Raw genomic sequence first — 56313 nt, forward strand, 5'->3', positions numbered from 1 at the left:
ACAACTCTTTGCCGCAAATCCAAAGAATGAGTCGGCATTCCTTTCTCTCCTTCCTCTTGAATACCTGTACCCTATTTTAAATTAAAAGGCTGTACTTTTCGTCGGGGAAAGAGAATCGGCTCATCAGGGCACTGTCAATCGGCAGCGAGCTTGCTATTATACATTGACCTCACTGAATCCATTTTTTGTGCTCTTGGATACAGAGATCCCATCTGTCCCGGTAACGGGAGGGATCGCTTGGCGGAGCTGCGCTCGGCAAACCTGGCTTACTGCCTCTTGGCTTAGTTGCCGGCCAGATCTTTGCGGAAGCTCTGTAAGAGTGTTAAGAATGATTACACTAGTCTGTCATCCTCTCAGTTTTCCCACTTGTCCTTCTCAGCGCTGTGAAACGACTATGCTAGATCCCATTCCCCCTCCTGTCCTTGAAGAATACCTGTTGGAAGCGGGCATCATTGACCGCTCGCAGCTGAGCTTGGCCAAAAAGCTGCAGCATCGCCAGCAGGGGCCGCTGCTGATGATCCTTTTGGAGCTGAGTTTCATCGATCTCGAGCAGCTCAGGCGCCTTCTGGATTTGGGCCGCACCTACGACCATGCTCCAAACGCTGGATAGCCTTGAGCCCGATTGGCAACAGCATCTGGCCCGCTGGTCTGCGGCTGGGCAGGGATCCCTGCTGCTGAAAAGTTGCGGGAAGAAGGATCCGGCGGAGCTGCGTCGTTTTTTACAGCAGGTCTGCGCCCCTGTCCAAGCGTTGACCTTGCTCACAGAAGACTTGCAGATAGTGGGCGGCCCCCTGACGCTGCAAAGCTGGGATCCGCAGGCCACAGGCTCTTTTGCCCATCTTTATCTGGAGCGCTCTGCGTCTGCACAGCACCTCAGCCGCTTGGCGGCAATTGTGGCTCAGTTGCGCGCCCCCGACGGCTGTCCTTGGGATCGCGCCCAAACGCCTGAGTCGCTCACTCCCTATATCCTCGAAGAAGCCTACGAGACGGTGGCGGCCATTCGGGCCGGGGATCCGGCAGCGATTGCCGAAGAGCTGGGGGATCTGTTGCTGCAGGTGGTGTTGCAATCCCAGATCTTTGCCGAGCGAAACCACTTCGACCTGGAAACTGTAGCCGCGCGGATTGCCGATAAGCTGATCCGCCGTCACCCCCATGTATTTGGGGAGGCTCCGCAGTCAGATAGTTCCAGCCTTTCTGAGTTGCACCGCTCCTGGGAAGACATCAAGCAGAAGGAACAGCCGCAGCAAACCCTCGGCCAGAAACTGCTCCACTACGCCGAAAGTTTGCCCCCCCTGATGGCCGCCCTGAAGATCTCCCAAAAGGTGGTGGGAGCAGGATTTGAGTGGCCGACGGTGGAGGGGATCTGGGCCAAGGTGCGCGAGGAAGAGGCCGAACTGCGCCGAGAGCTGGAACGGGATCCCCCTGACCCGGCGCGACAAGAAGCCGAGTTGGGGGATCTGCTGTTTGCTCTGGTCAATTTGGGCCGTTGGTATGGGCTGGATGCCGCACAGGCCTTGACCCAAACCAACCTGCGCTTTGCCCGCCGCTTTTTGCGCCTGGAAGAGCTGGCGCGGCAACCAGCAGAAGCGGCATTGCCTAGCAGCGGCCAAGCCTCCCCTCTCCAAAGACTCACCCTCGCGGAGTTAGAGGCCCTCTGGCAACAGGCAAAGCAGGAGCACCCCTAATCCCTTCATCTAGAAACCGCAGGAGACCCGCCCTGTACCCCCCTATATCCCCTCCGTATACGGGGGGAGTGGGGGGCCGGGGGCCGGGCCGGTCAGGGCTGGGAGGAATGCGTTCCCATAAGGTACAGTAACAGTATGACCCAAACCCTGACTATCTCCTGCAAGCTCAAGGTGTCTGAGGCGCAGGCCGCCAAGTTGGATGCGACTCTGGACGCCTTTGCGCAGGCACTGAACTGGGTCAACCAAAGCACACCAGAGAAAGTCGTTAACGCAGTCAAACTCCATTCCCTTTGCTATTACGAGATACGCGCTCGCTTTGGGTTATCCAGTAATCTGGCGGGGCAGGTATGCAGGCGGGTGGCGGGGTCGCGCAAGGTTGCCAAGCAAAAGAACCGTCCAGTCAAGGCGTTCAAGGCGGGCTTCGTCACCTACGATGCCCGCATCTTCTCGTTCCGTGAAAAAGACTGGACGGTATCGCTAACTACGGTTGAGGGGCAGGAACGGTTTGAGCTGGCCATGGGTAACTACCAACGGGGCATGCTGGCCGGCACCCACCCAAAAGCGGCCACCCTGGTCAAACGGCAGGACGGTTCCTACTACATCCAGATTTGCGTCGAGCATGACCTGCCGGAGCCCCAGAACACCCCCAAGGCGATTGGAGTGGACTTGGGCAGAACAGATATTGCACACACCTCAGAGGGGGATAACTGGAGTGGACAGCAGTTGAGCCGGGTCAGAGACCACTACTCCCGGTTGAGAGCGGTTCTCCAACGCAAGGCCAGTAAGGGCACAAGGTCTAGTCGGCGGCGGTGCCGGCAGCTCTTGCAACGGTTGTCTGGCCGGGAGAGACGCTTCCAAACCTGGGTTAATCACTGCATCTCCAAAGCGATTGTGTCGAGGGTGCAGGCAACCCACAGCTTTATTGCCTTGGAAGACCTGACCGGGATCCGGGAGCGTGTCAACCAACAGCCGCGTAGCAAGACGGAGCGCCGGCGGTCGAATAGTTGGGCGTTCTACCAGTTGCGGCAGTTTGTGCAGTACAAGGCAGCAAGAGCAGGGATCCGGGTTGTGTTGGTGCCGCCTGCCTACAGCTCACAGACCTGCCACCAGTGCCTGTGGATTGGGCAACGGGAAAGGAAGCGCTTCCGTTGTGTCAACCCGGCTTGTGGTTGGGAAGGGGACGCAGACTACAACGGGGCAAATGTAATTGCGCTTTTGGGGGCTGCTGTAAACCAGCCCCCCTCAATCCCCCCGCCCCCCTGCCCCCCGTATACGGGGGGAGTGGGGGGCAGGGGCAGGGGGCTGGAAGGGGGGCGGTCGGAGCCGGGTAGTTTACTTATGTCTGAACCGGGAGACCTGCCCGCGGGATCCCTCAGCGATTGTTAGGCAAATTCTGGATGGGAACGACCAGCTCTTGCACAGGCAGAGCCAGCGGTTGGGCGGTATCGCCGATCAAGGAGCTGGATGGCACAGGAGGAGAAGAGGCTGGAACCTCGCCGACGGGGCGCAGTTGCCAGCGGATGATCTGCTCGCCGCGGTAAAAGGTCACCAGCAACTGATCCCCTTGCGGTTGGATCTGCCAGGTGCCGTCGCCGCTGGTAACCGAAATCTGCCCGCCGGAAAAGGGCGCATCCAACGCCGGCCCCGACTGCGTCCAAATGCGTCCGCCACCGGTTTCCAGAACCAGTTGCACCGTGGCCCCTTGCCCCTGACCGCTCAAGATCTGGCCAGTGCCACTCCAAACTTGGGTCTCTGTCTGAGCCACGGCGGGCTGCCCAAGCTGTAGAGCCATGAGCAACAGCCCTGCCCAGCTCCCCTGAGCTCGTAGTGCCCTCCTCCAACCAGGAGAGAGGAAAGAATAGCGAGAGAAAAAGGCCATTGCACTCACGTCAGTACCACACGCCGCGATAGAACTGAAACACAGCAGAGCGGGAGGAAGCTCGAGGAAGCAATTTTTTACACTGTCCCTCTCACAGTCTATCGAAACCGTCGGGATCCCTTCGCGTTCTCTTGGGCTTGGGTTGAGCTGGCTGCCGGGATCCTCAGTTGTCCTGATCCCAATTTAGGCAATCCCCGCCCCCCCAGACAGGCTGCAACCTGAGCCTCTGGCTGCGGGGATTCCTAGCAACCGCTTCGCCAATGCGCAGAGCCAAGTCCGAAACCATAACTCAAAGATGGCAATGTTGTTATTTCGATTTAGACTGAGGCACTGCGCCCGCCCCGTTTCCTCTTTTGAGGGAGTCGTGGGGGCTTTTCCTTTCTAGGATCGATGTCTCCTCTCAATTGAGATGAGATTAAGAATTGCTGCGATCCAGAGTTGCAGGGGAGTCTGCTGACAGCTCTTCAACGCAGAGAAAGGAAGCGCTCCAGGGCTGCCACCATCGCCGGTGGCCAACGACGGACGGTTTTCACCCACTCCAGGTCGGCATAGCGGGGATCCAGCCCTTGCACAGCCACCCATTGGCTTTCTGCTTCTCCCTGCCGGCCTTGCACCCAAAGAACAGCGCTGAGGGCAGCCCGCATATCCGGGAACTTCGGGTACTTGCGCACCAAAGCCCGCATCAGGCGCAAGGCAGCTTCCGTTTCTCCCACCTGATAAAGGCAGAGGGCGTAGTTGGCCTGGGCAAAGGCGTAGTCAGGAGCCAGCTCCGTGGCGCGACGGTAATCGGCCAGGGCCTGCTGCCACTCTCCCAGCGCTGCCTCGGCATTGCCCCGGTTGTTGTAGGCTGCCGCATCGTTGGGATCCAACTGCAACACCCGCTCGTAATCGGCAATGGCCTCCTGCCAGCGCCCTAGCCCCTCCAAAGCCGTCCCCCGATTTAGATAGGGATCTGGTGCGTTGGGAGCCAGGCGAATGGCCTCAGCATAGTCCTCCAAAGCCTCCTGCAAGCGGTTCTGGCTGACGCGGGCGTTGCCTCGGTTGCTCCACAGGGCCGGGTTGTCGGGCTGGCGCTGCAACAATTGGCTCCAAAAGGCCTCTGCCCGGGCAAAATCTCCCCGGTTGGTGGCAGCAAAGGCTTCCTCAAACAGCCGGTCAATCTCAGGATCGATCTTGGCACTCGCCGCCGCTGCCCCATTCGCTGACTCAGATCCAAGGGGGATCCCAAGCCAAAGCAGCACCAACAGCAGGGCAGCTAAAAGAGGGGATACTCTTGCCTTCATCGCCATTGCCAGTTGGCTCACTAGGTAGATGCTCCCCCATCTTAAGCCGCCGCCCCAGGCTTAGTTGTTCATCTCCCGTTCCAGCTTGGCCAGCGCGATCTGGCTTTCCAGGCGAGAAATGCCTTCGCGGAGGGTTGCCGCCTGCGCTTCAACTTCATCCAAAGATTTGCGAACCGCCTCTGCAGCACTCATGTGTTGGTTCCGCTGCACCAAAGCCTGGCGCGCCAGCTCGTCCTGGTCATGTTGGCTGGCCTTTTGGGCTCTGACAAACCAATCCTCGGCCTTTTGCAGCAGTTGATCGTACTGCCGTTCCAGTTGCTTGCGGCTGGCCAGCGTTGTGGCCAGGCTGCGCTGCAGTTGTTTGAGATCCCGCTCCATCTGGCGGATGCTCACCCTCTGCCGGCTGGGCTTTCTCCACAGCAGCTTGCTCAAGCCCACCATCACCACCGCGGTGGCAATGCCCACGCCCGCAGCCGCTGCCGGGTTTTCCCGCAGGAAGGAGCCGTCCAAAACGTTGGATCCCGCAAAGGCTGAGGTTTGCGCGGCTGTCTCCCGAAACTCCCAGGGCATCACCGGATTGCGTTGCTGCCAAAAACCTCGTCGCGCCGCCTGGGCCAATTCTTGAGCTTCCAAGTAGCGCTCCCGGTTGGCCCCGTACAAAAAGCGCTCATAAACCACCGCCTGCCCCTGGCGCAACATCTCCAAATTCACCAAACCCTCGGCGTTGTACACCTGGGCAATGTGCAGCCCTTCTGGCGTGACGTAGAGAGTATCCACCTGCACCAGGGATCCCGGCGGCAGCAGGCTTTGCAAAGCTTCCTGCGAGAGCCGCCCCCAGCGCCCTTGCGTCAGCTCTGGGGCATCCACATAGGCAAGACGAAAACGGGTTGGCCTGCCGTTCAAGTCTGCCCAAAAGGTGTCCCCATCCACCACCGACCGTACTCGCGCTGTCCCAGAAGATTGGGCCGCTGCAGGGAGGACAAACCAACTGCCCGAAAGGACAGCCGCCATCATCAGGAGAGAAGTTCTTGAGGCCATGGGGATCACTCCTATTGTGCAGAACAACAAAAGTTAAGAAATAATAAGAAATGGGGAAGCTGCGGGAACTTACCGAAAGCCTGGAGCGTCTTCACGAACCGGAAGCAAGAACGATAGCCGCCCCTTCTTCGAGGAGAGGCAGCGGGAGCAACACTTCGCTTGCGCCAGAGAGAGCAGATTCTCTGACGCAGGGATCGGTCCTGTGAAGAAGACGGCTTCCAGGATGACAATTTGGGTTAGAGTTTAGCTCACCTCTTGGGGCAACGTCACAGCCCTAGAGCGCAATCTTTGCCCAGTTAGGGGATTGGAATTACAGGCGCAAGCGGTAGGGCTCTTCCTCGGGAAAATCGGGCAGAGGAGGTGGGAGAATCTCGATCTCGCCGGTGGGCAGCGTCCGCAGCACCGTCCCCAATTGGGTCAGTTGTTCCAGAACAAACTGGCGGGTATCCCGGTCGCTGGTGGCATTGAACACGCTCAGCCAGACATCGAAGCGGGAACGGCGGCTGAGGGGGCTGCGGGCGATGTTGTCCCCCAGTTGGCGAAAGTCGTCGCCGGGCAGGCCCACCTGTTCCCGCCAGGCGGCAGCTTGGTAGTAGTCGCGGCGGCCCGCTTCCGCATCCCCCAAAAACATGAAGTTGATCAAGGCGCGATCCACGTAGAGCCGCCAGGCGTCGGGATTGTTTTGGGGGTTAAACTGCTGCAGGCCGCGATCCAAAATCTCGACAGCTTTTTCCGGCTGGCCGGCCCGATAGGCCAACACCAAGCTAGACAGCCGGTAGCCCAAGAAAAAGTTGGGATCCAGTCGCAGCATGTGGTCGAAGTACTCGTAGGCGAGGCCGTAGCCGGTTTGGGCACGAGCAGGGGCGTCGCCGTAGTACTGGATCAGCTCCAGCCACAGCCAGGAGGCGCCCAGGTTGCGGTAGCCCAGCCAGCCCAGGGTGGTGGCCAGGGCGATGTTGCGGTTTTTGCGGGCCTCGGCATTTTCCAGGGCCTCTAGGTTGATCCGCTCCAGCATCGGCACCTGCAGCCGCACCACCAGGATCCCGCACAGCAGCGCCCCGCCCACGGCGGCCAGGGTGCCTGCCAGGGAGAAACGGGAGCGGCGACGGGGCAAAGCAGCAGCAGTCATAGCCAGTTCTGAGCGGATCCCTCAACGGCTACACTCAATCATAAATTCATCCTGCCTTTGCATCGACCGCTCTCTCGCTCTCTGTTGAGCTTTTCCTCTGCGTATGACCAGATCCGCCCTCTCGGCTGCAGACCGGGCCCTCAGCCTCTACGAGGCTCTGCCCTACCCCAACGTGCCCCTCTCGCAGTCGGCCCGCAATGCCCTGGGGGAGATGTTCAAGATGAGCTATACCACCGCCCAGTACCTACGCACCCACGCCCTCGTCCCGTCCGAGGGCAAGGTGATGCTCAACGCCGGCTGTGGCTCCGGCTGGGAGACGCTGATGATGGCGGAGGCCAATCCGGGCGCCCAGATCGTGGCCTGTGATCTGTCGCCGGCTTCGGTCAAGCTCACCGAGGAACGCCTGCGGCACCACGGCTTCACCGATGTCCAGTGCTACGTCCTCAACGTGCTGGAGCTGGATCGCCTGGGGATCCAGTTCGATTTCATCAGCCTGAACGATGTTTTGTATTTGTTGGCGGATCCCACTGAGGGCTTGCGGGCGATGAAAAAAGTCCTCAAGCCCGAGGGCATCATTCGCGCCAATCTCCACAGCCGCCGCCAACGCCAGGTGTTTCTCCGCCTGCAGGCAGCTTTGCAAAAGGTGGGGCAATTCGACGTCCCGCCGGCGGTGGGGGCGCAACATGTGCGGGAGTTCATGGGATCCCTGCAGGAAGAGGTGGCCAAGGCGGTGCTGTGGAACCCGGCCAGCTATACCGAAGATGCCGCCATCATGAACAACTATCTGCTCTCCAACGACAAGGGATTCACGATCCCCGAGGTGTTTGGCATGTTGCAGCAGGCGGGGTTGGGCTTTTTAAGCCTGGTGGATATGCCCGACTGGTCGCTGGAGTCTCTCTTTAAGCAAGTGCCGGAGTTTGTGCAGCAACGGCTGGAAACCCTCAGCGTCATGGAGCGGCTGCACCTCTACGAGCTGATCCGGCCTGCCCATCGCCTCATCGACTTTTGGGCCGAGCACGCCGGCTCTTCCCTGGTGCTACCTTGGACGGATGCAGATTGGTTGGCGGGATCCGTGCAATTCAACCCCCTGCTGATGGACAACGCTCGCTTCCACCAGGAGTACAACAAGGCCCTGCAAGAGAACTGCACCTACGAAATGCAGTGGACAGGGGCCACCCACGGGCGGATCCGCATCCCTGCCGAGAAGGTGAAATGGCTGGCCCCGCTGCTGCAGGGGCCAACTCCGGTGGCAAAGCTGATTCAGCGGGTCGTCGAGTTGGGATCCCTGACGGAAGAACAGGCAACTGACGAGGTGCTGACCTTCCTGACGGCGTTGGAAGACTTTCTATTCGTCATGCTGCAGTAGAGCCGTTTTCCCGTTCCCGACCAATCCCAACTCCCCTCTCCCTCTGGGAGAGGGGTTGGGGGTGAGGGCAGTGGCGCGGAGTGCCTGGGAAGTGTCTTAATCTGGTTTGAGAGGTCGAAAACTGTACGACTCGGATGTCTGCCTGGCCGGCACGTCGCTTCTATGCAGCTCTGCAGCGAGGGCTGACCCAGCCCCTGGATCGCTGGGTGGCCGGGATCACCCTCTGCAACTTGGCGGTTGGGGTGATCTTATTTTTGCTGGGCAACCACACGGCCCCCTATGTGCGGGACTTTAACTGGCAACAGCAGCGGGTGGGATCCCAGGAACTGCAGATGGTGCTGACCTTCAACCGCCCTATGGATGCGGACAGCGTTGCGGCCAACCTGGAGATCCAGCCGCCTCTGCCGGGCCGGATGCGCAAGCTGGGCCGCCGCTTTTTTTGGACGCTGACAGAGCCGGCCCCCTACGGCCAGACCTACCGGGTGCGCCTGCAGGCAGCCGTGGATGAGCGGGGCCAGCCCATGGCGCGGCCTTTTGAGGGCGAGTTTCGCACGCCGGATCGGCAGTTGTTGGGGATCGGCACGGAAGCAGACCAACGGGGGCGGCTGTTGCTCTTTAACCTGGAGACGGGATCCACCACTTTGCTGACGCCGGCGGGGCTGAAGGTTACCCAGATGCAGCCCAGCGCCGATGGCCGCTTCGTCTACTACTTTGCCACCGCCAGCACCATCCAGCAGCAGGATCTCTACCGCCTGGATCTGGAGGATCTGTCTTCCCGGTTGCTGCTGGACCACCAGGGCTACCAAAACCTGCGCTTCCAGGTCTCGCCGACGGGGGAGCTGGTGGTAGCGGAGCGGATCCCCCTGCAACGGGATCCCCTGGCTCCCGTCCAGACGGAACTGGGGATCCAGAAAAGGAGCCGGGATCCCTTTGAGCGGCTGGATCTGGATACGGCTTTGGGGGGAGACTTTTTCATCAGCCCTGATGAGAGCAGCCTGCTCATCTCCCAGGGGCAGGGGGTGGGGATTGTGCCCTTGCAGCCGCGGGCGGCAGCGGAGAGCTTTTTGGCCCAGTTCGGCCAAACCTTGGCCATCCGTCCCGATGGGGCTTTCGGGGCTTTGCTGCGCTTCAATCCCGACTACACCCGCAGCCTCTTTATCGTCAGCAATACCGGCACCAGCGAGGAGATTTGGGTTACCGAGGGATCCGTAACCAAAGGAGCTTTTTCGCCGAGGGCACCCGTCTTTTACGGCTTGGTCAGCGAGGCCGAGTTTGTTGGTGAGGGCGCGTTGGCATCTCTGGCCTACACCGAGTCCCCCCGCTTGCTGGCAGTGGTGTTCGGCAGCGGCGTCGCGGCCCCGGCGGGCAAGACCGTAGAGGTGGGGCGGGCCGACTATCCCTTTGAGCTGGACTTCAGCCTTTCCCCTGACGGCCGCCTGTTGGCCTACACGCTTTTGGAGCCCTTGCAAGAGGAGATCCCGGATCCCTGGGCCCCCTTTAGCCGCACTGGGCAAGCGATCCGCAGCGGGCAAGTGTGGCTGGTGGACTTGCAAGATGGGCTGCCGATCCCCAACAGCCGTCGCCGCCTGCCGCTGAGCAGCAGCGCACTGGCCTGGATCCCTTAGTCAGGAGGAGTTCTAGGCAAGCAAGGCCTAAAACCCAGGCCAGATGCAGAGCAACTCTCCTCTCCCCCTAGCGAGCCGAGGTTCTCAGTTTGGTTAGGATAATCACTCCCACCAGCGCCAGGGTTACCGTGTTGGCAAGCAGGATGACCGCATCTTGGCGCAACAGGCCGTACAGATCCCACATCAGGATCCCTGCCCCAAACAGCAGCAGGTAGCTCCAAGAAAAATCGTCCGCCTTTTGGCTATGCCAAGTTTTCCAGGCTTGCGGGAAGAAACTGGCAGTGGTCAGAGCAGCAGCCGATAGGCCCACCCAAAAGGTGAGGTTCATAAGTGTAGCTCCGGCTCGACAAAGCCCTGCAGCGGCTGGGCCGCTTCCGCCTCGCTCAAGCCCTTGGCCTGCAGCAACACCCCAAAGCTCCCCAACCCCAGCGGATCCAGCAGAGCGTGAAGGGCATGTCGCCGTTGCAACACCTGGCCCAGATCCCCCCCCTCGTCGCCAACTTGGCCGAGGGCGGCCAGCCTTTCCGCCAATCCCAGGTTCACCAAAAAGCAGCTCTGCTGGGTGAAGCCCAGGCACTTGAGCCCCAGAGACTCCCCCACCTGCTGCAAGGTGGTAAAGTCCACGTGGGCAGTGAGATCTTGGGATCCCACCCAGACATAGGGATCCGCGTAGGTGCCGTGTTGGCGGTAGGCCAGGAGCGTGCCCTGGAAGCGCTGGGGGCTGTAGTAGCGCTGGGCGGTGTGGCCGTAGTCAAGGGTGAGCACGTAGCCCCGCCGCAGCTTGCGGGCCAGAAGCTGGAGCCACTCTAGGGCCTTGAGGTTGACCTCCGTTTGGTAGCCGGAGGGATAGGTGGCAATCGGGATCCCCAGGCGGGCAAAGTACGCTTCCAGCGCGGGCGTAGAGAGATCCCCTAACACTTCTCGGAAGCCCTCCCCCTCCGCCCAATCCACGTAGATTTCTCGCAAGGCCCCCGCCTGCACCTGCACCCGATGGACTGGGAAGGCGTCCACCAGCTCGTTGGAAAAAAAACAGCCGGTTACCGAACCATCTGGGATCTCGTCCCACTCTAGCCAGCGCACCTTCTCGCCATAGCCGGCCAAGCGCTCCTGCTGTAGCCGCCGCAAAAAAGCAGAGCGCTCGAGGATCCCGTACTCCAGGGCTTGCCAGAAGTCGGGCCAATTGGAGCACACATAGGCCAGCCAATCTTCGGCCAGGCGCCCGCTGCCCGCCCCCATCTCAATCACCGCAAAATGGGGAGGGGATCCCAAAATGTGCCAGAACTGGAAGATCTGCTCAGCCAACAGTTGGGCAAAATCCGCCGCCAAGTGAGGGGAGGTGCGATAGTCCCAGCCGAGGGGGAGATGCTCCCGCTCGTAGTAACCCAGACCTGGCTCGTAGAGGGCCCACTCCATGAACTGGGCAAAGGTCACGGGTCCTCGGGCGCGAATGCGGCTGCCGATCAGCTCTGGCAACCTCCGGTCGGCCTGCGAGGGCGACAAGGGCAAATCCGGATTGCCCAAGCCTAAGTCTTGCCTAGAAGGGCTTACCAATGGGGATAGACTCACTTGTTCAAGGGACGACGCCAATTTTGGCGAAACTGGCGGTTGGTCAAGAGCAGCAGTGGCCAGAGGGCCGACACCGCCCACTTTCCAGAGCCTGAGTAGATGCGATCCGCCTTGCGGGCTGAGTACCAAACTCCCCCTGCGTAGATTGCCAAGAGCAAAAAAGGCCACATTTCTCTCACGTCCTGCGAACGCTGCTCAGCCGGTTAAGGGATCCCCCCTAGTAAGCGTCCTGCAACTCATAGAAGTCAGGCGTGATATAGTCCTTGCGCAGCGGCCACCCAATCCAGTCTTCCGGCATCAAGATCCGCTTCAAGTTGGGGTGTCCCTCAAAGATGATGCCGTACATGTCATAGGTCTCCCGCTCCTGCCAGTCCGCCGACTTCCAGATCCAGTACACCGAGGGCACCCGCGGATCTTGGCGGGGCAGCTTCACCTGAACCCGCACCTCCTGCGGCCGATCTGCCCCGTCCGCCAGTTTGATCAGGTGATAGAGGCTGACCAGGGGTTGCCCTGCCCCCAGGTCGTAGCCGCACTGGCACTCCAGGTAATTGAAGCCGTAGGCATAGAGGGCAGTACACACAGGCAAGAGAAAATCCCGCTCCACCTCCAGCAGCTCCACCCCGGCGGCATCTCTGCCCAGGTACTGATGGTCAAAGCCGTTATCGGCAAGGAACTGGGAAACCGGCCCCCGTTCCAGCGTCGCCAACGGCTCTGTCGGCTCGGCTGTCGAGGACGGCTTTTGCTGGGCTTTGTCCTCTGTCATCTCACATCCCTCCCCGCAAAGCTTTGAGCTGCTGTTCCGCCTGCTTGAAGTCGGCAGTCTGCAAGGCCGGAGGCACCGGCAGGCCAATAGCCGCCGCCAGTTCCGGTGGAGGAGCTTGGCGGGTCTCGCTCTCCAGATACTTGCCGGTGATGATCTCCGGCACCGGCTTGAGGTTGTGCTTGACCGTGTAGTAGCGGTGGGTTTGTTGCAGGCGGCCCCGCTCCCGCATGTCTTCGGCGGCGATCTTCTTGCGCAGCTTGACAATAGCATCCATGATCGCCTCCGGACGCGGCGGGCAGCCGGGAATGTACACGTCCACAGGGATCAGCTTGTCCACCCCTCGCACCGCCGTGTAGGAATCGGAGCTGAACATGCCGCCGCTAATGGTACAGGCCCCCATGGCGATCACGTACTTCGGCTCAGCCATTTGTTGGTAGAGCTTGACCAACGCTGGGGCCATTTTCATAGTGACCGTGCCCGCCGTGATGATCAAATCAGCCGTGCGCGGCGAAGAACGGGGCAACAGGCCAAAGCGGTCGAAATCGAAGCGGGAGCCCAGCATGGCTGCAAACTCGATGAAGCAGCAGGCAGTGCCGTAGAGGAGCGGCCAGAGGCTGGACATCTTCGCCCAGTTGTACAGGTCGTTAACCGTGGTGAGAACGACGTTGTTCGAGAGGTCTGTGGTAACTTGCGGGGCAGACGCCGGAAACAAGACTTCCGGCTCCTGAGAGGTCATGACCATTCCAGCGCTCCTTTTCTCCAAGCGTACACAAGGCCCACCACAAGGATGGCGATGAAAATCAGGGCCTCCACAAAGGCCAGCAGTCCCAAGCGATGAAAGGCCACCGCCCAGGGATAGAGGAACACGGTCTCCACGTCGAAGATCACGAAGACCAGGGCGAACATGTAGTAGCGGATGTTGAACTGGATCCAGGCCTGGCCAAACGGCTCCATCCCCGACTCATAGGTGCTGCGGCGCAGGGATCCCCGCCGCTTTGGGGCCAAGAGCGCAGAAGCTCCCAGAGCCAAGACCGGCAGCAGAGCGCAGACGATCAGAAAGACCAGCAAATACTCGTAGCCGGATAAGACAAACACGACGCCAGACCGCCTCAGGTGCTCAACATTTAGATACGTTTTCAGTATAGAGCCAGTCTGCCGCCTCCCGGCGCTGCCCGATCTTTAGTTCTGCTGATGGTCTCGATTGCGGGAGTGGCGTTTCTCCAGCCAACCCCACACCCCACTCAGCAGGGCTCCAGCCATCAGGATCCCCAGTGCCGGCTGGAACAAAGGCAACCACAGCCGCAGCCAAAGTTTGTAGCCCAGCGGGATCCCGATGAAAGCTCCCGTTACCGAGAAGACAAACCAGACAAACCCGGCAAACACCAGAAAGACCAGGGCAATGAGAAAATGATCCAGCCAGCGTTTCCAGTCTGAGACGGTCATAGGGAGCAAGCCAGAGCAGGTGAAGTCTCTCAGATCCTACTACTGGAAACCCTGCCCTCTTCCCTCCAACCCAGCATAAGCCCCTGCCCCTCACGAGGGTTGACTTGTCAACAGGTAGTGGTAGAAATTTAGTTGTACACAACCCGTAGCGTTAAGCCGATGTCCACCTCCTCTGATTCCTCCTTTGCCGACCGTTTGCGACAGGTGATCGGCGATGAGGCCATTTATGCGTTTGGGCGGCGGGCCGGCATTAGCGATACAGCCTTGCGCAGTTACCTCAAGGGATCCGTGCCCGGCATCGACAAGGCCGTGAAAATTGCCCAGGTGGGGGGGGTGAGTCTCAGTTGGCTGATTACGGGGGAGGGATCCCCGCGGCTGGAGGCTGGCGACGCCAAAACGGAGTATGTATACGTGCCTCTGGTGGATGTGGTCGCCTCGGCAGGGGCGGGGGCGCTGGTGCGGGAAGAGTCCATCGAGTCGGTGCTAGCTTTTGAGCGTAACTGGCTACGGGCCCATCTGAAGGGGAACCCGGATGGGCTCAGTTTGATTCGGGTGCAAGGGGACAGCATGTCTCCCACCTTGGAAGATGGCGACTGGATCTTTGTCGAACGGCAAAAAGAGCTGGGGGGTGAGGGCATCTACGTCTTTCAGAGGGATGGCGAGCTGTGGGTCAAACGGCTGCAACGCCTGTCAGGATCCCGAGTAAAAGTTATCAGCGACAACCCTCGCTTCCCGTCTTTTGTGGTCGATTGTGCGGATCCCGTCAACGGCCTGATCCTCATAGGACGCTATCGGGGCCGTCTCAGCTTCGACTAGGCTTTTGCCGAGGATGGCGGGAAGGGGTAGCCTGAGCAGCCCCTAATCCCCTTGGCAAGCTGCGGTCGCCGGATAGGATCGACTCTAGGCGTTGAGTTGAGCCCGGTTTTCGCTCCTCGCCTGCGCCCATCTAGCCAGAGGTTTGCCTGCGATGCCCCGCCCATCGGAACGTGCAACGGTCTTTCTCAATCTCTCGAGTGGGATCCTCCTGGTCGGCAGCGGCATCTGGGCGGGAATGGTGCTCCCGCAGCCGCTTCAGACCCAACCGCTGCCAGTTCCCCAGCCGCAGGCCAACACGCCGCCGCTCCTGCCCACCCTGTCTCCACCCCAGGCCAGTCTCCCAGCGGTGAGCCCAGATGCAGATTCACCAAAGGGGAATCCAAATCACGGCGGCTCCACGGATCTGGAAAGGGAGATTCGAGAACTCCGCCAGCAGGCCATCCAGCTTTTGATCCGCGTTGAAGAACTGGAGTCGCGGCTGCAACGGCTGTCTTCCCCAGCAGCGGCCCCTGAGCCGAGGCGAGAATCGGCCACCACTGCCGAGATCGCCCCGGAGGGAGCAAGCGTCCCTGCCCCCACCGCAACGCCGACCCCTACCTCTTTTCAGGTGGGAACCCGAACCATTAGCCTGCCGGGCGATCTGCTCTTCGACTTCGACAAGGCCGAGATTCGGCCTGAGGCGGCCTCCCTGTTAGCAGAAGTGGCCAAATCTTTGCGGGAAATGCCCGGCGCCCGCGTTCAAGTCAACGGCCACACCGACAACATCGGTTCCTTGAACTATAACCTCGTCCTTTCCCTGCGCCGCGCCAACGCTGTGAAAGACTACTTAGCTAACCTGTTGCCGGAAGACCACCCCATCAGCTGGACAACCTCTGGCTTTGGCCCCACCCTGCCGGTGGCCGACAACGATACGGAGGAAGGGAGACAGCGAAACCGCCGCGTGGATCTCATCATCGCCCCCTAGTGGCCCCCCCCAAAGTTGGGGGTTGGCAGGCTTGAACAGCGCCTTAGTCTAGAATCAACTGGTCCGATCCCTGGTGGGGGCGAGGGCCCAGGCAACAGTCTGAGCTTTGGGGTTCGATTTTGAACGCGGCAGGGATCCCGTCGGGGGAAAAGCAGACCTTTGCGCTGAGAGTAGACACAACCCTGGATGCTCTCAGCCAAGTTTTGACGTGGTTTGAGTCTTTCCGCGACGCCGGCATTCCGGGCCCCATCTGGTTGGAATGCCAGTTGGCCTTGGCGGAGGGCTTTACCAACGCCGTTCGCCATGCCCACCGCACTTTGTCTCCCAGTACACCCATCGATATCGAGCTGGTTCTGATGCCCCAGGAGCTGGAGCTGCGCATCTGGGATCAAGGGCAGGAGTTCAACTTGGAGGAATTCTTCCAGAACCGAGCAGCCAGCAGGCCCCCCGACGCCGAGGTCGAATCCGAGGGGGGACGGGGTATTCGGCTGATGAAGGCTCTCTCCACCCACCTGAGCTATACTCGCCAGGCAGATGGCCGCAACTGCCTGCTGATCAGCAGGCGCTTCGACGATCCCGCCCCCCTCTCCCAGCGGCCGGCCTAGGCCAACAGGCCAGCGCTCAACTGGCGAATGGCCGAGCTGGCCACATCGCTGTAGCGCAGCTCACCGGCCAAGATCTGGCCCATGCGCCGAGTGGCTCCCGGTCGCTTGACGCCTACCCTGTAGCCGACGCCCGGAAAGCGGTAGAACAGCGCCGCGATCCGCTTGGCCCAACGCATCTCTGAGCCCCACTCCTGCTGCACGCGGGCGGAGTAGTTCGCCAGGGCTTCGGTATCTCCCGCCAGGGCTTGGTCGATGGCCTGCGCTGCCAGCATGCCAGTGAGGAGGGAGGGGCGGATCCCTTCGGCGGTAAACGGATCGACGACACAGGCAGCATCTCCCACCAGGAGGGCATTTTGGCTGTGCAGGGGTTGATCCCCCTCCCAAAGACAGATGGGATGGCCAAACTGCCTGACCGATTTCAAGTCCACACCAAAGCTTTGGGCATACTCGGCGGCGATTTCCCGCAAGTTTTGTTTTTCGCCACCCCGAAAGGTGCCTGCCCCGATGGAGTAGCCATCGGCTTTGGGGAAGTTCCAAATGTAGCCGTTGCTCACGGCGCCAAAGTCGAAATGGGCGGCTGCGGTTTTTGGCTCTGAGACGGGCACTTCTGCTTCCAGGGCGGCAGCCAGGCGGCGCTGCCGGTTTTGAAAGCCGAGCCACTTGGCCATCGAGCCTTTGGCCCCATCGGCCCCGATCACATACCGACCCCAGACCGGGCCGGTGGCTGTCATCACTTGCCAGCGGTCGCTCTGCCACTCAATGCCGGAGACGGGACATTCCGTCTGGAGTGCTGCCCCCTGCTTTTGCGCCTGCTGGATCAAGTAATGGTCGAAGACCTCCCGCCGCACCATCCATACCGGCTCTTTCAGATCCAGGTCGGCCACGACCGGATCCCCGCCCCGCCAGGTGTAGCGAATTTGCCGGATCTTCAGCGAAATGGCGGGATTGAAATCGAAGTCAAACCAGGCCGCCACCATGGGAGAAACGCCGCCGCCACAGGGTTTGTAGCGGGGCAAAGGATCCTTCTCCAAGACCAGCACCGAGCGCCCCCGCTTGGCCAGGTGATAGGCGGCCGAGCCGCCGGCAGGGCCAGCGCCGACGATGACACAGTCGTACACTTGGGACATGGCTCTCGATCCCCAACCCCTTCTCCCTGAATTTGGGCTGTCGGCTCCTAGCCTACCGCATCCTTTTTCCCTCAAGAAAACAAGGGGGAGGGGGCCGGCGGATCCCCCCAACGGCGTAGGCTCAAGTGGGCCAATTCTGCAATGGGATCCCCTTTCCATCAGCTTGTTCAGGCTGAGGGGTGGCCGGGATCCCTGCCGGGTTGTTACAGCGATACACCTTGGCCCCAACGCTGCGCAGCTTTTCATCGATAGCTTCGTAGCCGCGGTCGATGTAGTGGAGCCCGTGGATAGTAGAGCAGCCCTCAGCCGCCAGGCCAGCCAACACCAGAGCTGCCCCCGCCCGCAAGTCCGTGGCCACCACCGGCGCTCCCGACAGCGACGGCACCCCCCGGACAATGGCCACCCGGTTCTTGAGACGAATATCCGCCCCCATGCGGTTGAGCTCGGGAATGTGGTGCATGCGGTTTTCAAACACCGTCTCCTCGATGGTGCAACTGCCCTCGCTCAGGGCAGCCAAGGCCATGATCGGCGCCTGCACATCGGTGGGAAAACCTGGATAGGGCAAGGTTTGGATATCGGTTGCCTGGCAAAGCCAGCCCGAACTGAGTTGAGCCGGGGCAATGCGCAGCCGGTTGGGGCCTTCTTCCTCCACCCGCAGCCCCATGTCGCGCAGCTTGGCAATCACCGCTCGCAGGTGATCCGGGATAACAGGGCCAACCGTGAGTTCGGAGCGGGTGATGGCCCCGGCAATGAGGTAGGTGCTGGCCTCGATGCGGTCGGGAATGACCGTGTACTCGGTGCCGTGCAGGCGCGGCACCCCTACCACCACAACCGTATTGGTGCCCACGCCACGGATGCGGGCTCCCATCGCCTGACAAAAACGGGCCAAGTCGGCCACCTCCGGCTCTTGGGCAGCATTTTCAATCACCGTTTCCCCTTCGGCCAGCGTAGCGGCCATCATCAGCGTCTCGGTGGCGCCGACGCTGGGATAGTCAAGGTAGATGCGGGTTCCCACCAGCTTGCGGGCATAGGCATGAACCACGCCGTGCTCGATTTGAACCGTTGCCCCCAACGCTTGCAGGCCCCGCACATGCAGATCCACCGGACGCGAGCCGATGGCACAGCCGCCGGGCAGAGGAACTCTGGCCACTCCCAGCCGCGCCAGCAGCGGCCCGATGATGAAGAAGCTGGCCCGCAACTGGCTGACCAACTCGTAGGGCGCCTGGGAAGTTTTGAGGGAGCTGGCGTCCAGGTCAAGGGTATTGCCCACATGGGACACCTTAACCCCCAGGCTGGTCAGGATCTGCCCCATGCGTTCAATGTCCAGCAGGCGCGGCACGTTGTGAATTCGGCAAGCTGCAGGAGCCAAAAGGGATCCCGCCATGAGCGCCAAAGCTGAGTTTTTCGCGCCGCCGATGGGAATGTGGCCGCTCAAGGTCTGCTTGCCGACAATTTTCAGCACTGGCCCCATCATCTCCGGCGGGGCTGCCACTCTGGTCTGGGCCGGCGACAGGTTAGGCGCTAGGGATTCCGTCCTGCCGACGCGATTGTCAAAAAAATCTCTCAATCTTCCTCCTCACCCACCAAAAATAGAAAGGCTCTTTCCAGAGAATACTCCGGGGATCAAAGCAGCAACTAAACTTGCGGGCCAAAACTTAGGGTGACGAAGGAAGAGAAGCTCCAGTGGCTATGCCTCTATCCTAACAGCGGCGGATGGGCAATTAGCTATGTCAGCTCTTTGTGGCGCGAAAACCCCTGGCTGATCGCTGTGGGGAAGCAGGCCCTGGGCGTAGAGAGTATGTCAACAAACGCAGGTTCCTGCCGCGGGCGGCTAGGGGGATAGCCTGGCAGCAAGGGGCAGTATGATGGATGGTCATGAGAAGCGCTTGCCAGTAAGACAGGAGACACTCGATGACCGCGACCCAAGTTTCTGCCGAAGAGTTGTTTCGGGCCGCCTACGAAAATCGCTACACCTGGGATCCCGACTTTCCGGGCTACAGCGCCGAGGTCACCTACTGGGATGGGGAGCGCACTTTTGTGGGCCAGGTGCGAGTGGGGGCAGACCTAAAAGCGACGGTTACGGGCGTGGAGGATGAGGAAGCCCGGAAAGCCATTCACAATCAACTTTGGGAGATTGCCGTTCACCGGGTGCGCCGCAGCTTCGCCGAGACCCACGGGAACAACACTTTTCGCTATGGCCAGATCCTACCCGATGGCACCGTGGAGATCCTGGTGGGCGGCAAAGCCGAAGGGGATCGCTACCACGTGCGCGACAACCAAGTTACCATGGTGCATCGGCATATTCACGGTATGGTGGTTACTATTCACACCTTCAGCAGCCACGACACGGGCGAAGGCTACCTCTCCCACCGCTACGACTCCGTCTATCACGACGCCAAGACTGGCGAGCAGAAGGGTGGGCGCAGCCAATTTGAAGATCTCTACACCAAAGTGGGCAAGTACTATATCCTCTCGGAGCGGCGCATTCAAACAGAGACGGAAACCGGCCCTGTGGAAAAGCGCTTTACCTTCCGCAACCTGGCGTTGCTGGATGCGGGGGCCTGATTGGCCAAAGGCCAACGGAAAGCCCGATAATCTCATTTGTGGCAGCAACGCCCCCCTTAGATAGAAGAAGTGGGGGATCCTGAGCTATGCTTTGAGTATTCTCCCGCCCACACTTTGGCATGGACAACCCTGCGGAAAAGCCCAACCCGGATTCCAAAGCTCCTAAGGAGGCTCCCGAACTGATTCTCCGCCCGGCTCAACTGGGTGATCTGGAGGCGGTGGAGGAGATTTTGGCTCAAGCTTTTGATGAAGAGTACAGCGGCCGCTCGGTGGACATTCGTCGCCAGGTGCGGCGGCTGCGCCAGTGGTATGGCCCCCTGAAAACTTTGAGCCTGTTTCCCAACCGTTTTCAGCACATGTTTACGGTGCATGTGGCGGAGCTGGAGGGCAAAATCCAGGGGGTCATTCAAGTTTCTCCCTTTAATCATTCCCGCAGCACCTGGCGGGTGGATCACATTGCTGTGGTGCCCTCCGCCCGGCGGCAGGGAATCGGCTCTAAGTTGCTCAGACACTGCATGGAGCACTTTCGCGAGGCCCGCACCTGGATCTTGGAGGTGAACATCCACAACAAGGGGGCGATGGCCCTCTACCGCCACAACGGCTTCCAACCGCTGGCCCAGATTACCTACTGGTCGATCCGGCCCGAGATTCTGGCCGCCCTCAGCCAGCACGAGCCCATGCTGCCCAACCTGGTGCCGGTGACCAACCGGGATGCCTACGCCATTTACCAACTGGATACGGGATCCATGCCGGCCACCGTGCGCCAGGTATACGACCGCGACGTGAGCGATTTTCGCACCAGCCCGCTGGATTGGCTCCTAGATCAGGCCAAATGCGTCATCAGCCAAACGGAACGGGTGGAGATGTGTGTCTATGAGCCGGAGCGGAAAACCGCTATCGGCTATTTCAACCTGAAGTTGGACCGTACCGGGCAGCAGCCGCATGTGGCCAAGCTTACGGTTCACCCCGCCTACACCTGGCTCTATCCTGAGCTCATGGCCAAGATGGCCCGGCTCACCCAAGCCTATCCGCCGCAGGCTTTGGCTTTGGCCTCCACCGATTACCAGCCGGAACGGGAGGAATTTTTGCTCAAGCTGGGAGCCCGGGACGTGGAGCGGACGCTGTTGATGTCGCGCTCGGTGTGGCACAAGGTGCGAGAAGCTCGCTCCCCATGGTACAGCGAGTATCTCGCTCTGGTGCTCCAGAAATTGCCGGTGAAACAGCCGGTGCCGGAACGCTTCGAGGGGCTGGCAGAGGGCTGTCTGGAGCATCCCTTTCATTCCCTTCACCCAACTGGTCTGGATTCCCATTCCGTTCGGCCGGAATCCTCACTAGGACAGGCCAGGGATCCGCAATCGGAAGCTCCTCCCCCTCCCGGCTAAAGTCTCGGCTGGCACCTGCGCACCCCTATGAACGAGTTGAAGGATAACCCGGCTGGGGATCCCTCTTGGCGGACGTTGCTGCAGGCGGCCTTGCACCGCAACCGCAGCGACGCGGGTGTGCGCTATTTGCAGTTGGCTACGGTGGATCCTTGGGGGCACCCGCGCAACCGCACGGTGGTCTTCCGGGGATTTTTGGGGGATACCGACCGCATTCAGTTGGCGGTGGACAGCCGCAGCGAGAAGATCTGCCAGATCGCCCACTGCCCACTGGCCCAGATCTGCTGGTACTTCTGTAAAACTCGCGAGCAATTTCGCATTGCCGGCACTCTCGAGGCCATCACCGCCGACCACCCGGATCCTCGGGCGCAGCAGCACCGACAACAGTTGTGGCAACAAATCTCGGAAAAAGGACGGCTGCTCTGGTTCTGGCCGGAACCTAAAGGCCCTCTTGCCCCACCCGAGGCTTTTGTTGAAGAGCTGCCCCCCGAAAAGGCATCTTTGCCACCGCCGACATTTGTCCTACTGCTGTTGGATCCAACGGAGGTGGATCACCTCCAGCTCAAGGGAGATGCGATCTATCCCCAGCGACGGACTCTGTATGAGCGCAGCCCGCAAGGGTGGAAATGCCGAGCGGTCAACCCCTAGAAGGATCCCAGCCGACTGCAGGTGGGAGGGGGGAGCGGTTTTCGCCTTCCGAGAGAAGGTTGAATGAATATTGAAGAACAGACAAGGATAGAGGTGTTAGCGTGGCTGAACAACCGTCCTATTCTGAGCGCGACGCCGCCTGCGGGCTGGATCTGCTCACCAATGGCGAGGTCACGGTCGCTCAGCTTCTTTCTCAATCCGGCATGTAGCACTCCTGGTTGCGGTAATCTGATGTCTGTTTCCATCCGCTCATTTCCTGCCTGTATCACCCAAGCTGTTGCCGCTCTTGTTGCCGGCGGGCCGCCGAAAGGGACCTTGCGGGGCAAGCTGCGCCAGAGATCCCTGGGGTTGGCTGCCGCTTTGGTTTGGGGTCTGGCTCTCGTTCGGGGGTTGGCAGCCCAGCCGATGTTAAAATCCCCACAAGGCTCCTTCGAGGGGAATGCAGCTCCTGTCCTGCCCTCAGAGTCTGCCTTCCCCACCTCCACCCGCACAGGAGCCTTTCGAGTCGGCAATCGCACCCCTCACCCGATTCGGCTGGTGATCTTGATGCGCAGCGGTGGACGGCTGCTCAACCCGGAAACGGCCCACTGGGACTTTGCGCCCGGAGAAGGGGGCAGCGAGGGGCTGGTGCTGAGTTTGGGCGAGGAGCCATTGCAGATCGGCCCCGGCGATATTGTGGTGGCTTTTACCCTGGATGGAACCGCTCGCTACTGGGGGCCGAACGTGGTGGGAGAGTCGCTGGCGCCCTTTTGGAATGAAGAGAGCGGCTTTTGGTCGATGATCCTGCAGCCTTAGAGGGCTCTGCGGGCGGCCTAGAAGCCCTTTTCAACCATTTTTGAAATTGCAGCCATTTGGGTTGGGGACAGGATGCTGTACCCATGGACAAATCTCTGCCCAGGGCAAGCCACAACCCTTAAGTCAGTTTAGACCTCCTCCCAACCCCGAAAGCAGCCCCAAGTCCGGCTTCGGCGCTTGGCCCCTGCCGTGGTACCCCTGGATCCTCTGCCTCTCAAGCGCCGGCCCAGTGCCACCAGGCCCAGCCCAGCCCCACCAATAGCGCCGTTAGCCCATAGAAGCACCCCACCACCTGCACCTCCGACCAGCCCCCCAGCTCCAGATGGTGGTGCAAGGGCGACATGCGCAGCAGCCGTTTGCCTTGTCCGGTTTTGCGTTTGGTGTATTGGAAGTAGCCCACCTGCAGGATCACCGACAGGGCCTCTGCCACCAGCACCGCGCCCATCCAGGCCAGGGCCCAGAGCTGATCCCCCAACAGCGCCAGCCCCGCCAGAGCGCCCCCCAACCCCAGGGATCCGGTATCGCCCATAAACAGGCGGGCCCGGTGGTGGTTGTGCACCAGAAAGCCCAGACAGGCGCCGCTCAAGGCAAAGGCCACGAGCGCCAAAACGGGATCCGCTGCCGTCAGCCCCAGCCCTGCCAGGACAAGGGCCACCATCCCTGCCGCCAGGCCGTCCATGCCGTCGGCGAGGTTGACGGCGTTGTTGGTGCCCACCAGCACAAACAAGGCCAAGGGCCAGAACAGCCAGCCCAGGGGGAGGGCGCCTATTCCCGGCAGGGTGAGAACGGTGGGGATCCCTTGCCAGGCCAGGTAGCCACAGAAAACCAGGCCGATCCCAACTTGGAGTAAAAGCTTCGATTTGGCAGACAACCCCTTGTTGGAGCGCTGCCGGATGACCAGCCAATCGTCCAGCCAGCCAACCACGGTGTAAGCCAGGGTCAGTAGGGCCACCGCCAGCCATTGGGGATCCCAGCCGCTCCCGATGCCGGCCACCAGCAGCCCTACGGGCAAAAAGCTAAGGCCACCCATGGTCGGCGTGCCCGCTTTTTTGTGGTGGGACTGGGGTCCCTCCTCGCGGATGACCTGGCCTGCCTTCCAGCGCCGCAAGACCGGGAGAAGCAGGGATCCCAGCAGGGCCGAGCCCAGCACGCTCAATCCAAAGGGGACGGCCACCTGGGGCCGGATCCCGATGACCAGCGCTGAGAGGGCCAGGCCGAGAACTAAGGAGAGGGCCATCCCTCCCCAGTCCGCCTCTTCCAGCCGGGGAAGGGTATCCGCATCCACCCGTTCTGAACCCCTCACATTCTCAACCTCCAGCACAACCGCCCAGAACGCTCCGGCAGGAGAGCCCAAGAAAACTCTACCCTGCCGGCGGCTAGAGGTGAAAGTTGGGGGAAGGGGGATCCACTAGTAGGGCCACTTCCAGTTGCGCACCTCGGGCAGATCCTCGCCGTACTTGCAGATGTACTGCTTGTGCTCCACCAGCTTGTCCCGAATCAACTGCTGGACGTGATCCCGCCGGTATTTGAAGCGCTCCACCCGCTCCAACACGTCGTTGGCCAGGTTAAAGCGATCCACCTGGTTGAGGACGCACATGTCGAAGGGAGTGGTGGTGGTGCCTTCCTCCTTGTAGCCGCGCACGTGTAGGTTGTGGTGGTTGGGGCGGCGGTAGGTGAGGCGGTGAATGAGCCAAGGATAGCCATGGAAGGCAAACACGATGGGCTTATCGGGGGTGAAGATGCTGACAAACTCCTTGTCGCTGATGCCGTGGGGGTGTTCGCTGGGCGGCTGCAACTTCATCAGGTTCACCACGTTCACCACCCGGATCTTGATGTCCGGCAGGTGCTGCCGCAAGAAGTCCGCCGCCGCCAGGGTTTCCATCGTCGGCACATCGCCGCAGCAGGCCATGACCACATCCGGCTCCGAGCCCTGGTCGTTGCTGGCCCACTCCCAGATCCCCAAGCCCTGGGTGCAGTGCTTGATGGCGGCATCCATGTCCAGGTACTGCAGGGCCGGCTGTTTCCCCGCCACGATGACATTGACGTAGTGGCGGCTGCGCAGGCAGTGATCCGCCACCGAGAGCAGGGTGTTGGCATCCGGGGGCAGGTAGACGCGGATAACATCGGCTTTCTTGTTGACCACGTGATCCAGAAAGCCGGGATCCTGGTGGCTGAAGCCGTTGTGATCCTGCCGCCACACGTGGGAGGTGAGCAGGTAGTTGAGAGAGGGGATGGGCCGCCGCCAGGGGATGTGGCGGGTGGTCTTCAGCCACTTGGCGTGCTGGTTGAACATGGAGTCCACCAGGTGGATGAAGGCTTCGTAGCAGGAGAAAAAGCCGTGGCGGCCTGTCAACAGGTAGCCCTCCAGCCAGCCCTGGCAGACGTGCTCGCTCAGGATCTCCATCACCCGCCCATCGGGGGAGAGGTGCTCGTCGTAGTCGTAGATAGGCGCCACCCAGGTGCGGTCACTGGCCTCAAACACGGCGTCCAGGCGATTGGATGCAGTTTCATCGGGGCCAAAGAGGCGGAAGTTGTGGGGGTTGAGCTTCATCACATCTCGCAAGAATTGCCCCAGCACCTTGGTGGCTTCGGCTTCGAGGGTGCCGGGGTGCGGCACGTCCACGGCGTAGCGGCGGAAATCCGGCATTTTCAGCTCCCGCGTCAGCAGGCCGCCGTTGGCATAGGGGGTGGCGCCCATGCGCTTTTCCCCTTTGGGGGCCAGCTCCTGCAGCTCGGGCCGCAGGCGGCCGTTTTCGTCGAAGAGCTCTTCCGGTCTGTAGCTGCGCATCCACTCTTCCAGGATCTTGAGGTGCTCTGGTTTCTTGGCCAGATCCGCCAGCGGCACCTGGTGGGAGCGCCAGAAATCCTCCACCTTTTTGCCGTCCACCTCTTTGGGGCCCCTCCAGCCTTTGGGGGTGCGCAGGATGATCATCGGCCACTGGGGACGGCTGGGATCCCCCTTGGTACGAGCATGCTGCTGGATTTCTTGGATCTCGTGGATTACCGTGTCCAAAGTGGCGGCCATCAACTGGTGCATCTGGGCCGGATCGGAGCCTTCTACGAAGTAAGGCTTGTAGCCATAGCCCACAAACAGGCTCTGCAGCTCTTCACGGCTGAGGCGGCCCAGGATGGTGGGGTTGGCGATCTTGTAGCCGTTGAGGTGGAGAATCGGCAGCACTGCCCCGTCGTGGATGGGGTTGAGGAACTTGTTGGAGTGCCAGGAAGCAGCCAGAGGGCCGGTTTCCGCCTCTCCATCCCCGACTACACAGGCCACCAACAGATCGGGGTTGTCGAAGGCCGCCCCAAAGGCGTGGGCCAGGGCATAGCCTAGCTCTCCCCCCTCATGGATGGAGCCGGGGGTTTCTGGGGCCACGTGGCTGGGCACGCCGCCGGGGAAGGAGAACTGTTTGAAGAGCTTGCGCATCCCGTCGGCATCTTGGCCGATGTTGGGGTACACCTCGCTGTAGGTGCCCTCCAGGTACGTGTTGGCCACCAGAGCGGGGCCGCCATGGCCGGGGCCGGTGATGTAGAGGACGTTGAGGTTTTCCCGCTTGATGATGCGGTTGAGATGCACGTAGATAAAATTCAGCCCCGGTGTGGTGCCCCAGTGCCCCAGCAGGCGCGGCTTCACATGCTCTAGCTTTAGAGGTTCCCGCAGCAGCGGGTTGTCCATCAGGTAAATCTGCCCCACCGACAGGTAGTTGGCGGCCCGCCAGTAGGCGTCCATTTTGCGCAGTTCGTCGTCGGTGAGCGGTTTGGTTGAGAGCTGTTCTGCCAAAACCATAGCCGTACCCCCTAGGTATCTCTACTCTCATGCTGCTCCAGGTTGGGGCGGGGGCTTGGGGATCTTGGGATTCCTTTGGATTTGGCAGCGGTGGTCAGCCTACCACCACCAGGGCTTGAGGGGGGTGCCGTCGGGGAAGATGAGGCCGGCAATCTGGGATCCGCTGTGTTTGAGGCCCTCGATCTGGGCGCCTTCCAGGTTGGCCTGAGTCAGGTTGGCGCGGCTGAGGTCAGCCCGGCGCAGGTTGGCCCCCTGCAACTGGGCCTGGCGCAGCTCGGCGCCGCTGAGATCGGCCCCCTCGAGGTCGGCATTTTGCAAGTTGGCCCCCCGCAGATCCGCCCGCTGCAGGTTGGCCCCCCGCAGATCCGCTTCCTCCAGGTTGGATCCGCGCAGATCCGCCCGCTTGAGGTTGGCTCCCCTTAGACAAATTTGCCGCAGCACCAGCCCCCGCAGGTCAGCTTTGCTGAGGTCTTGGCCGGCCAGATCCTGCCCCTCTCCCCCCCAGTTTTGCAACTGCCAGATGTGGCGCAGCCGCTCCTCCAGGCGGGTCTCTTCCGAAAGCCGGGATCCCCGCAGGCTGGTGCCGCTGACTTTCGCCCCCCTCAGATCGGCTCCCCTCAGATCCGCCCCCTGGAGGACGGCGCCACTGAGCTTGGCCCCTTGCAAGTTAGCTTGGCGCAGATCTGCCTGGTGCAGGTGGGCGCCGTTGAAGTTGCAAAGACCCAGGTTGGCCTTTCTCAAATTAGCTTCGTAGAAGTTGGCACCCCCCAGCCGCGCCTCTTGCAGATCCACTCCCTCCAAGTCGGCGTAGGCAAAGTTCCGCTCCCCGCGCCGATAGGCCACGATGACCCCCTGGGCACCCCCCACCGGGCGAAAGGGGCTGTAGGTTCGACAGGCTTCCTCTGCCTCCGGCTGCTCGAGCTGGGAGAGCAGCCGCCAGGCCTCTAGGCGCACCGCCCAGGAGGTGTTGCCAGCAAGTGCTTCGATCAGTTCGGCCAGGCCTGCCGGCCCGTACTGCAGCAGCTGGGGCAAGGTGGCCAGACGCACCGCCTCGTCGCCCTGGGTGAGCCGTCGCCGCGCCCCCTCAAGCCCCCCCAAAACTAAGGCGTGGGCCGGGGCACCGCTGGCGGCAGCTTGTCCTCCCAACACCAGATCCCAAGGGCGGGGCCGGGATCCCTCACCTGTGCCCACCAAGGGTCGGGAGTTGCTGAGCATGAGCGGATGCCAATGGGCCCGGCTACACCCAGCGCCCCACCACTACGCGGATGGTGCCATCCTCTAGATGCTCCTCCGCCTCGATGGCGAAGCCCTGTTGCCGGGCAGAGCGCAGCAAGCTCTTGTGGGCGTAGCGCTGCAAAATCGGCTCCAGAAAGGTCTGGGGATCGATGCCCGCCCCCCACAGATCCACCACAAGCTCATAGTGATCCCCGTTGCGGCGAAAGCCGATGTCGAAGCCGTTCTTTTGCCGGATCACCAGATCGGCGCGGGTGCGGTTCCAGAGGTAGCCGCGCAGGCTGGCGTTCCGCTCCACGGTGTAGCCCAATTCCTTCAGGGTCTCTTCCAGCAGGTCGGCATCCTTGATTTGCACTTGCAAGGTGGTGAAGTGGGACATGGCGGTTCCGATCCTTGGACGGATGGAGACGGGATCCTCACTATAGAAGCGCCTCTGCAGTTGTGGAAGAAATGTGAAGGAGGATTACGTTTCCCGCGGCTCCCGTAACTTCTCTACCCTCACGGCAGCAGGATGGCGTTCTCGTTCTCCGGCTGCAGAGGCTTCCGCTTCTCCTGGGAAGCCGGGATCCCATCTCCCTTGGCCAGGGGCAAGGGGCGGGCCCGGGATCCCTGCCAGGGATCCAACACATCCCGAATCAGCACCTCCTGGATCCACACCTGCAGGATGGCCGCCAAGGGCACGGCCAAGAATAGGCCCAGCACCCCGAAGAAAAAGGCCGAGGTGATTTGAGCTATCAGCGTCAAGGCGGGCAAAAGCGACACCTGCCGCGACATGACGATGGGGGTGAAGACGCTGCTTTCGAGCTGCTGGATAAGGATGTAGAGCCCCAGCACCGCCAGCGATTTCCAGGGGGCATCGGTGAGGGCCACCAGCATGGGGGCAACCACGCTCAGGGTGGGGCCGATGTTGGGGATGAAATTAAACAGTCCCGCCAGCACCGCGTTGGCCAGGCTCAGGGGCACACCTAAAATCCAGAGGCCAATGCCGCTTAGCAGCATCACCAAGCTGCTGGTGAACAGGATCCCCACCAGCCACCCTCGCAGCGCCAGCTCGCAGCGCTTGAGGATGTAGCGGACGCGGGGGCGGTAGAAGGCCGGGAAAACCGAGACAAAGGCGCGGCTATAAGCCTGGGGATCCACCAACAACAGGATGGTGAGGATGATCACAAACAACAGATTGAGCAGGGTGGCGAAAAAGGCGGTGAAGGACTCGGAGAAAAAGTCGCGCACCTGGCGCACCAACTCGGTGGCCTGGGGCACCAAGCTATTGGCCAACTCCCGCAGCGTCGGCAGCTCGATATCCGTCGGCAACGAGAGGATGAGGCTCTCGAACAGCCGCTGCGCCTGCACGATCCCGGCGGGCACCCCATCGGTAAACAGCCGCCGCAACTGATCCGCCAAGGGAGGCACCACGATCAGCCCCACCAGAATCGCCCCCACCAGAACCGTCAAACCGGTGATGAGGAGCGAGGGGCCGCGGCGAAAGCCGTAGCGCTGCGGGATCTGGGCTAAGGTATCCAAAGCTACTGCCAAGACGATGGCCGCAAACACCAACAGCAGGATCTGCCGGATCTGCCAGAGCAGAACCAGCAAACCCAGCAATGCTGCCAGCCCCAGCCACTGGGCGAAGGTCACCGCAGCTCGCCTCCTCTCTCGCCCTGTCGTCGCCTATTCTAGATGGGATCCCGAGCATTTCCATGGGGGAGCCCGTATGCGCGATCTGGATCCGCAAGCAATGGCTCTGGCCTTTGATGGCCTCGACTGCGGGACAGAATCCTTTCTTGCCGAGGAAGTCCCCCTGCTCTCGGTGGGGGGAGTGTCCGGCTACTTGAAATCGCTGCTGGCCGGGGATCCCTACCTGGCCAGGCTGTGGGTGGTGGGAGAAGTCTCCAGTTGCCAGCGCAGCCGCAACGGCCACCTGTTCCTGACCCTGGTGGATCCGGAAAGCGGCGACCTCCTCAAGGGGGTTGTGTGGCAAAGTCAGACTGCCCGGCTCAGCTTCTGGCCAGAAGTGGGGCAACGGGTGCTGGCCCTGGGTCAACTTGGCATCTACAGCGGCGGCAGCTACTACCGCCTGGTTATCTGGCAACTGCTGCCGGCGGGCGAGGGGCTGTTGGCGTGGCGGTTTCAGCAGCTTAAGGCCCGCCTTGCCGCCGAAGGCCTGTTCGACAACCAGCGGCCCCTGCCCACCCACCCTCAGTGTATTGCCGTCGTCAGCTCTCCCGACGCCGCTGGCTGGGGCGATATCCGCCGCACCCTCAACCAGCGCTACCCCGGGCTGCGGGTGCTGTTTGCGCCAGCCCAGGTGCAGGGGGAGGCGGCCCCGGAGTCGATTGTGCGGGCCATTCGCCGGGTGGAGCGGGACGGGCGGGCGGAAGTGCTGATCGTGGCCCGGGGGGGCGGATCCGGCGAGGACTTGGCCTGCTTTAACGACGAGCGGGTGGTGCGGGCCATTGCCGAGTGCTCCATTCCGGTGGTGACCGGGATCGGCCACCAGCGGGATGAGACCTTAGCTGACTACGCTGCTGACTATGCGGCGCACACCCCCACAGCGGCCGCCGAGCGAGTTGTGCCCGATCTGCGGGAACTGCAGCGCCAGGCATTCCAGTTGCGCCAGCAGCTTGTCGAGCGCACCCTGCATGCTCTGGAAAAAGCTGAACAGCGTTGGCACCACGCCCAGCGCCGCCTAGCCCAGGTGCATCCGGAGCGGCTGCTGCAGCAGGCCCAGGAGCGCCTAGCCCAACAGCAGCAGCGCCTGGTCCAGGCCGTGCGCCACCGTCTCCAGCAGCAGCAACAGCGCCACCAAGCTCTCCAGCAGCACCTGCAAGCCCTCGATCCTGCCGCCGTTCTCAGGCGGGGCTATGCCCTGGTGCGCGACGAGCGGGGATCCCTGGTCCGCAGCCACCGCCTGCCGCCCCAGACCCGGCTGAGGATACAACTGGCCTCGGGCAGCCTCTGGGCCCGAGTGGAGGAGAGCCATGAGCCGCCGCAAACGTGAGGATCCCTGGCGCTACGAAGCAGCCATCGCCGAAGTGGAAAGTCTGATTGCCCAGATCGAATCGGGAGAGCTGGATCTGGCGGAGGTGGTGGAGCGCTTCCAACAGGCCGCCCAGACCCTGAAGCGCTGCGCCGAGTTTTTGGAGGAAAAGCGGCAGCAGGTGGAGATCCTCATCGAGGAATTGAACCAAGACGACGAAGACTGGCAAGCATTCTAGGGATCCCGCTCTGCCGTCGCCTCTTTGCTGCGCCGAGGCTTGACGGACAATGCTCGACCCGTAACAATCGTCAAGTTGTCAAGATGTCTTCTGGGGCCCCCATGTCTGCCAAGATCCTGGATGGCAAAGCCTTGGCTGGCCGGCTGCAAGCTGAGATGGCCGCTCAGGTGCAAGCTTGGCTGCCGCGGGTGGGGCGTCCGCCGGGATTGGCGGTGCTGCGGGTGGGGGAGGATCCCGCCAGTGCTGCCTATGTGCGCGGCAAAGAGCGGGCCTGTGAGCGAGTGGGCATTGCCTCCTTTGGCCGCCATTTTTCCGCCCAAGACTCCCCCGCCCATCTGCTCGACGCCATCGCCCAACTCAACCAGGACGAGCGCGTCGACGGCATCCTCGTGCAACTGCCTCTGCCCCCCGGCTGGGATCCCATCCCGCCCCTTCTGGCCATCGACCCCGCCAAAGACGTGGACGGTCTCCACCCCCTCAACCTGGGCCGGCTAGTGCGCGGCGAGCCCGGCCTGCGCAGTTGTACGCCTCTAGGTGTGATGCGCCTGTTGCAAGCGGAAGGGATCCCCATTGCCGGACGAAAAGCGGTGGTGGTCGGCCGCAGCCTCCTGGTGGGCAAGCCCCTGAGCCTGATGTTGTTGGCCGCCGACGCAACGGTTACCGTGGCCCACTCCCGTACACCCAACCTGGCTGAAGTAACCCGCAGTGCCGACATTGTGGTCATGGCTGTAGGGCGTCCTCGCTTGCTCACGGCAGACATGGTGAAGCCGGGCGCCGTGGTTGTCGATGTAGGCATTAACCGTATCCAAGACCCTGACGGATCTGAGCAGTTGGTGGGAGATGTGGACTACGAAGCGGTCAAAGAGCGGGCCGCTGCCATCACGCCTGTACCAGGCGGCGTGGGGCCGATGACGGTGACGATGCTGCTGGCCAACACCCTGGAAAGCTACAAGCTTCGCAGCCACCTGTAGCCTGGAAGCTGTCCTCAAAATCCATGAACAACTGCCAATGGCCGGCCACCAGGAGGGAGCCTTGGAGACATCAGTGAGGCTTTTTGTATAGCTTGTTACTCCGAGTGGCAGTGAGATCGGGTCATCTTCGGGCTTGCTCAAGAGTCTTCGCTGGGGGAACGCAAGAAGATTGCTAAGCAATAGTTATTCGCCGTCAAATTTTTGTCCAAGTCCTTTACGTTGACAGTCGCAGATCGGGGATCGCTGTAACGTATGGATATGAACTTAGGTTAACTAGCAGCCCGTCTCCCCAAAACTGAAGCTCCGAGGGCGGGCAAGGAGTAGGGTCTCATGCTGCCGAGTGGCTCCAAAAACGCCTCTATGCCGGCGGCCGAATCAGGGCAAGGGGATCCGGCTCCCTTTTTAGCTGATGCTAGCTCTCCGCCTCCGCGAGCTACAACCACCGCTCCCTACGTGGTGCTGCACGGTCATTTCTACCAGCCGCCGCGGGAGGATCCCTGGCTAAACCGCATTGAGCGCCAGCCCAGCGCTGCCCCCTTCCACGACTGGAACGAGCGCATTCTGGCGGAGTGTTATCGTCCCAACGCCTTTGCCCGCATCCTGGACGAGCAGGGGCGGGTGGTGCGCATTGTCAATAACTACGAATTCTTGAGTTTTAACTTTGGCCCCACTCTCCTCTCCTGGTTGGAGGAGCACGATGTTGAAGTGTACCAACGCATCTTGACTGCCGACCGCCTCAGCGCCGAGCGGCTGGAGGGGCATGGCAATGCCATCGCCCAGGTCTACAACCACGTCATCCTGCCCTTGGCCAACGAGCGGGACAAGTACACCCAGATCCGCTGGGGGATTGCCGATTTCCAGCATCGCTTTGGCCGCTTTCCCGAGGGCATGTGGCTGGCGGAAACCGCCATCGATGCGGCAACGGTTAAAGCCTTAGTCGACTGCGGGATCCGCTTTGTCATCTTGGCACCCAGCCAGGCGCAGCGCATTCGTCCTTTGGGTCAAACGGAATGGATCGATGTCAGCCAGGGTCAGATCGATCCCAGCCGGCCCTACCGCTGCTTTACCCCGGATCGCAGCGGCTACCTGGACATTTTCTTTTTTGATGGCCCTATCTCCCGGGATCTTGGCTTTGGCGATATCGTCTACAGCACCCAGTCGCTGGCGGAGCGGATCCGGCTGGCCATCCGCCCTGACAGAAAAGGGGAACCCTATCTGATCAACTGTGCTACCGATGGCGAGACCTTTGGCCACCACAAGCGCAGCGTGGAGCGCACGCTGGCCTACGCCTTTTGCGAAGAGTTTCCCCGGCGGGGGTGGCAGGTGGGCAACTACGGCCACTTCCTCAGCCACCATCCCCCCACCTGGGAGGTGCAACTGAAGCCGGTCACCGCCTGGAGCTGCGCCCACGGGGTAGGACGGTGGTCGCGCGACTGCGGCTGTGGGGCGGTTCCAGGCTGGCACCAGCGCTGGCGGCAACCGCTGCGGGAGGCCCTCAACTGGCTGCGGGATCAGTTGGCCGAGATCTACGAGACGGAGGCCAAGGCCTACCTGCGGGATCCCTGGCTGGCCCGGGATCGCTACATCGAGGTGATCTTGGATCGGGAGCGCTGCGAGGCGTTTTTGCAGGAGCACCAGAGCCACCGCCTCACTGCCGAAGACCGAGTGCAGGTGCTGCGCCTACTGGAGATGCAGCGCTACGGCCAGTTGATGTTTACCAGTTGCGGCTGGTTCTTCGAGGAGCTCTCGCGTCCTGAGGGAGTGCAGATCCTGCGCTACGCGGCGCGGGCCATCGAGCTGGCGGCAGCAGTGGCGGATGTGGATCTGGAAGAAGAGTTTCTGGGCCGCTTGAGCAAGGCTCCCAGTAACCTCGACCTATACAGAGATGGCAAGGGGGTTTACTGGGCTTTGGTGCGCCCCGCTTTGATCAGCCCACAGCGGCTGGTGGCCCAGCACGCCCTGCTTTCCCTGTGCAACGGCATGCCCCGAGCCCCCGGATATATGCTGGAGCCGGTGGATCAGGAGCGCCTGGCTATAGGGGGATCCACACTGCTCGTCGGGCGGGTGAAGCTCGCCTTTCCCAACACCGGCGAAGAGCACGACCTCATCTACGCTCTCCTCCATCTGGGCGGCTGGGACTTTCAGTGTGGGGTTAAGCCGTTTACAGGGCGGCGCAGCTACGAGCAGTTGAAAGCCACCCTGCTATCTGGATCCCGCAGCCGCATCCAGCTAGTCCTAACCCTGCAAGAGCTGTTTGGCCCGGAAACCTTTGACCTCAACGCCCTGATTGAGGAAGACCGGCAGCAGATGCTGCGCTGGCTTACCCAAGACACGTTAGATCGCCTGGCCCAGCTCTATCGCCAAACCTACCTGGAAAATTACGGGGTTTTGATGGCTTTTCGGGCCGATGGCCTGCCGATCCCGGAAGAGCTGTTGGCTGCCGCGCAGATCACTCTCAACCAGCGCCTGTTGAGCAGCTTGCGGGCGATGGAAGTGGAAGGGGGCAAGCAGGATCACCTGCTGGAGTTGCGGGCAATCGCCCGCGAGGCGGAGCAGTTGGGGTGTCAGTTGCGGCGGGAGGAGGCGGCCCGGGTTTTGGATCGGCTCTTGCAGCGGGGGATGTGGCACCTTGCCCACGATTTTGAGCCGGAGAGCTTTGGCGAACAGCTCCACAACCTGGAGGAGTGGCTAAAACTAGCTGACGATCTGCGCCTGCCCATCAACCTGGATAGCCTCCAGGAGCTCTACCTGCTGGGTCTGGAACGGCAGAGAGAACTTCAACTGCATCTGGCTGAAGGGAGCGCGAGCGGCCCAACCCACCTTCGAGAAGAAGGCCAGGAGATCCCTGGCGAAACCTTGCGCCGCCTCTTCCAGCTTGGGCAGCGGCTCCGCGTTAACGTCAACGCCTGGCTGCGTCACCTACAACCCCACCAGTGATCTGAGTGCCGCAGGCTGCGCTTTTGCCCCTCTGCTGCCCAAGGGGAAGAGGGCCTTAGGCTCGAAGGATGGCCGTTGCCCCGCATTTTCCTGAATCTATCGGGATGACAGGATTCGAACCTGCGACCCCTTCGTCCCGAACGAAGTGCGCTACCAAGCTGCGCTACATCCCGAGGAGCAATCCAAATCCAAGGCTTTGTAAGTATAGCATGCCATGCATGGCATCTTCCCGCGGGCGGGAGTCGTTCTGCGCTAAGCTATGGGAATCCACCGTTGCCCTACTGGAGTATGAGTCAGCCCAAGGGTTTCAGCCAATCCAAGCCAGAGAAGAAACCGGCCAAGGCCAACACGGCCAAGCGCAAGGAAGCCGCCAAACGCTACGACGAGCTGAAAGCCAAGGGGATGCCGGAGTTCGCCATTTTTGCCCGGCGCCGCCAAGCTGAGCCCGGCAAACCCAACCCCTGGCTGCCCGTGGGATCCCTGGCGGTCAGTCGCTCCAGCGCCATCCACCAGGCCATCTTCCAAAACGAGGAAGAGCTCAAAAAAGCAGCCGTCCGCCTCTTTCCCCGTCTTAGCAAAGTCAAAGACGAGCTGGAGTTTGGCTTTCGCCTTAAGGACAAAGAGTTTCAAGACGAGCCCATTCAGGTGGCAGTTCGGCCCCAGCCTTCGCCCCTTCAGAGCTGGATAGACAGGGTGCGCAAGTGGCTGGGCCTGGGCAAAAGAACTACCCAAGCCTCCAAGAAAGGCTAAGCCGTGGCAAAGGCTTTGGGTAGCCAGCTCAAAATCAAGGGGTTGACAATCTCTGGGCGCTCGTCGTGGGGGCAATGGCCCGTATCGGGAAGAGGGAAAAATTGGTAGTCGATCCCCTGCACATGGTTTTGAAAGCCGCGACCCCGCTGAATAGGCGTCCAGGGATCCCGTTCCCCCCAAATCACCAGCAGCGGACAGCGCACCTGGGGCAGCAACGCTTCCGGCGGAGGGCCAGGGGGAGCCGTGAGAACAGCGGCAAACACCTGCTGCGCTCCCGGCTCACAGGAAGGGGCGTAGAGGATCTCCACCAGCTCGTCAGTGATGGCGGCAGGGTTGCAGTACACCTGTTTCAGAGTGGCGCGGATCCGCTGCCGCTGCCGCACCCAATCAAACAGAAGGGGCCCCGTGACCGGCGAGGCCACCAGAGCAGTGAAGGTGGCCATGAAAAGGCGGGCCAGCGGGCTGAGCTCGTGGGAGCGGTGGTTGAGACCGCCGGCACAGTTGAGCAGCACGGCTCCAGCAACAAGCTGGGGATAGCGGGCAGCCATGAGCAAGCTGAGCAAGGCGCCGATAGAGTTGCCGATGAACACCGCCGGCTGCCGCACATGCTGCCGCCAAAAATCCGCCAGCAGCTCGGCCCACAGCTCCAGACTGTAGGCAAGGGCCGGCTTGGCCGAGCCGCCAAACCCCAGCAAATCCAAAGCATAGACCCGGTATCCCGCCGCCGCTAGCACAGGGATGTTGTGCCGCCAGTGGCCAATGGAGGCCCCAAAGCCATGCACCAAAATCAGTGGGGAGCCAGATCCCTGGACGACGTAGCGAATGGCGTGACCCCGCCAGCTCCAGGTTTGGGGAGCAAAAGGGGCAATGGGATCGGCTGCCAAACTCGCAGGAGGAGCAGTGAACACAGACAGAAAAAAGATGTGGAGGCGTTGTGGAAGGGTCCCCACCTCCTCATCCTACCGCCACTCTCGAGCGTCTTTCTCTGCCGGCCATTGCCCCCAATCCCTCCCCCCAGAGAGATCTAGCTTCTCGGCAGAACTCTCAGGTGATCACATCCGGCTGCTGCCGACCGGTGCGGGCGCGGATCTGGGCGAAGTGATCCGCCAGTTGGATCAGCTCGGCCAGGGCCACCTGGGGATCCAGGCCGTGCCGGCTGGGATCCGGCTCAAACCGCTCCAAGTACACCCGCAGGGTGGCCCCGTGGGTGCCGGTGCCGGAAAGGCGGTAGACGATGCGGGAGCCGTCCTCAAAGCCGATGCGGATCCCCTGGTTGCGGCTGGTGCTGCCGTCCACGGGATCGGTGTAGCTGAAGTCATCGGCATAGGCTACTGTTTGGGAGCCAAAGCGCTGCCCCACCCAGCTTGCCACGGAGCGCCGCAAGTGCTCCATCAGCTCCTCGGCCACCTCCACCGGTAGCCCCTCGTAGTCGTGGCGGGAGTAGAAGTTGCGCCCGTAGGTGCGCCAGTGGTCTTCCACAATCTGCCGCACCGACTGGCGCCGCACGGCGAGGATGTTGAGCCAAAAGAGGACAGCCCAGAGGCCGTCTTTTTCCCGGATGTGGTGGGAGCCGGTGCCGAAGCTCTCCTCGCCGCAGAGGGTAACTTTGCCGGCATCCAGGAGGTTGCCAAAAAACTTCCAGCCGGTAGGCGTCTCGTAGCAAGGGATCCCCAGCTTGGCCGCCACCCGGTCTGCCGCCTGGCTGGTGGGCATGGAGCGGGCGATCCCCGCCAGCCCCTCCCGGTAGCCGGGCACCCAGTGGGCGTTGGCAGCCAACACTGCCAGACTGTCGCTAGGAGTTACGTAGAACTGGCGGCCCAGGATCATGTTGCGATCCCCATCCCCGTCGGAGGCGGCGCCGAAATCCGGCCCATCCTCCCGAAACAGCAGCTCCACCAGGGCGCGGGCGTGCACCAGGTTGGGATCTGGGTGGAGGCCGCCAAAATCCGGCAGCGGCTGGCCGTTGAGGACACTGCCCTGGGGCGCCCCTAGAGCTCCCTCCAGGATGGCGTGGGCATAGGGGCCGGTGACGGCGTGCATGGCGTCGAAAGCGATGCGAACCCCGGAGGCCAGGTAGTCGCGGATGGCGTCGAAATCAAACAGGCGCTGCATTAGGCCTAGATAGTCGGCCACCGGGTCGATGACGGAAACCGTCAGGGATCCCAGCCGCTGCTCCCCCAGGCGATCCAGGTCCACATCCGGGGCTTGCAGGATGCGGTACTCCCGGATCTGCTGGGTGCGGGCGTAGATGGCCTCGGTCACCTTCTCCGGGGCAGGGCCGCCGTTGCCGATGTTGTACTTGATACCGAAGTCTCCCTGGGGGCCGCCGGGGTTGTGGCTGGCGGAGAGGATGATGCCGCCGTAGGCCCCGTATTTGCGAATTAAGCAGGAAACCGCTGGCGTGGAGAGGATCCCCCCCCGGCCCAGCAGTACTCGCCCGATGCCGTTGGCTGCTGCCATCTTGAGCAGGATCTGGATGGCTTCCCGGTTGTAGTAGCGGCCGTCTCCGCCCACCACCAGGGTTTGGCCGGCGGATCCCTCGAGGACGTCAAAGGTGGATTGGATGAAGTTCTCCAGGTAGTGGGGCTGCTGGAACACCTGCACCGGCTTGCGCAGGCCGGAGGTGCCCGGCTTTTGGTCGGGAAAAGGGATGGTGGCCACGGTGCGCAGGATCATAGGCTGCCCAACTCTGCTCGCCCCTCTACTATCTCATCGTTGGGGCCTCTAGGGAGGATCCCTGGGCAGCTTCAAGCTCAGGGCAGGACTTTGAGCGCCTGGCCAGCGCTGCGGCCATAGCGGCTGGGATCGTACATCTCCTCGACAAGGGCAGGGGCCACCTGGAATTGGCCAGGGATCTCGGGACGGAAGAGGTAGACGAACTCGTGGCGGCCCCGCTTGAGCTCGGTGCTGAAGAAGGCCACCCGGTCGTCCCGGTTCTCTTGATGGGCCCAAAACCAGTCCCACCAGTAGTCGGCGGCAAGCCCTCGCGGATCCCGGGAGGTGATCTCGGCGCCGCTGGGCAAGGGATCCTCGATCACCACGTAGTGGCTATCCCGCTCAGCTTCCACCGTCAGCCGGGCCAGGAGCACCTCGCCCGCCCGCACCGCCTCGCCGGGGCGCAGGAGCTGTTCCCGGTAGCGGATCTCGCCATTGGCTTGGGGCTGGGGCTGTAGGCGGAAGTAGCGGCGGCTCACCGTGAAGCCCTGGCTGTCGGGGGGCGGCAGCTCCGGCAGAAAGGCCTCTCCCCGCAGGCTGTAGTAGAGGGGGCCGGGGCCGGATTTTTCCAGGCGCAGGCGGCGCAGGTTACTCACTTCGGCGTCGTCCCAGTCCAGCACCTGGCGAGGATCCTGAGGACCGGCCTGCCACTGGGCCAGTTGCGCCCCGCTTACCCCATCTTGCACCCGCACCTGGCGGGGGCCAGGCTGTTGCTGTTGCTGGGCTTGGTAGTGGGCCACCAGGCCCAGGAGGGCGTCGGCGGTGGCTTTGGTGGTGCGCCAGCGGTTGTCCTGCCGTTGCTGGAGAAGGGCGGTGGCGATCTCCCCGGCGCGGCCATCCTGGAGGCGCACGGCCAGTTGCAGGAGGGGCCCGGCCACCTCCAGGTCGTCGTAGGTGGGGCGTTCCCCGGCTGGCGGAGCGGAGGCGGCAGGAATAAACCAGCGGCCCTGGGGATCCCTTTGTCGCCGTTGCAGACCTTCCTCCAGAGCCGCCTGGGCGAGATCCCGCTGGCCCCGTTGCAGGGCGGCCAGGCCGCGGTAGGCCAGGCCAAAGGTGGAAAGCTGCGGCGGCGGCGGCAGCTCGGCAGTCACCAGCGCCGGATCCCAGAGGGCCAGGCTGTAGGCCACAAAGGCCCGCAGATCGGGGGAGAGGCGTTGGAACGGCTGCCCAGCCAGATACTCCAAAGCCCGCCGCACCCGCCACTCCTTGAGGGCGTAGCCGGCGGCCTGGGCGAGATGATAGCCCTGCAGGATGTAGGCGGTCAGGTAGGGGTTGCTGGTGTCGTAGGCCCACCAGCCCCAGCCGCCGTCGTAGTTCTGGGATTCCTCCAGCCGCTGCAGGCCGGCCCGAACCACCCGCGGCAGCCGCTCCAGGGTGGGCAAGCGCAAGCTGAGGCCCAACTGCTCGCCGGCCTGGGCCACCGCCAAGGCGGGCAAAAAGCGGCTCAAAGTCTGCTCGGTGCAACCGTAGGGGAACTGCACCAGGTAGTCCAAGGGCCCCAACAGCTCCGCTGCGGGGCTGGCGGCCAGTTCCAGATGCAGGTGTCGGGATCCCGGCACCCAGGTGGCCGGCCAATCCAAAGGCAGCTCAAGGCCATCCTCCTGCAGCCGCCCCGTTTGGAAGAAGCGGTGCACTGCCCCTAAGGGCTGACTGGGGATCCGCAGTTGCAGCGCATCCTGCAGCCCCTCCCCTTGTGCCCAAACCCGCAGGGGGGTCTCGCCGGCCCCCAGCACCCGCAGGGGCCATTCCACCCGCTCCGCCCTCTGGGCCGGCACGGTAAGGCGTTGTCGATCCGGGCCTTGCAACGCCAAGTTGGCGGGCACTTCCAGCCCCACCTCCACCGCCTGGGCTTTTGTGGTGCGATTTTGCACAACAGCGGCCAAGGTGAGTTGATCCCCCACCTGGAAAAAGCGAGGGGTGGCCAGGCGCACCAAGAGGTCTTTGCTGACGGCGACGCTGGCCAGGGCGGATCCCACCTGGGTGTCGGCGGTGGCGGCGCGGGCAGTCAAGCGCCAGGTGGTCAGGTTATCCGGCCAGCGCACCTCTACCTGGGCCAGGCCATCGGCGTCGGTAACCAGATCCGGGAACCAGGCAGCCGTGTCGCGAAAGTCTTCCCGCACTTGGCCGGCCAGCTTGTCGGCGCCGCCGGGATATTGTTGCGGGAAAGAGGTGGTGGTGGTGACTTGGTTGTCCTGGCGCCCGTAGAAGAAGCGGCGGATATCGGGGGTAAAGTCGGGCCGGAGCAGGTAGAGGGCATTGTCCACGATCCCCAGCCCCACCTCGGCGCTGACCGGCTGCCCTTGGGCATTGCGGGTGCGGATTTGAATTCGGGCCGTCTCCCCCGGCTGGTAGGTGGGCTTATCCGTCTGCAGCTCCACCTGCAAAAAGCGATCCAGCGGCGAGACCCGCAGCAGCGCCTCGTTCTGGTACAGCCGCCGCTCTGGGCCAACGACAGTGGCGGTGACGTAGAGGTTGGGGCGATACTCCTCCCGGATGGGCAGGCGCAGGGTGGCCGTATGCCCCTGCAGGCGCAGCAGTTGTACCTGGTGCAGCCGGGATCCCTCCAGGCCCACCAGCACCGGCAGATCCGGCAGCGGCGAGGCGATCAGGATCTGGGCCTCTTCCCCCACTTCGTAGATCTGGCGATCCGCCACCACCTCCAGGCTGGGCAGGGATCCCCAGCTTTGCAGGGGGCTGCCCGGCTCCACCACCCAGAGAGAGGCGACCTCCTGCACGCGACGGCGGCGGGGATCCCATGCCGTCAACCGCACCCGGTAGTCTCCCGGCTCCAGGTCGGCGGGCAAGCTGAGGGTGAGGCTGCCCTCCCCGTTGACGATCTGAAAAGGCTGCCGCAGCAGGGTACCTTGCCGTTGGTAGGTGCTGCTCTTGGGATCCCAGCGCCAGCGCTCCAGGCTCAGCTCTCCGGTGGCGCTGACGGGGCGGCCATCGTAATCGCGGGCTTGCAGCCGGTAGGTGAGGGTATTCCCCGGAGCCGGCAGATGGCGGTTCACTTCCGCAAACAGAGCAAATTCGCCAGCCGTGACCCAGGCCCGCGCCGATCCTGTTACCGTCCGGCGGCTGATATCGGTCACCTCCACCTCGATGCGCAACTGCTGCACCTCTTGGGGGCCCCAGTAGCTGTCTTCTTCCCAGTTGAGATCCTGCAGCAGGCGATCCAGGCGAAACTCCGCCCGCCCCTGGGCATCCGTCACCCCTTCTCCTTCCGCCACCAACTGGCCGTAGCCGCCATAGTAGCCCTGCTCCTCTCCCAGGTCGTCGGCGAAATAGTCTTCCTCGGCAGAACGGGGCAACAGCCCATAGCGCAGGCTCCAGTCGGGGCTGCTGTAAACTCGGTAGCGGAGCTGGGCAGCGGCCACCGGCGCGCCGAAAAGATACTCGGCCTCCACCTGCACCTTCAGGGATCCCCCCCGCACCAGCCAAGGCCGGTCGGGCACCACCGTCACCTCAAACTCCGGTTTGCGGTAGGCTGCCACCCCAAAGTCGGTGGACTCGCGGCTGGATCCCTGGAACTGCCACTCTAGGCTGTAGCTGCCCAGGGGGGTTTCTTCCGGCAATTGAAACTGCCCGTGGACGCTGCCGAAAGCGTTGGTGGCCAGGGTCTGCTCCTCCAGCACATCGCCGTTGGGAGCGGCGAGGGTTACTTGCAGCGGCTGGCCTGCCGGGGGCGGGGTGAGGCGGCCTTGCTCCCGCACCAGGGCGCGAAAATAAACCGTCTGGCCGGGGCGGTAGAGGGGGCGGTCTGGGTAGGCGTAGATGCGGTACGGCTGGTTCCAGCCGTAGGTGTAGCTGCGGGACAAAACCTGCAACGTGTTGTCGGCGCTGCGGCCATAGACCACCAACGAGGATCTCTCCCCCGCCGGCAAGCTAAACTGGGCCAGCCCCTCCTCGTCGGTGGTGGCCGTCAAGGGATCCCCCCACTCCCCAAAAACTTGGATCTGGATCCCCGGCAGAGGACGCAATTCCTGCAAATGCACCGCCTGCACCACCAACTGGCTGGCATCCTGTTTCTGGATTAGGCCCAGGTCGCTTACCAAAAGCCACTCCTCAGAACGGGGCAAAGGTGCACTCGGGTTCAGCGGCTCCTGTCCTTCCGCCTCCAGCCAGTAGGCCCCCGGCGGCAGGATCCCCAGATCCAAGGTGCGGGTCACCTCTTCTCCCCCCAGCGGCTGCTGCCAACGGCGCAGCAGCTCTCCTCGCAGGGTGGAATACAAATCCGGATCCAGGGATCCGTAGCCGAGGGCCAAATTCCGCAAGCGAGGGGATCCCTCCAGATCGGCCAGGGAAAAGCGGTAAACGGCAAACTGCACCGCCCTCAAGCCACTGGCCCTCCACTCCAGCCGCGCCGGCTCGGCGGTCGTGAACACCTGGCTGGTGCTGTAGAGGTAGAGGCTGGGGGGCAGAAGCTGCGGGCGCAGGAGAGGAGCAGAAGCTACTGACCCTTCCCGCACCTGCACAGGCCTCTCGCTGAAGACGGTTTCCAGGCCGGATCCCCGCACCGTCACCCGGTATTCCCCAACGGGCAATTGATCCAAGCGATACTCGCCCTCCGCAGACGGGCTGACGCTGCGGCTCACCGGGCCGGCGGCAATCACCTGGACGTTCCCCGGCGCCACCCCTGCCGGCAGCTCCACCCGCCCCGTCAGGGATCCCGTCGGCGGCTCCGACAGCAAAACCGCCAGCCCCACGGCCAAGAACACCCCCAGGGCCACCAACCAGCGCCGCAGCATGGGATCCCTTCCTCCTCCCTATGTGTCCTGGTTGCCCTGGGGACGGGGTCGCTACTTCACCAGCTCGAACACGTTGAACATCGGCAGGTACATGGCCACGATGATGCAGCCCACCATCCCCCCCAAGATCACGATCATCAGCGGCTCCAGCAGGCTGGTGAGGGCGCGCACCGCCTCCTCCACCTCCAGCTCGTAGAAGTCCGCCGTCTTCATCAGCATGGCATCCAGCTCCCCCGTCTCTTCGCCCACGCTGATCATCTGGATGGCCATGATCGGGAAGACCTTGGCCTTATCCAGGGCCGGGGCGATCTGGCCCCCTTCCGAGATGGATTGGCGGGCGGCGTCGATGGCGTTGGCCACCACCTGGTTGCCGGAAGTGTCGCGCACAATTTCCAACGAAGTCAGCACCGGCACCCCAGAGCGGGTCAAGGCCCCAAAGGTGCGGCAAAAACGGGCCACCGCCGACTTCTGGATCAGATCCCCGAAAATGGGCAGCTTGAGGGCCAGCGCGTCGATGGTCTCCTTGCCGGCGGGGGTGCGATAAAAGCGGCGGAAGGCAAAGAAGACCGCCACCAGAAAGCCCACCAGGCCCAAGCTGTACTGGGGCGTGCGCAGGAACTTGCTGATGTTGATGAAAAACTGGGTAAAGGCGGGCAGCTCACCCCCCAAGTCGTTGTAGATGCTCTCAAACGTGGGCAAGATAAACAGCACCATGCCCAAAAAGATTAAGACGGCCAAGATGGTCACCACCACCGGGTAGGTCATGGCCGATTTAATTTGCTTCTGCAGGCGATCCATGTCCTCCAGCAGCTTGGCCAGGCGGTTGAGCACCTCGTCGAGCACGCCGCCCACCTCCCCCGCCTGCACCATGCTGCAGTAGAGGCCGTCAAAGGCATCCGGATAGGGGCGGATGGAATCGGACAGGTTTTTCCCCGCCTCCACTTCCGCCCGAATCGCCCGCAGGTATTTTTTGAGCTTGGGGTTGCCGGTTTGCTCCTCCATAATGGTGAGGGAGCGCACCATCGACACGCCGGCGTTGATCAGGGCAGCAAATTGCCGCGAGAACACCGCCTTGTCCCGAATGTCGATGGATCCCAGCATCGAGAAATCAAAAGAGGTCTCCAGCGAGAAAAAGGGCTTTTCTTCCTGAATGTCCTCTGGCTTGGCAAAAACGCCCTCTCGGCGCAGCCGTGCACGCGCCTCGGTCAAGTTGTTGGCCACCACCGTCAGGCGTACCGGCTGACCGGCCTTTAACCCCCGAACCTTGTAGCGCGGCATAGCTTACCCCCGATTCAAACTCATGATGAGAGGGTTCGAGTTGTGGGATCCAGCCCCCGAACTTTGGGCAACTAACTTTCTCAGCTAGAGCTTAGCCACAAATTGAGGCGGCGGCCAGAGATCGGCAAGAAGACCTCACCCCGGGACGCGGCGCTGCGGCTCAACGACGGACGGCAACCCCCGCTGGACGCTGGTGTTGAGCTGCCGCGGCTGGCGAGGGCCCGGCAACGTTGCCCAACAGCCGCTGCAACTCCTCAGGGCGAGAGGTCTTGGACATGGCCGTCTCGAAGTCGATCTTGCCCTGCAGGTAGAGGTTGGCCAGATCCTGCTCCAGGGTCTTCATGCCCTGCTTGCCGCCCGTCTGGATGGCCGAGTAGATCTGGGCCGTCTTGCCCTCCCGAATCAGGTTGGCAATGGCCGGCGTCACCACCATGATCTCTTGCACCAGCACCCGCCCGGGCTCTCCCGGCTTGGGGTTGAGGCGGCGGGCCAAAGTTTGCGAGAAGACGGCCTTGAGGGAGTTGGAGAGCTGCACGCGGATCTGCTGCTGCTGCTCCGGCGGGAACACGTCCACCAGGCGATCCACCGTCTGGGCGGCAGAGCTGGTGTGGACCGTGGCAAAGCAGAGGTGGCCGGTCTCGGCGGCGGTGATGGCCAACTGGATGGTTTCCAGATCCCGCATCTCCCCGATCAGGATCACATCCGGATCTTCCCGCATCGCCGCCCGCAGAGCATTGGCAAAGCTCTTGGTGTCTTCGCCCAACTGCCGCTGGTGGATGATGCTGCGGATGGGAGTGTAGATGTACTCGATGGGATCCTCGATGGTGAGGATGTGCTCGGCCCGCTCGCGGTTGATGAAGTCGATGATAGCGGCCAAAGTGGTGGACTTGCCGGATCCCGTCGGGCCGGTCACCAACACCAGGCCCCGAGGCAGACGGGCCATCTCCTTACACACATCCGGCAGGCCCAGCTTGTCGATGTTGGGGATCTCAGAGGCCAGCGCCCGCATGGCGCAGGCGTAGGTGCCGCGATCCCGGTAGACGTTGACGCGGAAGCGCCCGATCCCGCGCACGCCGTAGGAGCAGTCCAACTCCCAGTTTTGCTCCAGGTGTTTGCGCTGGGTGTTGTTCAACATGCTGAAAATGAGCCGCTGCACCTCCTCAGGGGTGAGGGGCTCGTGCTCGGTTGGCTGGAGTTCGCCATTGATGCGGAAATAGGGGGGCAAACCGGCTGAGATGTGGATGTCAGAACCGCCCCTGCGGACGATTTCTTCCATCAGGTCTTCGATCATGAGTTGTGGCATAGGGCTGGTGTCTCCAATCGGTAAGCTGAGTCAGGCTGGGTTCGACCTAGGAGTTGTCGATGAAAAACCCTTCTAAAGCCGGGCTAGAGGCAACCCTCCAGGACTCGTATAGGACTGTTATAATCAGCACCTTGGCGGCGTCAAGAGCCAGGCGCCTTGCCTAAAACTTCGGCGTCAGGCAGTAGGGGCAATCCATCCAGTCTACCTGCAGGGCGGCGCCACAGTTGCGGCAGGTGCTAAGGGCCTTGGCACGGGCCTTCAGCTCCGTTTCCAAACCCTTGTCGGTGAGGATAACCCGATCTACCTCCTCCAGCGTGGTCAGGCCCTGCTTTACCAGCATCAAGCTGTAGGCGAGCAGGGTTTTCATGCCGCTTTCGACAGCGGCTTCCTTGATGACCTCCGTGGGAGCCCCCTTGTTGATCAACTCGGCCAGGCGGTCGTTCATGCGCATGAACTCGTACACCCCCACGCGGCCTTTGTAGCCCACGCCCCCACATTTCTCGCAGATGGGCTTGCCGGTGGCTTTGCGCTGCTCGATCTCTTTGGGGGAGAGCTTGTTGGCTTTGTAGAAGGTGAGCTGTTCGCCGTCGCCGCTGAGGCTGAGGCCATAGCGGGCCAACTCCTCGGATGTGGGGTGGTACGGGATCCGACACTCGGTACATACCCGACGCATCAAGCGCTGGGCCAGCACCCCCAACAGCGAGCTGGAGATCATGAACGGCTCGATCCCCATCTCCGTCAGACGGGCGATGGCACCGGGGGCATCGTTGGTGTGCAGGGTGGTCAACACCAGGTGGCCGGTGAGGGAGGCTTCGATGGCGGTTTTGGCCGTCTCGTGGTCGCGGGTTTCCCCCACCAGGATCACATCCGGGTCTTGCCGCAAGAAAGCGCGCAGGATCATGGCAAAGTCCATGCCCTTTTCGCGGATCACCTGCACCTGGGTGATCCCCGGCAGGGAGTATTCGATGGGATCCTCGGCGGTGCTGATGTTGATGCCGGGATCGTTCACTTCTGCCAGCGCCGAGTAGAGGGTGGTGGTTTTCCCGGATCCGGTGGGCCCGGTTACCAAGATCAGGCCAAAGGGTCGCCTGACAACCTCCTTGAAGCTGGCCAGGGTCTCTGGGTCGGTGATCAGCTTGTCCAGGCCGAGCTGGGTGGCGGAGTTGTCCAGAATCCGCAGCACGATCTTCTCCCCGTAGCGGGAGGGCAGGGTGCTGACCCGGAAGTCCACCTTGCGCCCCTTGAAGACGCGGCGAATCCGCCCATCCTGGGGCATGCGCCGCTCGGCAATGTTCAAATTGGACATGATTTTGAAGCGAGCGGTAAGGGCAGGGACGATCTTCTTGGGAAAGTTTTCAAAAGCCTGCCGCAACACCCCATCTTTGCGGAAGCGGATGCGCAGGTATTCTTCTTGTGGCTCGATGTGGATGTCGGACGCCCCGTCCTGCAGGGCCTTGACCAGGATCTGGTTGGACAGTTTAATAATCGGGGCATCATCTGCCGATTTGAGCTGCTGCTCCAGGGATCCCTCGCCAGCCTCATCGACGGCGACATCCTCGATGCTGTCCAGATCGAGCTCGGCGATGTTGACCACCACCTCTTCTTCCTCTTGGACAGGGGCAGCCGCGTCGTTGATCCCCTTGATGGCCAGCAGCTCCGCCTGGGCATCCATGTAGCGGTTGATCAGGGCGTCGAAATCCCGCTGGGTGAAGACCCGCCGCTGCAGCTTCAGCCCCTGGATGCGGAAGCGCCGCTGGATGTCGTCCAGCGCCTGCAGGTTGTCCGGCCTGACCATCGCCACCAGCACTTGGTTGTCTTGGCGGCGGATGGGCAAGAACTTGTAGCGGTTGCAGATGTCGAGAGGCAAGAGCGAGTCGATGAGCCCGATCATCTCCGAGATCTCCACCGGCTCCAAATCGATGTCGAGGGGGGGGATCCCGTAGATGATTTTCAGCTCAAAGAGCTGCTGCCGCTTGTAGGCCCGCTCCAGGTCAGGGGTGATCTCTTTGCCGACAATCTCTTTGACCACCAGGGCTAGGGCCTTGCTGCCCCCTTCGCGATCGGCTTTGAGGGCGTTTTGGATGTCCTGGATTTGCTTATCGTCGGCAAAGCCCAGCTCTTTGAGCTTGCGGCCGAAAGGAGTGATGCTGACGTTGGCAATGGCCAGGGCTTTGCTGGCCGCAACGCTGCGACGGGTTAGAGGAGTAGGAAGGTCATTCATGCTGCCGGGCCACCCAGGATGTATTCACATAATGACTGCAGTTAACCGCAGGGATCAACGGTGGGGACATGCAGGCCTGCGCGTCCCAAAGGGCGCTGCCCATGGCCTTACTATGCCCCAACTTGGTTGAAACTTAAATCCCCCTTCCTAGTTCCGGCAGGGTGGTGACGCCTGTCTGGTCAGGCCGGGATCTTCGCCGGATCCACGGGGCCGGTTGGGGGCCTGCTTCCAGAGAGGGATCAGCTTAAGATGGGGAGCAGGCCGGCGGCTTGCGAGCCTTTCCGACGGGAGAAGCCTGCTAACTTGTCCCCTTTCTCGAGACAGCTTCTGCCAATGGCTGAGATCGGTCGAAAATAGGGCGGGCAACGCCAAGCTGATGGGAAATTCGGGGGACAAGCTAAGCTCAAAGGGACGGAGTCGGCCCAACTTGTTCAGGATTACCTCGCTGCAACTGCCCATGCGGCTCTACGTCGAACCCTTTACCGTTCACAAGCGCTATGCCCTCACCCTCAGCCGCGGCACCTATACCGAGGCCACGCTGGCCTGGGTGCGGATCGAAGAGGAGGGGATCGAGGGCTGGGGGGAGGCCTGTCCTTTCTCGGTGAGCGAGGACTGCCACCAGTCTTTGGAGGATATCTTGGTGGGTTTGGAGGTGGCCAAAGGGATCCTACGCCGCCACTCCCCCTGGGAGCGGCAGGCCATTGAGGCGGAACTGCTGCGGGCCGGGATCCCTTCGGCGGCGCGGGCAGCAGTAGACATGGCCCTGCACGATTGGATGGGCAAACGTCTGGGGATGCCCCTGTGGCAGGTGTGGGGACTGGATCGCTCCCGCATCCCGCCCACCACTTTGACCATTGGCATTTCCACCCCTCAGGCGGCCCGCCAGCGTGCCTTGGCCTGGATGGAACAGACCCAAGCGCGGGCCTTCAAGATCAAGCTGGGCAGCGACTTGGGGCTGATGGCCGATCAGAACATGCTGATTGCCGTGCAGGAGGTGATCCCGCTGGGATCCCTGATTACTGTGGACGCCAATGGTGCCTGGACGGTGGAACAGAGCCTGAGCATGAGCAATTGGCTGGCGGGGCAGGGGGTGAGCTACCTGGAGCAGCCCTTGGAGAGGGGACAGGAGGCGAAGCTGATCACCCTCTGGCACGAGTCGAAGCTGCCCATCTTCGTGGATGAGAGTTGTTTCGACAGCCGCGATATTCCCGCCCTGGTGGATCGGGTGCACGGCATCAACATCAAGCTGATGAAGTGCGGCGGCCTTAGCGAAGCCTGGCGCATGATCCACACCGCCAAAGCCTATGGGCTCCAGGTGATGCTGGGCTGCTACAGCAACACCGCCCTGGGCAACACGGCGGCGGCCCACCTAGCGCCGCTGGTGGACTACGTGGACTTAGACAGCCACCTCAATCTCATCGACGATCCCTTCTCCGGGGCTTCGGTGCAGGAGGGCTGTCTCATCCCCACCGACCGACCCGGCCTAGGGGTGGAGTTGCGGGAGTAGGACCATGCTCTCCAGTCAAACTCGGGTGGCCATCCTGCTCCACGGCGGCCTGTTGGGGGAGTACGGCAAAACAGGGCTGGGGCTATTGCGCTATGGGCCTTTTCCAGTGGTGGCCGTCATCGATCGGGAGCAGGCGGGGAGATCCCTGGCCCAACTCACGGGCATTGCCAAAGACATTCCCATCGTAGCCTCGGTGCAAGAGGCGCTGGTTTACGGCCCCGAGGTGTTGGTGATTGGGATCGCTCCTTCCGGCGGCCAGTTGCCCCCTGAGTGGCGGGAGGAGCTCTGCCAAGCCCTGCAAGCCGGCTTGTCTTTAGCAAACGGGCTGCACACCCCCCTAGCGGAAGATGCCCAGTTGCGGCAGTGGCTGCAGCCGGGAGCCTGGATCTGGGACATTCGCCGCGAACCCCCTGGTCTGGGAGTAGGGAGGGGCCTAGCTCGCTCTCTCCCCTGTCGGCGGGTACTGACGGTGGGCACCGATATGGCCGTGGGCAAAATGTCCACCAGCCTGGAACTGCACCGGGCCAGCCTGAAGCGCGGCCTGCGCTCCCGCTTTTTGGCCACCGGACAAACCGGGATCCTCATCAGCGGCGATGGGATACCCCTGGATGCGGTGCGGGTGGACTACGCCAGCGGCGCTGTGGAGCAACTGGTGTTGCGCTATGGATTTGACCACGACATCCTGCACATCGAAGGCCAGGGATCCCTGCTCAACCCCGCCTCTACAGCAACCCTGCCCCTGTTGCGGGGATCCCAGCCCACCCACTTGATCTTGGTCCACCGAGCTGGGCAAACCCACATCAAAGGGATGGACTACGTACCCATCCCTCCCCTGCGTAAGGTCATCGAGCTGTACGAACAGGTGGCCAGAGCTGCCGGCGCCTTTGCCCCCGTGCCGGTGGTGGGGGTGGCCCTCAATACCTTCGGTTGGGAGGAGGAAGCCGCCCTGGCCCAGATCCGCCAGGTGGAAGTGGAGACCGGGCGGCCCTGTACCGACGTGGTGCGCTTTGGGGCGGATCCCCTCTTGGATGCCATTCTCTCGACAGGCTAGCCTCAGGGATCTCCCTTAGGGCGAGTTTCGCTGTCGAGCACTTCCAGGATGGCCTTGGCGGCGCGGGCCAAAACTCCCGGCTCCCCCAGCGCTGCCCGCATAGCAGCATAGTCGGCCTGCAGTTGGGTGCGGCGCTCGGCCCGAGTCAGCAGCTCCAAGGCCAGTTGGGCGACTCGCTCTGGCTGGGCCTCCTCCTGGAGGAGTTCCGGCACAATGGGGCGCATCAGCACCAAGTTGGGGGGAGACATAAAGGGCACCGACACCTTCAGCCAATGGCGGGCCAGCCAAAAGGTAATTGGGTTGAGGCGGTAGATCACCACCTGCGGGATCCCCAAAATGGCCGCCTCCAGGTTGACAGTTCCCGACTTGGCCAGCACCAGGTCGGCGGCCGCCAACAGCAGGTGATGCGCCTTCGGAGGCGAAGGGCGAGGCAAGAGAAGGGTGAGATCCTCCAGCCCATAGCGGCGGGCGGCTTGGGCAATCGGGGCGGCAAAGCGGGGCGAGGCCAGCGGCGCCCAAAACCGCACCTGGGGCAGGCGAGCCCGCAACAGCCGCGCTGCCTGGAGCAAGATGGGCAAAACCGAGCGCAGCTCCTGGCGGCGGGAGGCCGGCAGCAGCGCCACCACCATCGCTTCCTCAGGGATCCCTAACTCAGCCCTGGCCTGAGCGCGACCGGGTACACTCGCCAAAATATCCAGCAGGGGGTGGCCCACATAGCAAACCTGGGCACCTGCTGCGGCGTAGTAGCGGGCTTCTTCAGGGAAAATCGCCACCATCAGTCGCATCTGCTGGGCTAGGCGGTAGGTGAGGCGGCTGTTGGGCGACCACACCCATTCTTGGGGGGCAATGTAGTAAACGGCAGGGATGCGTCGCCGCTGCAACAGGCGGGCGATGCGGCTATTGATGCCGATGTAATCCACCAGGATGGCCAAATCAGGCGGGTCTTGCGCCAGGAAGCGGCGGATCTTCCACTCCGTCCATAGGGCAGGGCCGACGAAGGGGAGAGCCTCCAGAATGCCGATAGAGCTGATCTCCGTGGTGCGGTGCAACAGATTGGCCCCCGCAGCGGCCATCTCCTCTCCCCCAACTGCCGTGATGCGTAGGTGCGGGCGTTGGCGCAGCAACTCGCGGATGAGATGGCCGGCCTGCAGATCCCCGGAGACTTCTCCGGTGCAGATAAACAGATGGCTCACAGGTCGTCCTCTTCTCTGCTGCGGCGCAAGGCCGGCAGAGGGCCGCGCCGTTGGGGTTGGGAAAGGGAATCTTCCAAAAATTGCAGCAGATGGAGCAGGGATCCCGTCTCGTCCACCAGCTCTTTCCCCTGCAGGGAGAAGATGCTAGAGCCCCCCTCGCTTCGCAGACTCTCCCGCAGCGTTTGCAGCGCTTTTTCCAGGGGCAAACCGGAACGGTAGAGGAGCCGGTAGGCCTGCCGCAAGGCCGCCAGGGATCCCTCCATCCCCTTGGCTCGCCGCAACCCCACCAAGTTAAGGCCCCGGATGCGGGCCGGGTGCCCCTCCACCAACATGTAAGGCGGCACGTCGCGATCCACCCGGCTCATGGCCCCCACCATAGCCAGGCGCCCCACACGGGTAAACTGGTGGATCCCGACCATGCCGCCGATGCGCGCCTGCGACTCAATGTGAATGTGGCCAGCCAGGGAGACAGCGTTGGTGATCACCACCTGATTTTCGATGACGCAGTTGTGGGCGACGTGGACGTAGGCCATCAGCAGGTTGTGATCGCCGACCACCGTCGCTTCCCCTTCATTGGTGGCTCGGTTGATGGTGACGAACTCGCGGATGCGGTTGCCCTTGCCGATCACCACCTGAGAGGGCGCGCCGCTGTACTTCAGATCCTGAGGCTCCGTGCCCAGCACCGCCCCCGGAAAAATCTGGTTGTCCTCGCCAATATCTGTCCAACCATCGATCACCACGTGGGCCCCCACCACCGTACGGGCGCCAATGCGCACATGCTCGCCGATAACCGCATAGGGGCCAACTTGTACCGTCTCGTGCAACTCAGCCTTCGGATGGATCACCGCTGTGGGATGAATCCGAACAGAGGAGTTGGGAGTGGATCCCGCTGAAGCCAACGAACTCATTTCTAACCTAGCCAGCAAATGTAGCTACGCTCCCAACCCTGCGATTAGGGCTTGCTTGGGGAGGGCACAATCCTCCACCGCTCTGCTGTGAAACTCCGACCGGGAGGTGAAAGCAGCACTTGACATGCCCCTATCCCAACACTTTAGCAGGGTCTTTCCACGCCAAGTTGCCTCCGCTGGGCTCCTCCTCGATGGGGAAAACAGATGGCCACCCCCCACTTGCCCCGCGGTTGCGGAGCGCCAAAGGCCCCGCTGCTGGCCGCTGTTGGCCCATCAATCCACCAGGGAGAACATCAGCTCCCCTTCGGTCACCAACTGTCCCCCCACCTGGGCCCGACAAAACATCTTGCCGATGCGTTTTTGCCGGATGGTGAGCAAATTGGCTGACAGCAGCAACTGATCCCCCGGCAGCACGGGGCGGCGGAAGCGAACGCCATCGATGCCGGCAAAGAGAGCCAACCGCCCAGCCACATCCGGCAACTTGGTCAACACGATCCCCCCCAACTGCGCCATGGCCTCGACGATCAGAACGCCGGGCATGATCGGTCGGTTGGGGAAGTGCCCCTGGAAAAAGGGCTCGTTGAAGGTGACGTTTTTCAGGCCCACCGCCCGTTGCCCTGGTTGATACTCCACCACGCGATCCACCAGCAAAAAAGGGTAGCGATGGGGCAGGATCTCCAGGATTTGATCCGTGGTGAAGACGGGGGGAGCGGTTGCCAACTGGGCAGCTGCTTCAGCCGAGAGAAGAGGTGGAGGAGAGACATCAGAGGACATAGTAACCCACAGAGCCAGAAGACAAACCGTGAAACCGTGACGTACTCCCGCACTCATGCTGACGCATAGAGTGCAGGCTTCATGGCTTACGCCACGCTTCGCCAACAGTGACTCCTGCCCAATGGCAGGACATTTCCTGAGCTTGAAGAACGGGACGCCCCACCGCTCTGGATTTGATAACTCGCGCCGAGTTGTGATCCCGTGACAGCCTTAGCCCGCAGGAGGGGCAATCGTGCCACCGCTCATGCAGCTTTTTGGGCACCTCACGACCACACCCCGAGCACCCTTGACTGCTGCCGCGGGGATCCCCTGCAATCGTCAACAGCCCAGCTCTTTCAGCCTTGGCTGCCAGAATTTGCAGGAACTGCCCCCACCCAGCATCATGCACAGATTTGGCCAGTCGAGTCCTCGCCAGACCTTTGATGTCCAACGCCTCATGGGCTATGTGCTTTCTTGTCTGCAAAAGTTTGCGGGCAGTTTTGTGGTGAAAATCTCGGCGCTGGTTGGCTACTTTCTGATGTGCCTTGCTCAACCTCTTGACCGCTTTCTGGTAGCGGTTTGGCCTCTTCTGCTTGCGCGATACAGACCGTTGCAGCCGCTTGAGGGGCTTTTGCGCCCTACGGTAATGCTGAGGAACCTCAACCGCCTCACCCTCATCGGTGACCAAGAAAGAGCTTAGCCCCAGGTCTATCCCCATCGTGTTTTCCCACGTTGGCGTGTCAGGGCTCCATTCCGGGACAGACGAATCCTGCAAACTCAAGGTGACGTACCACCCATCCACCTTGCGGGTGATGGTGGCCGTTTTGATAACAAACCCCTCAGGCAAAGGACGGTGTTGGACCAGCTTGACCGGCCCAATCTTGGGCAGATGGATAAACTGCCCTCGAATGCAGTCCTGCTTCATCTGGGGGAAGGTGAAGGAGCGATACCGCCCAACACCCTTAAACCTGGGCCTGCCTGCCCGCTTGCCGTTACAGTCACCTTTTAGCCATCGGTCAAACGCTCTTTGCACTCGTTCTACACAGTCTTGGAGCACCTGGGAATGAATCGCTTGGTATTCGGGGAAGAGAGCCTTTGTGTTTACCAAGTCTCGTTTCTGTGAGTAGAAATCGGGCTTGTCTTTCAACTCAGGCAGATGGCAGACCGTCAAGGAGCAGGCATGGATATTGCAGCGATTCTGCTCCCACCCGTTGAACCGTTCTGCCAGGCGATAGTTGTACTGCTTACGCAGCAGCTCCAGCCACTCACCCATCAGGGCGACTTGGCTAGCAGTAGGGCGCAAGCGGTACTGGTAAGCGGTTCTCATGATGAATGCATTGTACCTGTTGAACGCTCCCGCCTCTCATCCCGACTCTGACCGGCCCGCCCCCCTATATCTCCCCGTATACGGGGGGACTGGGGGGCTGGGGGACTGGGGGGTACAGAGCGGGGCTTCCAGGACTACGTCCCGCTAGCGCGAACGGCGGATTAGCTAAAGCCCGCATGGGCGGGCATTGAACCCAAAGCAAGGCCGCACAGAGAAATTGCAGCAGGCCAGGAACTTTTCACCCATCCCAGCAGCCGGGATCCCCCTCAAAACGAAGAGCGAGATTCCACCCCACCGAGGCAAAGGGGATCCCTTGCTTGCTCTTGAGCTGGCTCCACCTGCAGGGATCCACTCTTGAGCAACTGCTCAGCCAAACGGTGGTGGAGGGCGTGGCCCGCCTTGTAGGCCACAATGTGCCCCTGCAAGCGGCAGCCCAACAAGCTGAGATCTCCTAGTAAATCTATCAGCTTATGGCGCACCGGCTCATCCGGGAAGCGCAACGGCCCCAACCACTCGGTTTTGCTGCAGACGATAGCATTTTCCAAGCTGCCCCCCTGAATCAGCCCCTGTTGGCGGGCCAGCTCCGCATCCTGTTGGCGGGCGAAGGTGCGGGCCGGGGCAATGGATTGGACAAAGTCCGCCCTGTTCTCCCGCCAGCTCAGCCACTGTTGGCCGATAGGGCAGTCGGCAAAATCGATGCCATAGGTAAAGCGAAACCCGGGGTAGGGCACGGCGCTGACAAAGGCTTCCCCTGCCCAGACCGTGACCGGCTCCTGGATCACCCCCAGCAGGGCCGGCTGCTCCTGGGCCAGGATCCCGGCTTGGGCAACGGCCTCCACAAAGGGCAGGGCGGAGCCATCCAGAATCGGCAGCTCCGGCCCCTCCACCTCGATGCGGCAGTTGTCGATGCCCAGCACGTAAAGAGCGGCCAACAAGTGTTCCACCGTCTGCACCTGGACAGGGGGGGATCCCTGCTGTAGACGGGTGCAGAGAGCGGCAGGGGCCAGGGATCCCAACCGAGCGGGGATGGGAGGGGAGCCCGGCTGATCCACCCGCACAAAGACTCGACCGCTGCTGGCAGGGGCCGGATGCAGGCTACAGCGAACCGGCAGGCCGGTGTGCAGGCCCACCCCCTCTAGGGAAATAGAGCTGGCCAAGGTGTGTTGTTGTTCTCTCATAGGTCTCTATGGCCAACGCTCTTGGCCCCGGTCGAAAACGCGATAGTAGAGTTCCCGATAGCCAACGCGCAGGCTGCTGCTGGCGTCTGCCAATTTGCCTTTGCGACTGCCGTAGGCGCTGAACACCTCGTAAGTATCTCCCTCAAAGAAAAACGAGGAGACATCGGAAACCTCTTCCCCCCCCAACAACTGCCAACGCCCCCCCCGAAATCGCAGCCGGTAGTGGGCCCTGTCCAAGCTACCGGAGGGGCGGTCGATGGCGGCGTCGATGCGGCCCTCGTACTCCGGCGGCTCGGCTCCTGCTATGGGTCGAACCTCGACGGAGATATCGCGGTAACGGCAGTTGGGGCGGCTGCACAGGCGGATCGAGCGCATGGCCTCGGCAATGGCTTCCAGCCGCTGTCGCGCCTCGGCCAGAGAAAAGTGCTCCGCACCGCTATCGCGAACGAGCTGGGGCGACACCTGAGTCGGCTCTGCTGCTGGGGAGAGCGACGAATGGGCAGCCAAGGCTGGGGATCCCCAGCAGCACCCCAGCAGCAATAGGCACATCCAACTCAGCCAACGG

Annotated in this window: 49 protein-coding genes and 1 tRNA gene (1 of these 50 only partly in view); 19 read left to right on the forward strand and 31 right to left on the reverse strand. The window is 62.2% G+C overall.

The features are described 5' to 3' along the window. The first annotated feature begins 394 nt into the window (after positions 1–394). From ACVW0R_RS06395 to ACVW0R_RS06405, 3 genes are all read left to right on the forward strand, one after another. Positions 395–610, forward strand: a complete 216-nt coding sequence (locus ACVW0R_RS06395) for a DUF2949 domain-containing protein (RefSeq protein WP_041438447.1) — start codon at positions 395–397, stop codon at positions 608–610. Next, entirely contained in the window at positions 591–1685 is a 1095-nt protein-coding gene (gene mazG / locus ACVW0R_RS06400) for a nucleoside triphosphate pyrophosphohydrolase (protein WP_099813021.1), read from the forward strand. The genes ACVW0R_RS06395 and mazG overlap by 20 nt, the downstream gene beginning before the upstream one ends. A gap of 135 nt (positions 1686–1820) precedes the next feature. Further along, positions 1821–3071 (forward strand): RNA-guided endonuclease InsQ/TnpB family protein, encoded by a 1251-nt coding sequence (locus ACVW0R_RS06405; protein WP_240527845.1) that lies wholly within the window; start codon positions 1821–1823, stop codon positions 3069–3071. Here the strand turns inward: ACVW0R_RS06405 and ACVW0R_RS06410 are convergent. The 4 genes from ACVW0R_RS06410 to ACVW0R_RS06425 all read right to left on the reverse strand — a co-directional run bounded on the left by ACVW0R_RS06410 (position 3058) and on the right by ACVW0R_RS06425 (position 7014). Beyond that, positions 3058–3450 (reverse strand): hypothetical protein, encoded by a 393-nt coding sequence (locus ACVW0R_RS06410; protein ID WP_143596971.1) that lies wholly within the window; start codon positions 3448–3450, stop codon positions 3058–3060. The genes ACVW0R_RS06405 and ACVW0R_RS06410 overlap by 14 nt on opposite strands. Positions 3451–4028: 578 nt before the next feature. Further along, positions 4029–4847 (reverse strand): tetratricopeptide repeat protein, encoded by an 819-nt coding sequence (locus ACVW0R_RS06415; RefSeq protein ID WP_011430823.1) that lies wholly within the window; start codon positions 4845–4847, stop codon positions 4029–4031. Positions 4848–4907: 60 nt separating this feature from the next. Next, positions 4908–5885 (reverse strand): PspA/IM30 family protein, encoded by a 978-nt coding sequence (locus tag ACVW0R_RS06420; RefSeq protein ID WP_011430822.1) that lies wholly within the window; start codon positions 5883–5885, stop codon positions 4908–4910. A 310-nt stretch (positions 5886–6195) separates the two neighbouring features. Further along, positions 6196–7014: a hypothetical protein gene (locus ACVW0R_RS06425; protein ID WP_011430821.1), complete on the reverse strand. Its 819-nt coding sequence runs from the start codon at positions 7012–7014 to the stop codon at positions 6196–6198. A gap of 103 nt (positions 7015–7117) precedes the next feature. Between ACVW0R_RS06425 and ACVW0R_RS06430 the strand changes: the two genes are divergently transcribed. Both ACVW0R_RS06430 and ACVW0R_RS06435 read left to right on the forward strand, forming a co-directional pair. Next, a complete protein-coding gene (locus ACVW0R_RS06430) occupies positions 7118–8380 on the forward strand; it encodes a class I SAM-dependent methyltransferase (protein ID WP_457501820.1) in 1263 nt (420 codons plus the stop codon). Positions 8381–8514: 134 nt separating this feature from the next. Beyond that, positions 8515–10005 carry an Ig-like domain-containing protein gene (locus ACVW0R_RS06435; RefSeq protein ID WP_457501821.1) on the forward strand — a complete coding sequence of 497 codons (1491 nt, stop codon included), beginning with the start codon at positions 8515–8517 and terminating at the stop codon, positions 10003–10005. Positions 10006–10072: 67 nt separating this feature from the next. Here the strand turns inward: ACVW0R_RS06435 and ACVW0R_RS06440 are convergent, their stop codons facing one another. From ACVW0R_RS06440 to ACVW0R_RS06470, 7 genes are all read right to left on the reverse strand, one after another. Next, positions 10073–10333 carry a SemiSWEET family sugar transporter gene (locus tag ACVW0R_RS06440; protein ID WP_041438445.1) on the reverse strand — a complete coding sequence of 87 codons (261 nt, stop codon included), beginning with the start codon at positions 10331–10333 and terminating at the stop codon, positions 10073–10075. Continuing rightward, positions 10330–11556, reverse strand: coding sequence for a class I SAM-dependent methyltransferase (locus tag ACVW0R_RS06445; protein ID WP_011430815.1), 1227 nt, complete (start codon positions 11554–11556; stop codon positions 10330–10332). Before ACVW0R_RS06445 ends, ACVW0R_RS06440 begins: the two co-directional genes overlap by 4 nt. Positions 11557–11567: 11 nt before the next feature. After that, positions 11568–11741 carry a hypothetical protein gene (locus ACVW0R_RS06450; protein ID WP_011430814.1) on the reverse strand — a complete coding sequence of 58 codons (174 nt, stop codon included), beginning with the start codon at positions 11739–11741 and terminating at the stop codon, positions 11568–11570. A 47-nt stretch (positions 11742–11788) separates the two neighbouring features. Further along, positions 11789–12334 carry an NAD(P)H-quinone oxidoreductase subunit J gene (locus ACVW0R_RS06455; RefSeq protein ID WP_011430813.1) on the reverse strand — a complete coding sequence of 182 codons (546 nt, stop codon included), beginning with the start codon at positions 12332–12334 and terminating at the stop codon, positions 11789–11791. Between the two features lies 1 nt (position 12335). Continuing rightward, positions 12336–13070 (reverse strand): NADH dehydrogenase subunit K, encoded by a 735-nt coding sequence (locus ACVW0R_RS06460; protein WP_011430812.1) that lies wholly within the window; start codon positions 13068–13070, stop codon positions 12336–12338. Continuing rightward, the gene (gene ndhC, locus ACVW0R_RS06465) at positions 13067–13429 is read right to left on the reverse strand and encodes a photosynthetic/respiratory NAD(P)H-quinone oxidoreductase subunit C (RefSeq protein ID WP_011430811.1); all 363 of its coding nucleotides are present in this window, start codon (positions 13427–13429) and stop codon (positions 13067–13069) included. The genes ACVW0R_RS06460 and ndhC overlap by 4 nt, the downstream gene beginning before the upstream one ends. A gap of 84 nt (positions 13430–13513) precedes the next feature. Then, positions 13514–13777, reverse strand: coding sequence for a hypothetical protein (locus tag ACVW0R_RS06470; RefSeq protein WP_041438440.1), 264 nt, complete (start codon positions 13775–13777; stop codon positions 13514–13516). Positions 13778–13936: 159 nt separating this feature from the next. Between ACVW0R_RS06470 and ACVW0R_RS06475 the strand changes: the two genes are divergently transcribed. From ACVW0R_RS06475 to ACVW0R_RS06485, 3 genes are all read left to right on the forward strand, one after another. Continuing rightward, the gene (locus ACVW0R_RS06475; RefSeq protein WP_011430809.1) at positions 13937–14593 is read left to right on the forward strand and encodes an XRE family transcriptional regulator; all 657 of its coding nucleotides are present in this window, start codon (positions 13937–13939) and stop codon (positions 14591–14593) included. A gap of 151 nt (positions 14594–14744) precedes the next feature. Further along, complete coding sequence (locus ACVW0R_RS06480) at positions 14745–15557, forward strand: OmpA family protein (protein ID WP_457501822.1); 813 nt, start codon at positions 14745–14747, stop codon at positions 15555–15557. A gap of 119 nt (positions 15558–15676) precedes the next feature. Continuing rightward, positions 15677–16162: an ATP-binding protein gene (locus tag ACVW0R_RS06485; RefSeq protein WP_011430807.1), complete on the forward strand. Its 486-nt coding sequence runs from the start codon at positions 15677–15679 to the stop codon at positions 16160–16162. Here ACVW0R_RS06485 and ACVW0R_RS06490 read toward each other — a convergent pair. Further along, positions 16159–17289, reverse strand: coding sequence for a geranylgeranyl reductase family protein (locus ACVW0R_RS06490; protein WP_457501823.1), 1131 nt, complete (start codon positions 17287–17289; stop codon positions 16159–16161). The two genes, ACVW0R_RS06485 and ACVW0R_RS06490, sit on opposite strands and share 4 nt — an antisense overlap. A gap of 121 nt (positions 17290–17410) precedes the next feature. Then, positions 17411–18856: a UDP-N-acetylglucosamine 1-carboxyvinyltransferase gene (gene murA / locus ACVW0R_RS06495; protein ID WP_099813027.1), complete on the reverse strand. Its 1446-nt coding sequence runs from the start codon at positions 18854–18856 to the stop codon at positions 17411–17413. Between the two features lie 344 nt (positions 18857–19200). Here murA and ACVW0R_RS06500 point away from each other — a divergent pair, with 344 nt between their 5' ends. The 4 genes from ACVW0R_RS06500 (at position 19201) to ACVW0R_RS06515 (ending at position 22676) form a co-directional block, all read left to right on the forward strand. Further along, a complete protein-coding gene (locus tag ACVW0R_RS06500) occupies positions 19201–19854 on the forward strand; it encodes a DUF3386 domain-containing protein (protein ID WP_011430804.1) in 654 nt (217 codons plus the stop codon). Positions 19855–19973: 119 nt separating this feature from the next. Then, complete coding sequence (locus ACVW0R_RS06505; protein ID WP_099813028.1) at positions 19974–21236, forward strand: GNAT family N-acetyltransferase; 1263 nt, start codon at positions 19974–19976, stop codon at positions 21234–21236. Between the two features lie 27 nt (positions 21237–21263). Further along, a complete protein-coding gene (locus ACVW0R_RS06510) occupies positions 21264–21881 on the forward strand; it encodes an Npun_F5749 family FMN-dependent PPOX-type flavoprotein (protein ID WP_011430802.1) in 618 nt (205 codons plus the stop codon). 231 nt (positions 21882–22112) lie between these two features. After that, the gene (locus ACVW0R_RS06515; protein WP_099813029.1) at positions 22113–22676 is read left to right on the forward strand and encodes a hypothetical protein; all 564 of its coding nucleotides are present in this window, start codon (positions 22113–22115) and stop codon (positions 22674–22676) included. A 214-nt stretch (positions 22677–22890) separates the two neighbouring features. On the opposite strand, the gene mraY is transcribed toward ACVW0R_RS06515, so the two are convergent. The 5 genes from mraY to ACVW0R_RS06540 form a co-directional block, all read right to left on the reverse strand. Continuing rightward, positions 22891–23913: a phospho-N-acetylmuramoyl-pentapeptide-transferase gene (gene mraY / locus ACVW0R_RS06520; RefSeq protein WP_414346920.1), complete on the reverse strand. Its 1023-nt coding sequence runs from the start codon at positions 23911–23913 to the stop codon at positions 22891–22893. A gap of 171 nt (positions 23914–24084) precedes the next feature. Beyond that, positions 24085–26460, reverse strand: a complete 2376-nt coding sequence (locus ACVW0R_RS06525) for a phosphoketolase family protein (RefSeq protein WP_457501824.1) — start codon at positions 26458–26460, stop codon at positions 24085–24087. Between the two features lie 99 nt (positions 26461–26559). Beyond that, entirely contained in the window at positions 26560–27675 is a 1116-nt protein-coding gene (locus ACVW0R_RS06530) for a pentapeptide repeat-containing protein (RefSeq protein WP_457501825.1), read from the reverse strand. Positions 27676–27697: 22 nt separating this feature from the next. Further along, positions 27698–28072, reverse strand: coding sequence for a DUF1257 domain-containing protein (locus ACVW0R_RS06535; RefSeq protein ID WP_011430797.1), 375 nt, complete (start codon positions 28070–28072; stop codon positions 27698–27700). A 119-nt stretch (positions 28073–28191) separates the two neighbouring features. After that, positions 28192–29328, reverse strand: coding sequence for an AI-2E family transporter (locus tag ACVW0R_RS06540; protein ID WP_457501826.1), 1137 nt, complete (start codon positions 29326–29328; stop codon positions 28192–28194). A gap of 100 nt (positions 29329–29428) precedes the next feature. On the opposite strand from ACVW0R_RS06540, the gene xseA reads away from it, so the two are divergent. The 4 genes from xseA to ACVW0R_RS06560 all read left to right on the forward strand — a co-directional run bounded on the left by xseA (position 29429) and on the right by ACVW0R_RS06560 (position 34816). Next, the gene (xseA, locus tag ACVW0R_RS06545; protein ID WP_099813353.1) at positions 29429–30691 is read left to right on the forward strand and encodes an exodeoxyribonuclease VII large subunit; all 1263 of its coding nucleotides are present in this window, start codon (positions 29429–29431) and stop codon (positions 30689–30691) included. Further along, positions 30672–30908, forward strand: a complete 237-nt coding sequence (gene xseB / locus ACVW0R_RS06550; RefSeq protein WP_011430793.1) for an exodeoxyribonuclease VII small subunit — start codon at positions 30672–30674, stop codon at positions 30906–30908. Before xseA ends, xseB begins: the two co-directional genes overlap by 20 nt. Positions 30909–31009: 101 nt before the next feature. Continuing rightward, entirely contained in the window at positions 31010–31879 is an 870-nt protein-coding gene (gene folD, locus ACVW0R_RS06555) for a bifunctional methylenetetrahydrofolate dehydrogenase/methenyltetrahydrofolate cyclohydrolase FolD (RefSeq protein ID WP_011430792.1), read from the forward strand. A 330-nt stretch (positions 31880–32209) separates the two neighbouring features. Further along, on the forward strand, positions 32210–34816 hold the full coding sequence (locus ACVW0R_RS06560) for a DUF3536 domain-containing protein (protein ID WP_457501828.1): 2607 nt from the start codon (positions 32210–32212) through the stop codon (positions 34814–34816). 99 nt (positions 34817–34915) lie between these two features. On the opposite strand, the gene ACVW0R_RS06565 is transcribed toward ACVW0R_RS06560, so the two are convergent. Then, positions 34916–34989 (reverse strand) — tRNA-Pro (locus ACVW0R_RS06565). A 115-nt stretch (positions 34990–35104) separates the two neighbouring features. On the opposite strand from ACVW0R_RS06565, the gene ACVW0R_RS06570 reads away from it, so the two are divergent. Further along, positions 35105–35566: an HHL1-like protein gene (locus tag ACVW0R_RS06570; RefSeq protein WP_011430790.1), complete on the forward strand. Its 462-nt coding sequence runs from the start codon at positions 35105–35107 to the stop codon at positions 35564–35566. Here the strand turns inward: ACVW0R_RS06570 and ACVW0R_RS06575 are convergent. From ACVW0R_RS06575 to ACVW0R_RS06600, 6 genes are all read right to left on the reverse strand, one after another. Next, entirely contained in the window at positions 35563–36474 is a 912-nt protein-coding gene (locus ACVW0R_RS06575; protein WP_457501838.1) for an alpha/beta fold hydrolase, read from the reverse strand. The genes ACVW0R_RS06570 and ACVW0R_RS06575 overlap by 4 nt on opposite strands. Positions 36475–36610: 136 nt before the next feature. Continuing rightward, positions 36611–38242 (reverse strand): alpha-D-glucose phosphate-specific phosphoglucomutase, encoded by a 1632-nt coding sequence (locus ACVW0R_RS06580; protein WP_457501829.1) that lies wholly within the window; start codon positions 38240–38242, stop codon positions 36611–36613. A gap of 77 nt (positions 38243–38319) precedes the next feature. Then, positions 38320–43029, reverse strand: coding sequence for an alpha-2-macroglobulin family protein (locus tag ACVW0R_RS06585; protein ID WP_457501830.1), 4710 nt, complete (start codon positions 43027–43029; stop codon positions 38320–38322). A gap of 51 nt (positions 43030–43080) precedes the next feature. Next, a complete protein-coding gene (locus tag ACVW0R_RS06590) occupies positions 43081–44307 on the reverse strand; it encodes a type II secretion system F family protein (protein ID WP_011430786.1) in 1227 nt (408 codons plus the stop codon). A 160-nt stretch (positions 44308–44467) separates the two neighbouring features. Continuing rightward, a complete protein-coding gene (locus ACVW0R_RS06595; RefSeq protein WP_099834829.1) occupies positions 44468–45610 on the reverse strand; it encodes a type IV pilus twitching motility protein PilT in 1143 nt (380 codons plus the stop codon). Positions 45611–45770: 160 nt separating this feature from the next. After that, the gene (locus ACVW0R_RS06600; RefSeq protein ID WP_457501831.1) at positions 45771–47831 is read right to left on the reverse strand and encodes a GspE/PulE family protein; all 2061 of its coding nucleotides are present in this window, start codon (positions 47829–47831) and stop codon (positions 45771–45773) included. Positions 47832–48288: 457 nt separating this feature from the next. Between ACVW0R_RS06600 and ACVW0R_RS06605 the strand changes: the two genes are divergently transcribed. Together ACVW0R_RS06605 and ACVW0R_RS06610 are read left to right on the forward strand one after the other, a co-directional pair. Further along, entirely contained in the window at positions 48289–49338 is a 1050-nt protein-coding gene (locus ACVW0R_RS06605; RefSeq protein ID WP_457392438.1) for a dipeptide epimerase, read from the forward strand. Positions 49339–49342: 4 nt separating this feature from the next. Continuing rightward, on the forward strand, positions 49343–50389 hold the full coding sequence (locus ACVW0R_RS06610; RefSeq protein WP_457501832.1) for a DUF1611 domain-containing protein: 1047 nt from the start codon (positions 49343–49345) through the stop codon (positions 50387–50389). Between the two features lie 2 nt (positions 50390–50391). Here the strand turns inward: ACVW0R_RS06610 and lpxB are convergent, their stop codons facing one another. The 6 genes from lpxB to ACVW0R_RS06640 all read right to left on the reverse strand — a co-directional run. Continuing rightward, positions 50392–51582: a lipid-A-disaccharide synthase gene (lpxB, locus tag ACVW0R_RS06615; RefSeq protein WP_457501833.1), complete on the reverse strand. Its 1191-nt coding sequence runs from the start codon at positions 51580–51582 to the stop codon at positions 50392–50394. Continuing rightward, positions 51579–52490 carry an acyl-ACP--UDP-N-acetylglucosamine O-acyltransferase gene (lpxA, locus tag ACVW0R_RS06620; RefSeq protein WP_414348434.1) on the reverse strand — a complete coding sequence of 304 codons (912 nt, stop codon included), beginning with the start codon at positions 52488–52490 and terminating at the stop codon, positions 51579–51581. The genes lpxB and lpxA overlap by 4 nt, the downstream gene beginning before the upstream one ends. 273 nt (positions 52491–52763) lie before the next feature. Further along, a complete protein-coding gene (gene fabZ / locus ACVW0R_RS06625) occupies positions 52764–53264 on the reverse strand; it encodes a 3-hydroxyacyl-ACP dehydratase FabZ (protein WP_011430776.1) in 501 nt (166 codons plus the stop codon). A 79-nt stretch (positions 53265–53343) separates the two neighbouring features. After that, positions 53344–54570 (reverse strand): RNA-guided endonuclease InsQ/TnpB family protein, encoded by a 1227-nt coding sequence (locus ACVW0R_RS06630; RefSeq protein ID WP_457501834.1) that lies wholly within the window; start codon positions 54568–54570, stop codon positions 53344–53346. Between the two features lie 266 nt (positions 54571–54836). Next, entirely contained in the window at positions 54837–55748 is a 912-nt protein-coding gene (gene lpxC / locus ACVW0R_RS06635; RefSeq protein ID WP_414346968.1) for a UDP-3-O-acyl-N-acetylglucosamine deacetylase, read from the reverse strand. Positions 55749–55754: 6 nt separating this feature from the next. Continuing rightward, positions 55755–56313, reverse strand: partial view of a hypothetical protein gene (locus tag ACVW0R_RS06640; RefSeq protein WP_011430773.1) — the 3' portion only. It continues 17 nt past the right edge of the window; only the last 559 of its 576 coding nucleotides appear in the window; the start codon falls outside the window, past its right edge — the gene reads right to left on this strand; it ends in the stop codon at positions 55755–55757.

It is taken from the genome of Thermostichus sp. MS-CIW-15 (assembly GCF_054060575.1).

What these genes read in the sequence shown, in the direction of transcription:
- ACVW0R_RS06425 (WP_011430821.1), bottom strand. Translation starts at nt 7,014, where the DNA reads ATGACTGCTGCTGCTTTGCCCCGTCGCCGCTCCCGTTTCTCCCTGGCA.
- ACVW0R_RS06505 (WP_099813028.1), top strand. Translation starts at nt 19,974, where the DNA reads ATGGACAACCCTGCGGAAAAGCCCAACCCGGATTCCAAAGCTCCTAAG.
- ACVW0R_RS06610 (WP_457501832.1), top strand. Translation starts at nt 49,343, where the DNA reads ATGCTCTCCAGTCAAACTCGGGTGGCCATCCTGCTCCACGGCGGCCTG.
- ACVW0R_RS06560 (WP_457501828.1), top strand. Translation starts at nt 32,210, where the DNA reads ATGCTGCCGAGTGGCTCCAAAAACGCCTCTATGCCGGCGGCCGAATCA.
- fabZ (WP_011430776.1), bottom strand. Translation starts at nt 53,264, where the DNA reads ATGTCCTCTGATGTCTCTCCTCCACCTCTTCTCTCGGCTGAAGCAGCT.
- lpxC (WP_414346968.1), bottom strand. Translation starts at nt 55,748, where the DNA reads ATGAGAGAACAACAACACACCTTGGCCAGCTCTATTTCCCTAGAGGGG.
- ACVW0R_RS06415 (WP_011430823.1), bottom strand. Translation starts at nt 4,847, where the DNA reads ATGAAGGCAAGAGTATCCCCTCTTTTAGCTGCCCTGCTGTTGGTGCTG.
- mazG (WP_099813021.1), top strand. Translation starts at nt 591, where the DNA reads ATGCTCCAAACGCTGGATAGCCTTGAGCCCGATTGGCAACAGCATCTG.
- ACVW0R_RS06630 (WP_457501834.1), bottom strand. Translation starts at nt 54,570, where the DNA reads ATGAGAACCGCTTACCAGTACCGCTTGCGCCCTACTGCTAGCCAAGTC.
- ACVW0R_RS06510 (WP_011430802.1), top strand. Translation starts at nt 21,264, where the DNA reads ATGAACGAGTTGAAGGATAACCCGGCTGGGGATCCCTCTTGGCGGACG.
- ACVW0R_RS06530 (WP_457501825.1), bottom strand. Translation starts at nt 27,675, where the DNA reads ATGCTCAGCAACTCCCGACCCTTGGTGGGCACAGGTGAGGGATCCCGG.
- ACVW0R_RS06395 (WP_041438447.1), top strand. Translation starts at nt 395, where the DNA reads ATGCTAGATCCCATTCCCCCTCCTGTCCTTGAAGAATACCTGTTGGAA.
- lpxA (WP_414348434.1), bottom strand. Translation starts at nt 52,490, where the DNA reads ATGAGTTCGTTGGCTTCAGCGGGATCCACTCCCAACTCCTCTGTTCGG.
- ACVW0R_RS06490 (WP_457501823.1), bottom strand. Translation starts at nt 17,289, where the DNA reads ATGTCCCAAGTGTACGACTGTGTCATCGTCGGCGCTGGCCCTGCCGGC.
- ACVW0R_RS06455 (WP_011430813.1), bottom strand. Translation starts at nt 12,334, where the DNA reads ATGACAGAGGACAAAGCCCAGCAAAAGCCGTCCTCGACAGCCGAGCCG.
- ACVW0R_RS06460 (WP_011430812.1), bottom strand. Translation starts at nt 13,070, where the DNA reads ATGACCTCTCAGGAGCCGGAAGTCTTGTTTCCGGCGTCTGCCCCGCAA.
- ACVW0R_RS06475 (WP_011430809.1), top strand. Translation starts at nt 13,937, where the DNA reads ATGTCCACCTCCTCTGATTCCTCCTTTGCCGACCGTTTGCGACAGGTG.
- folD (WP_011430792.1), top strand. Translation starts at nt 31,010, where the DNA reads ATGTCTGCCAAGATCCTGGATGGCAAAGCCTTGGCTGGCCGGCTGCAA.
- ACVW0R_RS06405 (WP_240527845.1), top strand. Translation starts at nt 1,821, where the DNA reads ATGACCCAAACCCTGACTATCTCCTGCAAGCTCAAGGTGTCTGAGGCG.
- xseB (WP_011430793.1), top strand. Translation starts at nt 30,672, where the DNA reads ATGAGCCGCCGCAAACGTGAGGATCCCTGGCGCTACGAAGCAGCCATC.
- ACVW0R_RS06480 (WP_457501822.1), top strand. Translation starts at nt 14,745, where the DNA reads ATGCCCCGCCCATCGGAACGTGCAACGGTCTTTCTCAATCTCTCGAGT.
- ACVW0R_RS06585 (WP_457501830.1), bottom strand. Translation starts at nt 43,029, where the DNA reads ATGCTGCGGCGCTGGTTGGTGGCCCTGGGGGTGTTCTTGGCCGTGGGG.
- ACVW0R_RS06420 (WP_011430822.1), bottom strand. Translation starts at nt 5,885, where the DNA reads ATGGCCTCAAGAACTTCTCTCCTGATGATGGCGGCTGTCCTTTCGGGC.
- ACVW0R_RS06570 (WP_011430790.1), top strand. Translation starts at nt 35,105, where the DNA reads ATGAGTCAGCCCAAGGGTTTCAGCCAATCCAAGCCAGAGAAGAAACCG.
- ACVW0R_RS06430 (WP_457501820.1), top strand. Translation starts at nt 7,118, where the DNA reads ATGACCAGATCCGCCCTCTCGGCTGCAGACCGGGCCCTCAGCCTCTAC.
- ACVW0R_RS06595 (WP_099834829.1), bottom strand. Translation starts at nt 45,610, where the DNA reads ATGCCACAACTCATGATCGAAGACCTGATGGAAGAAATCGTCCGCAGG.
- ACVW0R_RS06535 (WP_011430797.1), bottom strand. Translation starts at nt 28,072, where the DNA reads ATGTCCCACTTCACCACCTTGCAAGTGCAAATCAAGGATGCCGACCTG.
- mraY (WP_414346920.1), bottom strand. Translation starts at nt 23,913, where the DNA reads ATGGCCCTCTCCTTAGTTCTCGGCCTGGCCCTCTCAGCGCTGGTCATC.
- ACVW0R_RS06605 (WP_457392438.1), top strand. Translation starts at nt 48,289, where the DNA reads ATGCGGCTCTACGTCGAACCCTTTACCGTTCACAAGCGCTATGCCCTC.
- ACVW0R_RS06590 (WP_011430786.1), bottom strand. Translation starts at nt 44,307, where the DNA reads ATGCCGCGCTACAAGGTTCGGGGGTTAAAGGCCGGTCAGCCGGTACGC.
- ACVW0R_RS06450 (WP_011430814.1), bottom strand. Translation starts at nt 11,741, where the DNA reads ATGTGGCCTTTTTTGCTCTTGGCAATCTACGCAGGGGGAGTTTGGTAC.
- ACVW0R_RS06470 (WP_041438440.1), bottom strand. Translation starts at nt 13,777, where the DNA reads ATGACCGTCTCAGACTGGAAACGCTGGCTGGATCATTTTCTCATTGCC.
- ACVW0R_RS06525 (WP_457501824.1), bottom strand. Translation starts at nt 26,460, where the DNA reads ATGGTTTTGGCAGAACAGCTCTCAACCAAACCGCTCACCGACGACGAA.
- ACVW0R_RS06440 (WP_041438445.1), bottom strand. Translation starts at nt 10,333, where the DNA reads ATGAACCTCACCTTTTGGGTGGGCCTATCGGCTGCTGCTCTGACCACT.
- ACVW0R_RS06500 (WP_011430804.1), top strand. Translation starts at nt 19,201, where the DNA reads ATGACCGCGACCCAAGTTTCTGCCGAAGAGTTGTTTCGGGCCGCCTAC.
- ACVW0R_RS06435 (WP_457501821.1), top strand. Translation starts at nt 8,515, where the DNA reads ATGTCTGCCTGGCCGGCACGTCGCTTCTATGCAGCTCTGCAGCGAGGG.
- xseA (WP_099813353.1), top strand. Translation starts at nt 29,429, where the DNA reads ATGGCTCTGGCCTTTGATGGCCTCGACTGCGGGACAGAATCCTTTCTT.
- ACVW0R_RS06580 (WP_457501829.1), bottom strand. Translation starts at nt 38,242, where the DNA reads ATGATCCTGCGCACCGTGGCCACCATCCCTTTTCCCGACCAAAAGCCG.
- ACVW0R_RS06600 (WP_457501831.1), bottom strand. Translation starts at nt 47,831, where the DNA reads ATGAATGACCTTCCTACTCCTCTAACCCGTCGCAGCGTTGCGGCCAGC.
- ACVW0R_RS06515 (WP_099813029.1), top strand. Translation starts at nt 22,113, where the DNA reads ATGTCTGTTTCCATCCGCTCATTTCCTGCCTGTATCACCCAAGCTGTT.